The organism is Allobosea sp. (genome assembly GCF_035944895.1).
Taxonomy (GTDB): Bacteria; Pseudomonadota; Alphaproteobacteria; order Rhizobiales; family Beijerinckiaceae; genus Allobosea.
On sequence record NZ_DASZAT010000010.1, the window covers coordinates 948,264 to 1,004,931 of the forward strand.

50 protein-coding genes (2 of these 50 only partly in view) are annotated in these 56,668 nt (G+C 67.2%); 12 read left to right on the top strand and 38 right to left on the bottom strand.

The window, feature by feature from the left end:
- The 3 genes in view from VGV58_RS20210 to VGV58_RS20220 are tightly spaced (at most 43 nt apart) and all read left to right on the top strand, a layout consistent with a single transcriptional unit that may run on beyond the window.
- Positions 1-856 carry the 3' portion of an ABC transporter substrate-binding protein gene (locus VGV58_RS20210; protein ID WP_414644028.1) on the top strand. The gene continues 182 nt to the left of window position 1, outside the view, so only the last 856 of its 1,038 coding nucleotides appear in the window; its start codon lies beyond the left edge, outside the window; it ends in the stop codon at positions 854-856.
- Positions 857-899: 43 nt separating this feature from the next.
- Positions 900-3,086: an ABC transporter permease gene (locus VGV58_RS20215; protein ID WP_326875813.1), complete on the top strand. Its 2,187-nt coding sequence runs from the start codon at positions 900-902 to the stop codon at positions 3,084-3,086.
- A gap of 15 nt (positions 3,087-3,101) precedes the next feature.
- Positions 3,102-4,163, top strand: a complete 1,062-nt coding sequence (locus VGV58_RS20220) for an ABC transporter ATP-binding protein (RefSeq protein WP_326875814.1) — start codon at positions 3,102-3,104, stop codon at positions 4,161-4,163.
- A gap of 142 nt (positions 4,164-4,305) precedes the next feature.
- On the opposite strand, the gene VGV58_RS20225 is transcribed toward VGV58_RS20220, so the two are convergent.
- The 11 genes from VGV58_RS20225 to VGV58_RS20275 are packed head-to-tail and all read right to left on the bottom strand — an operon-like array spanning position 4,306 to position 14,620.
- Positions 4,306-5,187, bottom strand: a complete 882-nt coding sequence (locus tag VGV58_RS20225; RefSeq protein ID WP_326875815.1) for a MipA/OmpV family protein — start codon at positions 5,185-5,187, stop codon at positions 4,306-4,308.
- Positions 5,188-5,210: 23 nt separating this feature from the next.
- The gene (locus VGV58_RS20230; protein ID WP_326875816.1) at positions 5,211-6,587 is read right to left on the bottom strand and encodes a sigma-54-dependent transcriptional regulator; all 1,377 of its coding nucleotides are present in this window, start codon (positions 6,585-6,587) and stop codon (positions 5,211-5,213) included.
- Positions 6,584-8,311, bottom strand: a complete 1,728-nt coding sequence (locus VGV58_RS20235; RefSeq protein ID WP_326875817.1) for a sensor histidine kinase — start codon at positions 8,309-8,311, stop codon at positions 6,584-6,586. Before VGV58_RS20235 ends, VGV58_RS20230 begins: the two co-directional genes overlap by 4 nt.
- A gap of 40 nt (positions 8,312-8,351) precedes the next feature.
- Positions 8,352-8,786: a DUF2147 domain-containing protein gene (locus VGV58_RS20240; RefSeq protein WP_326875818.1), complete on the bottom strand. Its 435-nt coding sequence runs from the start codon at positions 8,784-8,786 to the stop codon at positions 8,352-8,354.
- Positions 8,783-9,175, bottom strand: coding sequence for a DMT family transporter (locus VGV58_RS20245; protein ID WP_326875819.1), 393 nt, complete (start codon positions 9,173-9,175; stop codon positions 8,783-8,785). Before VGV58_RS20245 ends, VGV58_RS20240 begins: the two co-directional genes overlap by 4 nt.
- A complete protein-coding gene (locus VGV58_RS20250) occupies positions 9,172-10,332 on the bottom strand; it encodes a GNAT family N-acetyltransferase (protein ID WP_326875820.1) in 1,161 nt (386 codons plus the stop codon). The genes VGV58_RS20245 and VGV58_RS20250 overlap by 4 nt, the downstream gene beginning before the upstream one ends.
- A complete protein-coding gene (locus VGV58_RS20255) occupies positions 10,329-11,174 on the bottom strand; it encodes an alpha/beta hydrolase (RefSeq protein ID WP_326875821.1) in 846 nt (281 codons plus the stop codon). Before VGV58_RS20255 ends, VGV58_RS20250 begins: the two co-directional genes overlap by 4 nt.
- A 13-nt stretch (positions 11,175-11,187) precedes the next feature.
- On the bottom strand, positions 11,188-11,550 hold the full coding sequence (locus VGV58_RS20260) for an EamA family transporter (RefSeq protein WP_159650120.1): 363 nt from the start codon (positions 11,548-11,550) through the stop codon (positions 11,188-11,190).
- Positions 11,547-12,470, bottom strand: coding sequence for an arginase family protein (locus VGV58_RS20265; RefSeq protein ID WP_326875822.1), 924 nt, complete (start codon positions 12,468-12,470; stop codon positions 11,547-11,549). Before VGV58_RS20265 ends, VGV58_RS20260 begins: the two co-directional genes overlap by 4 nt.
- Before the next feature lie 16 nt (positions 12,471-12,486).
- Positions 12,487-13,935 carry an aspartate aminotransferase family protein gene (locus tag VGV58_RS20270; protein ID WP_326875823.1) on the bottom strand — a complete coding sequence of 483 codons (1,449 nt, stop codon included), beginning with the start codon at positions 13,933-13,935 and terminating at the stop codon, positions 12,487-12,489.
- Positions 13,928-14,620: an MtnX-like HAD-IB family phosphatase gene (locus tag VGV58_RS20275; RefSeq protein ID WP_326875824.1), complete on the bottom strand. Its 693-nt coding sequence runs from the start codon at positions 14,618-14,620 to the stop codon at positions 13,928-13,930. The genes VGV58_RS20270 and VGV58_RS20275 overlap by 8 nt, the downstream gene beginning before the upstream one ends.
- Positions 14,621-15,023: 403 nt before the next feature.
- Between VGV58_RS20275 and VGV58_RS20280 the strand changes: the two genes are divergently transcribed.
- The 4 genes from VGV58_RS20280 to VGV58_RS20295 are packed head-to-tail and all read left to right on the top strand — an operon-like array spanning position 15,024 to position 22,104.
- Complete coding sequence (locus tag VGV58_RS20280; RefSeq protein ID WP_326875825.1) at positions 15,024-15,809, top strand: IclR family transcriptional regulator; 786 nt, start codon at positions 15,024-15,026, stop codon at positions 15,807-15,809.
- Complete coding sequence (locus VGV58_RS20285; RefSeq protein WP_326875826.1) at positions 15,806-19,654, top strand: hydantoinase B/oxoprolinase family protein; 3,849 nt, start codon at positions 15,806-15,808, stop codon at positions 19,652-19,654. The genes VGV58_RS20280 and VGV58_RS20285 overlap by 4 nt, the downstream gene beginning before the upstream one ends.
- A 46-nt stretch (positions 19,655-19,700) precedes the next feature.
- Complete coding sequence (locus VGV58_RS20290; protein ID WP_326875827.1) at positions 19,701-21,374, top strand: OPT/YSL family transporter; 1,674 nt, start codon at positions 19,701-19,703, stop codon at positions 21,372-21,374.
- Between the two features lie 58 nt (positions 21,375-21,432).
- Positions 21,433-22,104: an AroM family protein gene (locus VGV58_RS20295; protein ID WP_326875828.1), complete on the top strand. Its 672-nt coding sequence runs from the start codon at positions 21,433-21,435 to the stop codon at positions 22,102-22,104.
- Positions 22,105-22,135: 31 nt separating this feature from the next.
- Here the strand turns inward: VGV58_RS20295 and VGV58_RS20300 are convergent, their stop codons facing one another.
- The 25 genes from VGV58_RS20300 to VGV58_RS20420 form a co-directional block, all read right to left on the bottom strand.
- The gene (locus tag VGV58_RS20300) at positions 22,136-23,092 is read right to left on the bottom strand and encodes a catechol 2,3-dioxygenase (RefSeq protein ID WP_326875829.1); all 957 of its coding nucleotides are present in this window, start codon (positions 23,090-23,092) and stop codon (positions 22,136-22,138) included.
- A complete protein-coding gene (locus VGV58_RS20305; RefSeq protein WP_326875830.1) occupies positions 23,089-24,198 on the bottom strand; it encodes a 5-methyltetrahydropteroyltriglutamate--homocysteine S-methyltransferase in 1,110 nt (369 codons plus the stop codon). Before VGV58_RS20305 ends, VGV58_RS20300 begins: the two co-directional genes overlap by 4 nt.
- A gap of 31 nt (positions 24,199-24,229) precedes the next feature.
- Positions 24,230-24,937 (bottom strand): ABC transporter ATP-binding protein, encoded by a 708-nt coding sequence (locus VGV58_RS20310; RefSeq protein WP_326875831.1) that lies wholly within the window; start codon positions 24,935-24,937, stop codon positions 24,230-24,232.
- Positions 24,930-25,682, bottom strand: a complete 753-nt coding sequence (locus tag VGV58_RS20315; protein ID WP_326875832.1) for an ABC transporter ATP-binding protein — start codon at positions 25,680-25,682, stop codon at positions 24,930-24,932. Before VGV58_RS20315 ends, VGV58_RS20310 begins: the two co-directional genes overlap by 8 nt.
- Positions 25,679-26,686, bottom strand: coding sequence for a branched-chain amino acid ABC transporter permease (locus tag VGV58_RS20320; protein ID WP_326875833.1), 1,008 nt, complete (start codon positions 26,684-26,686; stop codon positions 25,679-25,681). The genes VGV58_RS20315 and VGV58_RS20320 overlap by 4 nt, the downstream gene beginning before the upstream one ends.
- Positions 26,683-27,540: a branched-chain amino acid ABC transporter permease gene (locus VGV58_RS20325; RefSeq protein WP_326875834.1), complete on the bottom strand. Its 858-nt coding sequence runs from the start codon at positions 27,538-27,540 to the stop codon at positions 26,683-26,685. The genes VGV58_RS20320 and VGV58_RS20325 overlap by 4 nt, the downstream gene beginning before the upstream one ends.
- Before the next feature lie 21 nt (positions 27,541-27,561).
- On the bottom strand, positions 27,562-28,734 hold the full coding sequence (locus VGV58_RS20330; RefSeq protein WP_326875835.1) for an ABC transporter substrate-binding protein: 1,173 nt from the start codon (positions 28,732-28,734) through the stop codon (positions 27,562-27,564).
- A gap of 51 nt (positions 28,735-28,785) precedes the next feature.
- Positions 28,786-29,475, bottom strand: a complete 690-nt coding sequence (locus VGV58_RS20335; RefSeq protein WP_326875836.1) for a 4-carboxy-4-hydroxy-2-oxoadipate aldolase/oxaloacetate decarboxylase — start codon at positions 29,473-29,475, stop codon at positions 28,786-28,788.
- Positions 29,472-30,194, bottom strand: coding sequence for a PIG-L deacetylase family protein (locus VGV58_RS20340; protein WP_326875837.1), 723 nt, complete (start codon positions 30,192-30,194; stop codon positions 29,472-29,474). Before VGV58_RS20340 ends, VGV58_RS20335 begins: the two co-directional genes overlap by 4 nt.
- A gap of 16 nt (positions 30,195-30,210) precedes the next feature.
- On the bottom strand, positions 30,211-31,293 hold the full coding sequence (locus VGV58_RS20345; protein ID WP_326875838.1) for a 4-oxalomesaconate tautomerase: 1,083 nt from the start codon (positions 31,291-31,293) through the stop codon (positions 30,211-30,213).
- Between the two features lie 4 nt (positions 31,294-31,297).
- The gene (locus VGV58_RS20350; protein WP_326875839.1) at positions 31,298-32,281 is read right to left on the bottom strand and encodes a Bug family tripartite tricarboxylate transporter substrate binding protein; all 984 of its coding nucleotides are present in this window, start codon (positions 32,279-32,281) and stop codon (positions 31,298-31,300) included.
- Positions 32,281-33,114, bottom strand: a complete 834-nt coding sequence (locus tag VGV58_RS20355; protein ID WP_326875840.1) for an NAD(P)-dependent oxidoreductase — start codon at positions 33,112-33,114, stop codon at positions 32,281-32,283. Before VGV58_RS20355 ends, VGV58_RS20350 begins: the two co-directional genes overlap by 1 nt.
- 86 nt (positions 33,115-33,200) lie before the next feature.
- Positions 33,201-34,121: a LysR family transcriptional regulator gene (locus VGV58_RS20360; protein ID WP_326875841.1), complete on the bottom strand. Its 921-nt coding sequence runs from the start codon at positions 34,119-34,121 to the stop codon at positions 33,201-33,203.
- A complete protein-coding gene (locus VGV58_RS20365) occupies positions 34,121-34,747 on the bottom strand; it encodes a response regulator transcription factor (protein ID WP_326875842.1) in 627 nt (208 codons plus the stop codon). Before VGV58_RS20365 ends, VGV58_RS20360 begins: the two co-directional genes overlap by 1 nt.
- Positions 34,740-35,795 carry a sensor histidine kinase gene (locus VGV58_RS20370; protein ID WP_326875843.1) on the bottom strand — a complete coding sequence of 352 codons (1,056 nt, stop codon included), beginning with the start codon at positions 35,793-35,795 and terminating at the stop codon, positions 34,740-34,742. Before VGV58_RS20370 ends, VGV58_RS20365 begins: the two co-directional genes overlap by 8 nt.
- A 100-nt stretch (positions 35,796-35,895) precedes the next feature.
- Entirely contained in the window at positions 35,896-37,227 is a 1,332-nt protein-coding gene (locus tag VGV58_RS20375) for an ABC transporter ATP-binding protein (RefSeq protein WP_326875844.1), read from the bottom strand.
- 24 nt (positions 37,228-37,251) lie between these two features.
- Positions 37,252-39,003, bottom strand: a complete 1,752-nt coding sequence (locus VGV58_RS20380) for an ABC transporter permease (protein ID WP_326875845.1) — start codon at positions 39,001-39,003, stop codon at positions 37,252-37,254.
- Positions 39,004-39,570: 567 nt separating this feature from the next.
- The gene (locus VGV58_RS20385) at positions 39,571-40,728 is read right to left on the bottom strand and encodes a DSD1 family PLP-dependent enzyme (RefSeq protein WP_326875846.1); all 1,158 of its coding nucleotides are present in this window, start codon (positions 40,726-40,728) and stop codon (positions 39,571-39,573) included.
- Entirely contained in the window at positions 40,725-42,467 is a 1,743-nt protein-coding gene (locus tag VGV58_RS20390) for a hydantoinase B/oxoprolinase family protein (protein ID WP_326875847.1), read from the bottom strand. The genes VGV58_RS20385 and VGV58_RS20390 overlap by 4 nt, the downstream gene beginning before the upstream one ends.
- Positions 42,464-44,539: a hydantoinase/oxoprolinase family protein gene (locus tag VGV58_RS20395; protein WP_326875848.1), complete on the bottom strand. Its 2,076-nt coding sequence runs from the start codon at positions 44,537-44,539 to the stop codon at positions 42,464-42,466. Before VGV58_RS20395 ends, VGV58_RS20390 begins: the two co-directional genes overlap by 4 nt.
- The gene (locus VGV58_RS20400) at positions 44,526-45,398 is read right to left on the bottom strand and encodes an ATP-binding cassette domain-containing protein (RefSeq protein WP_326875849.1); all 873 of its coding nucleotides are present in this window, start codon (positions 45,396-45,398) and stop codon (positions 44,526-44,528) included. Before VGV58_RS20400 ends, VGV58_RS20395 begins: the two co-directional genes overlap by 14 nt.
- Complete coding sequence (locus VGV58_RS20405; protein WP_326875850.1) at positions 45,395-46,360, bottom strand: ABC transporter ATP-binding protein; 966 nt, start codon at positions 46,358-46,360, stop codon at positions 45,395-45,397. The genes VGV58_RS20400 and VGV58_RS20405 overlap by 4 nt, the downstream gene beginning before the upstream one ends.
- Positions 46,357-47,241 (bottom strand): ABC transporter permease, encoded by an 885-nt coding sequence (locus tag VGV58_RS20410; protein ID WP_326875851.1) that lies wholly within the window; start codon positions 47,239-47,241, stop codon positions 46,357-46,359. Before VGV58_RS20410 ends, VGV58_RS20405 begins: the two co-directional genes overlap by 4 nt.
- A complete protein-coding gene (locus VGV58_RS20415) occupies positions 47,238-48,182 on the bottom strand; it encodes an ABC transporter permease (RefSeq protein ID WP_326875852.1) in 945 nt (314 codons plus the stop codon). Before VGV58_RS20415 ends, VGV58_RS20410 begins: the two co-directional genes overlap by 4 nt.
- Positions 48,183-48,196: 14 nt before the next feature.
- Positions 48,197-49,756 carry an ABC transporter substrate-binding protein gene (locus VGV58_RS20420; RefSeq protein WP_326875853.1) on the bottom strand — a complete coding sequence of 520 codons (1,560 nt, stop codon included), beginning with the start codon at positions 49,754-49,756 and terminating at the stop codon, positions 48,197-48,199.
- Positions 49,757-49,900: 144 nt separating this feature from the next.
- Between VGV58_RS20420 and VGV58_RS20425 the strand changes: the two genes are divergently transcribed.
- The 5 genes from VGV58_RS20425 to VGV58_RS20445 all read left to right on the top strand — a co-directional run bounded on the left by VGV58_RS20425 (position 49,901) and on the right by VGV58_RS20445 (position 55,633).
- The gene (locus VGV58_RS20425; protein ID WP_326875854.1) at positions 49,901-50,785 is read left to right on the top strand and encodes a LysR family transcriptional regulator; all 885 of its coding nucleotides are present in this window, start codon (positions 49,901-49,903) and stop codon (positions 50,783-50,785) included.
- 133 nt (positions 50,786-50,918) lie between these two features.
- On the top strand, positions 50,919-52,706 hold the full coding sequence (locus tag VGV58_RS20430) for a peptide ABC transporter substrate-binding protein (protein WP_326875855.1): 1,788 nt from the start codon (positions 50,919-50,921) through the stop codon (positions 52,704-52,706).
- A 146-nt stretch (positions 52,707-52,852) separates the two neighbouring features.
- Positions 52,853-53,812: an ABC transporter permease gene (locus VGV58_RS20435; protein ID WP_326875856.1), complete on the top strand. Its 960-nt coding sequence runs from the start codon at positions 52,853-52,855 to the stop codon at positions 53,810-53,812.
- Entirely contained in the window at positions 53,778-54,719 is a 942-nt protein-coding gene (locus VGV58_RS20440) for an ABC transporter permease (protein ID WP_326875857.1), read from the top strand. Before VGV58_RS20435 ends, VGV58_RS20440 begins: the two co-directional genes overlap by 35 nt.
- Positions 54,720-54,916: 197 nt before the next feature.
- Complete coding sequence (locus tag VGV58_RS20445) at positions 54,917-55,633, top strand: response regulator (RefSeq protein ID WP_326875858.1); 717 nt, start codon at positions 54,917-54,919, stop codon at positions 55,631-55,633.
- A 22-nt stretch (positions 55,634-55,655) separates the two neighbouring features.
- On the opposite strand, the gene rpiB is transcribed toward VGV58_RS20445, so the two are convergent.
- Positions 55,656-56,105: a ribose 5-phosphate isomerase B gene (gene rpiB / locus VGV58_RS20450; protein WP_326875859.1), complete on the bottom strand. Its 450-nt coding sequence runs from the start codon at positions 56,103-56,105 to the stop codon at positions 55,656-55,658.
- Between the two features lie 146 nt (positions 56,106-56,251).
- A protein-coding gene (locus VGV58_RS20455; protein WP_326875860.1) for an ATP-binding protein crosses the window boundary here: on the bottom strand, positions 56,252-56,668 show its final stretch. Its footprint extends 2,265 nt past the window's final position; only the last 417 of its 2,682 coding nucleotides appear in the window; the start codon falls outside the window, past its right edge — the gene reads right to left on this strand; it ends in the stop codon at positions 56,252-56,254.

Genomic DNA, 56,668 nt, shown 5'->3' on the forward strand with positions numbered 1-56,668 from the left:
CAAATCGGCAGGCGAGATCTACGCCCAGCTCAAGGCGGAATCGTCCAATCCGCGCGGCGACATCTGGTGGGGCGGCACCGGCGACCCGCATCTGCAGGCGGCCGAGGAAGGCCTGACGCAGGAATATGAGTCGCCCGCCAACAAGGACCTGCACGAATGGGCGCTGGCGCAGTGGGAAGCCGCCAAGAAGCGCTCGGTCGGCATCTATGCCGGCGCGCTCGGCTTCGGCTACAACACCCAGCAGATCAAGGCTAAGGGCCTGAATGAGCCCAAATGCTGGGCCGACCTGCTCGATCCCAAGCTGAAGGACGACGTGCAGGTCGCCGACCCCAACTCGTCCGGCACCGCCTACAACCTGCTCGCCACGGTGGTGCAGCTGATGGGCGAGGACAAGGGCTTCGACTATCTCAGGGCCCTGCACAAGAACATCAGCCAGTACACCAAGTCGGGCGCGGCGCCGGCCAAGGCGGCGAGCCTCGGCGAGACCGCCGTCGGCATCGTCTTCATCCATGACGCCGTCGTCTTCGCCGTGCAGGGCGACCCGATCAAGGCCGTCGCCCCCTGCGAGGGCACCGGTTACGAGATCGGCTCGATGTCGATCGTCAAGGGTGCGCGCAATCTCGACAACGCCAAGAAGTTCTACGACTGGGCGCTGACCCCGGCGGCGCAGGCGCTCGCCGCGCCGGCCAAGTCCTACCAGGTGCCGTCGAACAAGAACGCGCCGGTTCCGGCCCAGGCTCCGAAGATGTCGGACATGAAGCTGATCAAGTACGACTTCGTCAAATACGGCTCTTCGGCCGAGCGTGTCCGGCTGCTGACCAAATGGGACAAGGAGATCAAGGCGCTTCCCAAGTGAGCGCATGCTGATCGCTGACATCTGAGACGAGAGGCGAGAGACGATGCGTCCCGCGACGAGGCTTGCGCTGCTGGCCGGTTGGCTCGGCTATGCGCTCATCCCCTGGTACCTGCCCGAAGGGATGAGCCTTACCGGCTATCCGTTCGGCAAGGCCGGAACGGCGCTGGCGCTCGTGCTCTCGGGGGCAGCGCCCTGGCTTGCGCCGGTCGGCATCGCCCTCCTGCTCGCCAGCCTGTTCGCCTTCCGGCAGGAGAATGCCGGCACCGGCAAGCTCCTGGCCTGGATCGGCTTTGCCGGCCTCGCCTTCTTCTTCGCCCAGGGCTTCTCCGTCACGCTCAAGGACCAGGGCATGCCGGCGCTGGCTGCCCTGCTCGGCGGGGTGGGCGCTGCCCAGCCCGGCATGGGCTTCGGCGCGCTGATCACCCTGGTCTCGCTGCTGCTGCTGCTCTGCCACGGCCTCGCCTATCGCGGCCTGTGCCGTGGCGACCTGTTCACGACCTCCTCGATCGGCATCGTCATCATGCTGATCGCGCTGTTCATCTTCCTGCCGGTCGCGGTGATCCTGCGCAGCGCGCTGGTCGATTCCAGCGGCGCGCTCGTCTTCGGCGAGTTCGTCGAGCGCCTGTTCAGCCCGACGATCTGGGGGCTGGGTTGTCTCAGCGCCAACACCAATTGCGGCGTCGCCTGGAACACCCTGATCCTGGCGGTGCTGACCGGGCTGATTACCACCCTGCTCGGCCTCGCTTGCGCATTGCTGATCCTGCGCACCGGCATGCCCGGCAAGCGCGCCATGCGCCTGCTCACCGTGCTGCCGATCATCACGCCGCCCTTCGTCATCGGCCTGGCGCTGATCCTGCTCTTCGGCCGCTCCGGCCTGTTCTCGACGCTGATGTTCGACTGGTTCGGCATTCCGCGCTCGCGCTGGATCTATGGCCTGCCCGGCGTGCTGCTCGCCCAGGTGCTCGCCTTCGCCCCGATCGCCTTCCTCGTGCTGATCGGCGTGGTGCAGGGCATCGCGCCAAGCCTGGAGGAAGCCTCGCAGACGCTCGGCGCCAAGCGCTGGACCACCTTCCGCACGGTGACCTGGCCCTTGCTGCGGCCGGGCCTCGCCAACGCCTTCCTGCTCGGCTTCGTCGAGAGCATGGCCGACTTCGGCAATCCGCTGGTGCTCGGCGGCAATTTCGAGGTGCTCTCGACCAAGATCTTCTTCGCCGTGGTCGGCGCAGCGCACAACCAGGGCCAGGCGGCGGTGCTCGCCGTCGTCCTGCTCGGCTTCACGCTCGCCGCTTTCTGGGCTCAGCAGCGGTGGCTCGGCGGCAAGTCCTACACCACCGTCACCGGCAAGGGCGATTCCGGCCTGCCGACGCCATTGCCGCGCCGCATCACCTGGATTTCGGCACTGGTGATCGGCCCCTGGGTGGCGCTGACCGCGGTCATCTACGTCGTCATCCTGATGGGCGGCTTCGTCAAGACGATGGGGCGCGACTACACCCCGACGCTGCAGCACTACATCACCGGCTTCTCGATCGATTTCAGCCGCGGGCTCTATTTCGACGGCTCGGCCTGGCCGTCCTTCTTCACCACGCTGAAGCTCGCGGCGATCTCGGCGCCGCTGACCGCGATCATCGGCCTGCTCACCGCCTATCTCCTGACCCGTCAGCGTTTCGCCGGCCGCGGTGCGCTGGAATTTGCGACCATGCTGAGCTTCGCCATTCCCGGCACCGTGCTCGGCGTCGCCTATATCCTCGCCTTCAACGTGCCGCCGGTCGAGATCACCGGCACCGGACTGATCCTCGTCATCGCCTTCGTCTTCCGCAACATGCCGGTCGGCGTGCGCTCCGGCATCGCCGGGCTGTCGCAGATCGACAAGAGCCTGGACGAGGCTTCGGCGACGCTGTCGGCCCGCAGCTTCACCACGCTCTGGCGGGTGGTGCTGCCGCTGCTGCGCCCGGCCCTCGTCGCCGCGCTGGTCTACAGCTTCGTGCGCAGCATGACGACGGTGAGCGCCGTGATCTTCCTGGTCTCGGCCGAATACAACCTCGCCACCGCCTATATCGTCGGCCGCGTCGAGGCCGGCGAGTTCGGCCTCGCCATCGCCTATTCCTCGGTGCTGATCGTGGTGATGGCGATCGGCATCAGCCTGATCCAGCTCGGCGTCGGCGAGCGCAAGCTCGGCCGGCGCGGCACCACGCCCGCACTCGCCTCCTCCGCCGCCGAGCCGATCAAGTAAGGATACGTTGCAGCCATGCCCAAGGCCGGCCCTGCCTCCGTCGAGTTCCGCAATGTCAGCATGCGCTATGGCGCAGTGACGGCGGTCGACAATGTCAGCTTCTCGATCGAGGCCGGCAAGCTCGTCACGCTGCTCGGCCCCTCCGGCTGCGGCAAGACCACGACTTTGCGCATGATCGCCGGGCTGGAGATCGCCAGCGAAGGGCAGATCATGATCGGCGACAAGGACGTGACCCGGCTCTCCGCCGCCGATCGCGACGTCAGCATGGTCTTCCAGTCCTATGCGCTCTTCCCGCATATGAGTGTGCTCGAGAATGCCGCCTACGGCCCGACCGTGAAGGGCCTGTCCAAGGCCAAGGCGCAGGAGATGGCGCTGGAGAAGCTGGCGCTGGTTGGCCTCAAGGGCTTCGAGAAGCGTTTCCCCTCGGAGCTCTCAGGCGGCCAGCAGCAGCGCGTCGCCGTCGCCCGCGCCCTCGTGCTGGAGCCGCAGGTGTTGCTCTTCGACGAGCCGCTCTCCAATCTCGACGCCAAGCTACGCCGGCGCGTGCGCGAGGAGATCCGCGAGCTGCAGCAGGCGCTCAACCTCACCGTCGCCTATGTCACGCACGATCAGGAGGAGGCGCTCGCCGTCTCCGACCGGATCATCGTGATGTCGAACGCCCGCATCGCCCAGCAGGGCACACCGCGCCAGCTCTATGAGGAGCCTGCCGACGCCTTCGTTGCCGACTTCATCGGCGATGCCAACATGGTCGAGGTCACCGTGACATCAGTTGCCGACGGGCGTGCGCAGGTGGCGATCGGGCCGGCCAGCGTCTCGTTGCCTTCGCGCGGCCTGCAGCCGGGACCTGCAAAGGCGGCAATCAGACCGCAGAGCCTCCTGGTCTCGCGCCATGAGAGCCAGGGCACGCTGCCGGGTAATGTCCGCAAATGCGCTTATCTCGGCAACCATCTCGACCTGATGATCGAGACCGCCGTGGGCGAGCTCTTCGTCATCAGCCACGATGTCGACGACATGTCGCTGCCAGGCACGCCTGTCTGGCTCTCCTTTGCCAGCTCGGGCGTGATCCTGGTGCCCTAGAGCCGGATGATTTCAGATGGAATCGCCTGGCGATGCCATCTGAAATCTGAATCCGTCTCTCATCAAAGAGTTAGAGCAGGATCACAGCGAAAAACCGGTTCCCACTTTTTCGCATCCTGCTCCAAGCCTCCGCCGATCGGCCTCAGCCGCCGACGTGGAAGGAATAGCTCGCGCCGATGCCGACCGAGAACTGGTTGCGCTGGCCGAGCTGCTCGACGAGCGGCGAGTTGCCGGCATCCCCGACCAGGCGGTCATAGCGGGCGAACAGCGTGGTCGAGAAGCTCGGCGACCACGCATATTCCAGCGACGAGGCGAGACCGACCGATTTGGCGCCGGCGCCGGGCTTGTAGGCCTGGATCGTGCCGTTGAGCGCGGCTTCGCCCGGGAGAACGCCGAAGTTCCTGCGCATATAGGAAGCGCTGCCGAGCGAGGCGCGCGGACCGACCGCGAAGGTGAAGGCGCCGAAGCGCTCGACCCAGTCGGCCGAGAAGTCGGCGACCACGCCATGGTGGCCGTTGAAGCCCTGGCGGACCTCGACGCGGGTGCGCAGCCGCTCGGGAATGACCCAGTACTCGGCGAAGACGCCAGCCTCGATCGCCCAGGGCACGTCGCGCATGCCCAGAAGCCGGATGCTCGAGCCCGAATAACGGCCGGAGCGATAATTGCCGACGACGCCGACATCGAAGCGGTCGGTATCGTAGATCGCATAGTCGAAGCTGTCGTCCGGAGCGCTGAAGCCGGCCGGCTCGCCGGCACGACGCCAGGACAACGAGGGCATGAAGGACGGCCCGGCCGAGTTTGCCCCGTCATATTTTGGGCCGACCTGGAAGGAGCCACCCAGCGTGACGATCCAGCCCTTGGCCGGCGTCGGATCGGTCAGGACCTTCTTGGTATCGTCATCGTCGTCGTCATCGTCGTTCGCCCGCACCGCTCCGTTCGAAAGGACGAGCAGCGCGGCGATCCCGGCCAGGACGGCGACATGCCGGCGTCGAGACCGGCTTTCGCGACGTACGAGAGAAAGCATGGAAGGGGTCATCCCGTGAGTCGTCAGTCCGCGATGGCGCGGCCCAGCCTAATACCGAGTTTCTTAATGCGGTGCCAAAGGCTTCTTTCCGCTATGCCTAGCAATTTCGCAGCCCTGACCTGCACGCCGTCGCTGCGCCGGAGCGCCTCGATGATGAAATCGCGCTCGATCCGTTCAAGCTCGGCGTCGAGATCGCGGGGCAAGGTGTCGCGGTCGCTGCGGCGTGTGGTGCTGAACAGGTCCTGCGGCAGGTCGGTGGCATCAATTGTTGACGTCTTGGCGACGATCACCGCCCTTTCGATGCAGTTGTGCAGCTCCCGAATGTTGCCCGGCCAGTCATAGGCGGCCATCGCAGTCAGGGCGGCCGGCGAGAACCCGCTCGCCCGCTTGCCCATCGCTTCGGCGAGCTCGGCGAGGAAATGCGACGACAGCAGCGGGATGTCGTCGGCGCGGTCACGCAGCGGCGGCAGCAGGATCGGGAAGACGTTGAGGCGATAGAACAGATCCTCGCGGAAGCTGCCTTTGTCGACGGCCTGCCGCATGTCCTTGTGCGTCGCCGCGACCAGCCTGACGTCGACCGTCTGGGTCCGGGTCGCGCCGACCGGCTCGAAGCTGCGCTCCTGGATCACCCGCAGCAGCTTGGCCTGGATCGGCAGCGGCATGTCGCCGATCTCGTCGAGGAAGAGCGTGCCGCCATCGGCCGCGGCGAAACGCCCGGTGCGGTTGGCGAGCGCCCCGGTGAAGGCGCCCTTCACATGGCCAAACAGTTCGCTTTCCAGCAGGGTCTCGGGAATTGCCGCGCAATTGACCGCGATGAAGGGCTTGTTGCGCCGCGGGCTGTTGAAGTGGATCGCCTTGGCGACCAGCTCCTTGCCGGTGCCGCTCTCGCCGTTGAGCAGCACGGTCGCCTTTGTCTCACAGACCTCGGTGACCTGCTCGATCACACGACGGAACGAGGCGCTGTTGCCGATCAGCGTGTCGAAGCTGTAGCGGCCTTCGAGTTCGCTACGCAGCCTTTCATTGTCCCGCACCACATCGGCGAGGCGCAGCGCCCGCCTGATCGTGGCCGAGACGTCATCGATCTCGAAGGGCTTGGCGATGTAGTCGAACGCGCCCTCCTTGACGAGGTCGACCGCGTCGCGCACCGCGGCGAAGGCGGTGATGATGATGACCGGCACCTCCGGCCAGCGACTGCGGACCTCGCGCAGCAGCGCCCGCCCGTCCATCACCGGCAGCCGCAGGTCGGTCAGCACCAGGTCGAAGCGCGCCTGCTCGAGCTCGCCAAGCGCGGCGCGCGCGCTGTGGACGGCCGTCGCGCGGAAGCCGAGGTCCTCCAGTGCCGCCGCCAGCACGTCGGCAAGCCGCACCTCGTCGTCGACGACCAGGATGGAATGGCTCATGCCGGCGCCCCCGGTTTCGCTCGCGGCAATGCGATGGTGAAGGCCGCTCCCCTCCCCGGCTCGCAGACGCAGGTGGCGCTGCCGCCATGGGCTTCCGCCACGGTCTGTACCTTGGCAAGCCCGAGCCCGGTTCCCTTGGCCTTGGTGGTGAAGAACGGGTTGAAGATCTCCGGGCGGATCGCGTCCGGCACGCCTGCGCCTTCGTCGCTGATCGTCAGCGAGACGCTCTCCCCGGTAGCACGCACGCTGGCATGGATCGTGCCCCCCTCCGGCATCGCGTCGATCGCGTTGAGGACGAGGTTGAGGCAGGCCTGGTAGAGCTGGTCGGGGTCGCCGAGGACGGTGGCGCCGCCACTGGAATCATCGACCGAGAGTTCGATCTTCTGGCGGGAGAACTCGGGCGCCGCGATGGCCCCTACGCGATCGATCACCGCGCGCAAGGGGAGCTCGACCTTTGCCGGCGGCTTGGGCTGGGCGAAATCGAGAAAGTCCCGCACCAGCGTCTCGATGCGACGGACCTCGTCGATGACATAGCCCAGCATCTTCTCCTCGGCCCCGCCGAGCTTGGCGCGGTTGCGCACCACCTCCGTCGAGGTCTTGATGATCCCCAGTGGATTGCGCACCTCATGGGCGATCACCATCGCCGCCTGGCCGAGCGCCGAAAGCCGGTCCTTTCGCCTGAGCTCTGCCTCGAGCTCCTGCAGCTTGCCGAGCTGTTCGGCCATGCCGTTGAAACCGGAGGCGAGCTCGACGATCTCGCGCCCACCACCCGCCGAGACGCGCTGGCCAAAATCCCCCGCCGCGATCGCGCGCACGCCATGGGTCAGCGCGCGCAGGGGGCGCACCAGCAGATCCGAGGTCAGGATGCCGACGACGATCGAGATCGCGCTGCCGAGCAGGAAGATGCCGAGGAACAGGCTCTCCCGGCCGAGCTGCTCGAAGAAGCCCGCCTCGCTGCGCATGCCGATGAAGCTGATCGCGGCAAGCTGGCCGTCAATGCCGCGCAGGCCCGCATAGACGGCACGGTAGGCGCCGCCATCGGCATCGGAGTCGAAGATGCCGTCCTCTCCGGCCTCCAGCCTGGCTCTTATGGCCTCCGGCACGACGGCTGCGCGGTCGGAATGCGTCTGCATCACCAGTTCGGGCTTGCCGTCGAACAGGGCGAAGAAGCGGATCTCAAGCGCCGTCACCACCTTGATGCCGCCGAAAGAGCTTTCATCGAGCCAGGTCCCGACCAGGAGATTGGCTGGCTGGCCGCCGATCTGCACGGCCTGGACGGCGCCCGCCATGATCCAGCGCTTGCCGTCGGTCTCGATCCGGAACAGGCCGAGGCTGGTCTCGGTCGGCAATGGGGCGAGGCTGCTGAAATCGCGTGTTTTGAACAGCACCTCGCCGCCCGGACGATAAATCGCGATCAGGTCGTAGCCGACCGAGTTCAGCACCGCGAACTCGCGCTCGACAGTGCGCTGCATCTTGTGGTCATCGCTCGACTGCTCGAGCCGGTGGCCGATCACGCCGGCAACGCGCTGCGCCTCCTGCGTCGCCTCGGCGATCTCCAGCGCGAAGAAGCGTGAGGTATCGCCGAGCCATTGCTCGACATTGTCCTCGAAGGCGTCCGAGATCAGCTTGGCAGCGATGAAGGCGGAGGCCAGCATCGCCGGCACGCTGACCAGCATGAAACCGATCACCAGCCTGAATCGGAGCGAGGCCATCCGCGTCGACATGCTGGATCTCGTTTCCTTCAGCTTCGGCCGCCGGCCGTCGTCATGGCCGCCGCGACCAGGTGTCGTCGTCGCAGATCAGGCCGCCGAGCACGCAGCCGCGCACCACGAGACTGCCGGAACGGTCGAGTTCTAGCGTCGTGCGATAGGTCTTGCCGTCGGCCGGGTTGTAGCCTTCGCCCTCCAGACCGCCCTTCGCGGCCGGCTTGAAGCCGGAGAGCACCTGGAGTCCCATCAGCGAGCGCTTCCGCAGCCCCTCATTGGGGTTGTAGATGTCGAACCGCTCCTCTTTGAGCCAGACGATCTTGCCGCACAGCGCCGGGCCGCAGCGGCTGATCGCGATCTCCGATTCTCCGTCCGAATCGCGCCAGCGCCCGACGATGCCGCCCATCGTGTCGGCCAGGGCTGGCAGCGCCGCCATCAGGGCGGCGGCGATCAGCGAGGCCAGGCCAAGTCCAGGGCCAAATCCACGTCTCATTCGTCACCCCCGAGCAGGAACACGCCTGCGATGATCAGCGCGATGCCGCCTGCACGAACCAGGTCGATGTGCTCGTCGAAGGTGAACCAGGCGAACAGCGGAACTGTGACATAGACCAGTCCCGTCATCGGGAAGGCACGGCTGAGCGGCATGTCGCGCAGGATCGCCATCCAGACGACGAAGACGCCGATATAACCGAGCGTCGCCAGCCAGACGCCCGGCAGCGAGATAGCCTTCGCCATCATGGCGAGGCCGAAATCCATGTCGCCGATCCCGTCGGCGCCCCATTTGAAGGCGAGCTGCGTGCCGGTGTCGAGCACGATGAAGGCGAGCCAGATCGCGAGCTGGCGACCCCATGCATTGCTAGCCGGTGGCGAGATGCTGCTCATGCGGCCTTCTTTCGGGCGATTGCGGCAAGATCGGGGTCGAAGCGCTCGAAGCCGAGCCAGGGACTCAGGGACCGCAGCGCCCATTGCAGAGGCGCGAGCCGGTGCCGGACCAGCAGGGTCGAGGGCACCAGCCGGCTGCCGAAGCGCAGCTTGGAGGCATAGGCCGTCTGGCCGCTCTGGAGCTTGTGGATGCCGCGCTCCAGGCAGAAGCGGACATTCGCCATCCAGCTCACGGCATAGAGGTTGTGCTCGCGCGCCAGCGGGTAGCGCATGCCCAGGAACTTGTCGATCACCCGGTCAGGCTCGACCAGCAGCAGGTTGAAGGCGGCAAGCTCCTCGCCGATCCAGTAGAGCACGAACACCGCCCGCTCGCCGAGGGCGCGCGAGACCGCGCCGAAATAGCCGGGCGGCAGCACTTCGAGCTCGCCATAGTCGAGCCCGCTCTGGGCTCGCGTCGCCTCGTAGAGCGCGTCGATCTTCGGCTCCAGCCCGGTGATGTCGGTGTGAAAGGCGATGCGGACCTCGCCGGCCTTGGCGAGCTTGCGCTTGATGTCCTTGCGCGTCGCCGCCGAAAGCGAGGCGAGATAGGCCGCCTCGTCCTTGAAGGGCATGTCGAGCAGCGCGATCGGCAGGCTGCCGAGCCGGGCGAAGCCGGCCTGCTTCAGCACATCGCCGACACTGTCTTCTTCGGCCGGCGCGAGGTCCTTCCAGACCACCAGATGCGCCCTCTCCTCGGCGGCCTGCCGCTCCAGCGCGGCGGCGAGCGCCTGGAAGGCGGCGGCGCGCCCGGCGGCATCGAGCTTCGGCGAGAAGCCGAGATGGCAGCGCTCGGCATAGGGCGAGCCCACGCAGAGCACCTTCAGGGTGACGAGCCCCGGCACGCGGCGGTACAGCGCGTCGCCGAGGCTCCTGAGCTTGCCCTGCAGCGGCGTGTCGAGCCGGTAGTTCAGCCGGAAAAACGGCGCCACGGCGATGACCTCGCCGTCAGATTCCGCACAAGCCGCCGCCATGCGCAGACCGATGCCGCTCTGCTCGGCAATCGCATCGCAGGCGCTGTAATAGGCATGGCATTCGGCTTCGCCGGGCAGGCAGTCGTCCCAGGCGGCAGCGTCGATCTCCGCGATGCCGGCCAGGATACGGCCTTCGGGCGTGCTCATTCGGCTGCCACGACACGCAGCGGCGTCACCGGGCGATGAGCCTTGGCGAGCCGCGAAGCCAGCGCCAGCGAGCGCTCGATCACGATGTCATGCTGCTGGTCGATGGTGACGAGGTGATAGCTGTCGTCGAGGATCACCGCATCGACGAGCCCGCCGAGCTTGCGCTGGATCTCGAAGGCGTTGCTGAGGTCGGCGATATCGTCTTCGCGCGGATGGACCAGCAGGGCCGGGCATTTGACTTGTGGCAGCTCGCGGCGCGTGACCGCGATCAGATCCCACATCTCTTTCAGCGAGCCCGAAGGCGTGCCGAGCAGGCCGGCCTCAGAGCTGTCGCCGCTCGCCAGCGACGAGACCACCAGAGCGCGGGTGCGCGTGTCCTTCAGCCCATAGGGCTCGCGCTCGACGAAGCGGTAGCGCCGCCCGAACGGCGTGTTGATGAACCAGCGCAGCAGGAAGGCGTAGCGCGGGATCGACCAGCCATCATACCAGAAGGTCGGGGCGTAGAGCGCGAGCCCATCGACCTGGGTTGGGCGCTGCGCGGCCACATGCATCGCCAGCACCGCACCCATGGAGAGCCCGCCGACGATCACCGTATCGCAGATTTCGCGCATGCGCTCGAGTTCGTCGAAAACGCTCTGCGTCCAGTCGCGCCAGCCGGTGGCGAGGATCTCCGCCTCCCCGGCACAATGCCCGGCGAGCTGCGGGCAGTGCACGGTATGGCCGGCGCGGTGCAGCGCCCGGGCGACGAAGCGCAGCTCGACCGGCGTGCCGCCGAGGCCGTGGATGAGCAGGAAGCCGGTGCGGTCACCGGCGAGGCGGACGCTGAAATCGCGCTGGGTCATCGGAACATGTCCGTCAGGCTGTTCTGGCGACGATGATGACGCCGCAAGTGATGAGGAAGGAGCCGAGCCATTGCCGCCGGCCGACGCGCTCGCCGAGGAAGACGGCGCTGGCCAGGGAGATGGCGAGGAAATTGGCGCTGGCGATCGGGAACGCGATCGAGAGCGGCACTTCCGCCAGGATGCGCAGCCAGATGAAGAATTCGGCGACATAGGTCGCGAGCCCCGCGGTGATCCAGCCGCAGCGTGCCACCGCCGCCGCAGTGGCCCGGAAATCGGCCCCCTGCGGCAGCCGGTCGGCGCCGATCTTGAAGAAGATCTGGCCGGCGACGTCGCAGATGATCGATGCCACGAACCAGAGGATGATCGTCGTGTTCATGACAGAACCCGCTGGAAGCAGTCGATCAGGCTCGCATTGACGCGGGCATTGACGGAGAGTTGCTCGGGCGTCGGCCTGAAGCGCGGCGGATGGTCGAAATAGGCGAGTGTCGCGCGGAACGGGTCGCTGAAGCGCGGCTCCGACCAGTCGCCGCAGACATCGGCGCCGACGATCCGGCGCTCGCTCGCCAGCCGCTCGAGCGCCACCAGCAAATGGCTCAGCGGCAGGTCGCCCTGGTCCCAGTTGGTGCAGGCGTCGCCCGGCCCGAGCACGTCCTTGTCGATCGTCAGCCAGACCGACGTGGTCGGAATAGCTGCGATCAATTCGTCGAGGAAATCCGACCAGTCCTCGTCGGCGAGGTTACGCCAGTGCAGATGGCCGCCTTCCTGCCGGAAGCTCGCGGTCTCGCCATAACGCCCCCAGACCCGCGACGGCGCGTGCCGCCAGGGATAGAGCGCGATCCGCCCGTCGGCCACCGCCCGCAAGTTTGCGAACTGCCATTCCGGGCGCACGAGATCGTCACTGCACGGGCCGATCGTCACGACCTTATGGACATCAGGCAACTCCAGCGCCCGGTTGACCCAGGCACCGCAATTCACCGTGGCGGGGAAGCTGACCCAGTCGGGATGGTTGTCGAAATGCACCACCGTGACCGGCTCCTCGACGCGGCTCAGCAGCGCCGAGGTGACGTGATGGAAATCGCCGGAACCGTAGAAGAAGACGGGCACGCCCTGCCCTTCGCCGTCGCGTTGGCCAAGGCGCTGCAGCAGCTCGGCCTTGGCCCGGCGGCCCGCGACGATGCGCAGGGCGCCAGCAAGATCCGCCGCCTCGATGCGGGCGGCGAGGCCCGCATCGATTTGCCGGCGCAGCGGCTCCTGAGCCGCCACGCTACCGTCGAGATCGATCACGCGCAGGCGCAAGGCCCGTCTCCACTGCTCAGGCGCTGGCGACGCGGGCGAAGAGCTGGTCGAGCAGCTCGATCGCGAGGTCGATCTCGGCATAGCTCATGGTCAATGCCGGCGCGAGGGTGATGACGTTCTTGTAGTAGCCACCGATGTCGAGCACGAGGCCATAGCGCTTGCCGCCGGCCTCGAGGTCGGCCTTCATGCCCTCGTCGCACATCAGGTCGACCAGCCGCTTCGACGGGGTGAAGCTGTCATGCGGCTCGCAGATCTCGATCCGCAACGCCATGCCGAGCCCGTCGACCTCGCCGACGATCTTGTGGCGACGCTTCAGCCCCTGCAGGCCCTCGAGGAAATACTTGCCCTTGGCCATGACCATGGTCTCGTAGTCCTCTTCCTCCATCATCTTCATCGCCTCGAGCGCGACGGCGGTGCCGAGCGGGTTGGCGTTGAAGGTGGAGTGGGTCGAGCCCGGCGGGAACACGGTCGGGTTGATCAGCTCTTCCTTGGCCCAGATGCCGGAGAGCGGGTTCAGCCCGTTGGTGACCGCCTTGCCGAAGACGATCACGTCCGGCTGCACGCCGAAGTGCTCGATCGACCAGAGCTTGCCGGTCCGGTAGAAGCCCATCTGGATCTCGTCGACCACCAGCAGGATGCCGTGCTGATCGAGCACCTTCTTGAGCTCGATGAAGAAATTCGGCGGCGGGATGACGTAGCCGCCCGTGCCCTGCAGCGGCTCGACATAGAAGGCCGCATATTCGGCCTCGCCGACCTTGGGGTCCCAGACGCCATTGTATTCGCTCTCGAACAGCCGGGCGAACTGCTGCACGCAGTGATGCCCGTACTCCTCCTTGCTCATCCCCTTCGGGCCGCGGAAATGGTAGGGGAACGGGATGAAATGCGCGCGCTCGCCGAAATGGCCGAAGCGGCGGCGATAGCGATAGGACGAGGTGATCGCCGAAGCGCCGAGCGTGCGGCCGTGATAACCGCCCTCGAAGGCGAACATCAGGCTCTTGCCCTTCTTGGCGTTGCGCACGAGCTTGAGCGAGTCCTCGACCGCCTGGGCGCCGCCGACATTGAAGTGGACGCGGCCCTTGGTGCCGAACTTGCGCTGCGCATCCTGGGCGATCATCGCCGCGAGCTCGATCTTCTCGCGATGCAGATACTGGCTCGCCACCTGCGGCAGCGTGTCGATCTGGCGCTTCAGCGCATTGTTCAGGCGCGGATTGGCGTAGCCGAAATTGACGGCCGAGTACCACATCTGCAGGTCGAGGAAGCGGTTGCCCGCCGCGTCGAGCATGAACGAGCCTTCGCAGCCCGAGAAGATCTTCGGGAACTGCGTGTAGTGGACGGTGTCGCCATGCGAGCAGTATTCGGCCTCGAGCGCGAGCAGGCGGGCCTCTTCCTCGGCCAGCGTCGCCGCCGGCGCCGAGGAAACATCGACCGGCTCGGCGCGGTCGAGCAGGGTGAAGCCGTCATCCATTGATCATGTCCTTGCGTGCAGGGGCTGCCGTTTCCGTCGAGGTTTCCGACAGCAGGGTTTCGAGGAGGCCGACGGCCTCCGAGAAGGTGTTGAACGGGCGATGGCTGATGCCGCTCTCGCGGCAATGCGCGATCAGGCTCTTCTTGGCGAAGACGAGGTCGGCCTGGCCCGCGACGCAGAAATCCGAGCGACCATCGCCGACCAGCAGGGTCAGCGGCCGGGAAAGGCTGCTGGCGACGCGGCACTTGCAAGTGCCGCTCGCGCAGCCCCCGGACGGGTCGGCATGCGGCGAGGTCAGCCGCCAGCGATCGCCGGGCAGCGGCTCGATATGATTGGCGACGACGGTGAGGCCGCTGAGGCCGGCGCGGCCCAGCAGCGCGTGGATGGTGCGGTCCAGCCCGTCGGAGACGACCGTGACCGGGATCCCGGCACGCTGGCAGAGCCGCACGAAGGCAGCAAAGCCCCAGTCGATCGCCAGCGAGGAGACGAAGGTGTCGAACACGTCGGGCGAGGCGTGCAGCAGCGCGACCTGACGCGCCATGCACTCGCGCGAGCCGATCTTGCCGGCAACCCAATCCGCCTCGATCTCTTCCCAGCCCGGCTCCGCGAAGCGCTGCAGCACGCAGTCCGTCGTATCCTCACGTGAGATGGTCCCGTCGAAATCGACGATTGCCTGCCAATTCATGCCCGCAGCACTCCAGCCAGTCCGCGCGCCGTTCAGCAACCATCATGCCATACACCAAGTCGTTGAAATATCGAGACGAAGAGGCTGAGATCCCAGGCTGAAGATCCCGTCTTTTTGGAGATGGCTCCATTTTTTGGAGCCTCACACTCAGTCTACGAGCGGAGAGCTTGCCCGAGGATTGCGCAGCATCGGCGGCAGAGCAGGTCGCAAGACCACAATGTCTCGTGAAGGCCGCCCAGCATCCAGCGCGCCACAGAACCGATCTTGCCCCCGCACGAACGATTCGAACCACCAGAGCCACACCGGCGACACAAACCGTCTTGACTCATCGTCGAGCCGGCGTATTGTTCCTTTAATTGCAACTTAAGTTCCATTTTTTGGAACTTTTTTGGAAGCGACCCGGATGTCCATCCTGACGGCAGCCGCAGATGTGCTTCGTTGCTTCTCCAGCACGCGTCACGACGTGACCGTGACCGACCTCGTGACTCTCCTCGGCATGCCCAAGAGCAATGCCTCGCGCCTGCTCAGGGCAATGCGCGACGAGGGGCTCCTGGAGACGGTCGGCGACAGCAAGCGCTATCGCCCGGCGTTGCTGCTCGCGCAGGTCGGCCAGCTCTATCGTTTCGCGGCATCGCTGATCGATCGCGCTGACGCCGTCGTCGGGCGCGTCTCCGACCAGATCGGCCATACCGGCTATATCAGCGTGCGCCGCGGCACCGAGATCATCGGCGTCACCGCTCACCCCGGCCGGCATGCGCTGCGGGTCGTCACGTCGATCGGCGACCGCATTCCGGCCTTCGCCTCCAGCACCGGCCGCGCTTTGCTCGCAAGGCTTTCCGACGCCGAGGTCCGTGCGCTCTACCCTGAGGGCTTCATCGCGCCATCCGAAACCGCGCCCCGCGACATGGACGAGCTTTTGGCGCGGCTGGCCGAGACCCGCCGCAACGGTTTCGCCGAGTCCCATGACGAAGCCGTGCGCGGCGTGCGCGCCATCTCGGTCGGCCTCGGCGATCCCACCACCGGCGACGAGGTCGCGCTCTGCATCTCCTTCCCGGCCGCGACGGTCGCGCCGGGCGAGCGTCTTTCCATCATCCGTTCCCTGGCCGAAGGCGCTGCCGAGATCGCGGCCCTGACCCAGGACAAGCGCTTCTTCCCCTTGAACCTCTCACCTTCGGAGACTGCTCCATGAGCAATCGTTGGCGTATCGGCTTCGACATCGGCGGCACCTTCACCGACTTCATCCTCTATGATGGGCAAGAGCGCTCGGTCCGGCTGCACAAGCGCCTGACCACCCCGCACGACCCGTCGGAAGCGGCGTTGATCGGCCTCGGTGAGCTCGTCGAAATGGCCGGCATCACGCTCGCCGATGTCGGCGACATCGTCCATGGCACGACGCTCGTCACCAACGCCGTGATCGAGCGCAAGGGCTCCAAGCTCGGCCTGATCACCACCAGGGGCTTCCGCGACATCCTCGAAATGGGGACCGAGCAGCGCTACGACATCTACGATCTCTTCCTGACCTTCCCCGACCCGCTGGTCTCGCGCGAGCATCGCCTCGAAGTGCCCGAGCGCATGGACCGCGACGGCAAGGTCGTGACCGCGCTCGACGCCGAGGCGGTGCGCAAGGCCGCCCGCGAGCTCGCCGCCGCCGGCTGCGAGGCGATCGCGGTCTGCTTCCTCAACAGCTACCGCAATCCCGCCAATGAGCAGGAAGCCGGCCGCATCGTGCGCGAGACCTGCCCGGAGCTCACCGTCTCGCTGTCGAGCGAGGTCGTCGCCGAGATCTGGGAATACCAGCGCTTCGTCACAACCGCCGCCAACGCCTATGTCCAGCCGCTGATGCGGCGCTATCTGGAGCGCCTGGAGCGCGAGCTCGCCGCCCGCTCCTTCACCGGCGCGCTCCGGCTGATGCACTCGGCCGGCGGCCTGGTCTCGCCCGAAACCGCCCGCACCTTCCCGATCCGCCTGCTCGAAAGCGGCCCGGCCGGCGGCGGCCTCGCAACGGCCCTGTTCGGCGAGCTCGCCGGCCACAAGGACGTGATCTCCTTCGATATGGGCGGCACCACCGCCAAGGCCTGCATGATCGAGGATGGCCGCGCCGAAATCGCGCCGATGCTGGAAGCCGGTCGTGTCAACCGCTTCGCCAAGGGCTCCGGTCTGCCGATCAAGGCGCCGGTGATCGACATGATCGAGATCGGCGCCGGCGGCGGCTCGATCGCGGCGATCGACGAGGTCGGCCTGCTCAAGGTCGGCCCGCATTCGGCCGGCTCCGACCCCGGCCCGGCCTGCTACGGCATGGGCGGCGTGAAGCCGACCGTCACCGACGCCAATCTCGTGCTCGGCTATTACGATCCCGGCTTCTTCCTCGGCGGGCGCATGGCGCTCGATCTGGAGGCCGCCCGCAAGGCCGTCTCGACCGTCGCCGAGCCGCTCGGGCTCTCGATCGAGGAAGCCGCCTGGGGCATCCACAAGGTCGTGGTCGAGAGCATGGGCGCCGCCGCCCGCGTCCATCTCGTCGAGAAGGGCAAGGACCCCCGCCATTACGCCATGGTCGGCTTCGGCGGCGCCGGCCCGGCCCATGCGGTCGACGTCGCCCGCGTGCTCGGCGTCAAGCAGGTCATCATCCCGCCGGCCTCCGGCGCGGCCTCGGCACTCGGCTTCCTCGCCGCGCCGCTCTCCTTCGATCAGGTGCGCTCGCTGCCGGTCGAGTTCTCGGAAGGCTTCGACGCCGCCGCGGTGAACCGTGTGCTGACCGAGCTGGAAGAAGAGGGCCGCAAGCACCTGATCGAGGCCGGCGTGAAGCCCGCCGATGTCACGGTCGAGCGCTCGGCCGACATGCGCCTCGTCGGCCAGATGCACGACATTTCCGTGCCGCTGCCGTCAGGCACCATCGATACCTCAAGCCTGGAGGCGATCCGCGCCGCCTTCAGCAAGACTTACTCCGCCCGCTACACCTCGGTCTATGAGGGCGCACGGCTGGAGGCGATCAACTTCCGCGTCCGCTGCGCCGGTCCGGTGCCGACGCTCTCGCTCTCCGGCGCGGCTGGTGGCGGCGATGCCACCAACAAGGTCAAGGGCAGCCGCCGCGCCTGGTTCGAGGGCGGGTGGAGCGAGGCCGAGGTCTATGACCGCTACGCCCTGCGTGCCGGCGACACCATCAAGGGGCCGGCCATCATCGAGGAGCGCGAGGCGACCACGATCGTCCCGCCCGGCGACAGTGTCAGCATCGACGATGTCCTGAACCTGATCGTCCATGTCGGCCAGGCCAGTGCCGCCGAGACCACGATCACCGCCGACATGCCGCTGGCGGAAGCCGCGCGCCGCATCGAGGCCGATCCGATCTCGCTGGAGATCATGTGGAGCCGGATGATCAACGTCGTCGAGGAGATGTGGCTGACCGTCTGCCGCACCGCCTTCTCGCTGGTGATCTCGGAGGCGCAGGACTTCGCCTGCGAGCTGCTCGACCCCGAAGGCGAGACGCTGGCGCATTCGCCCCGCGCCATGCCGGTCTTCAACCTGACGCTGCCGCGCGCGGTGAAAGCCCTGCTGGAGCGCTACCCGGCTGATACGCTGAAGCCCGGCGACGTGCTGATCACCAACGACCCCTGGCTCTGCGCCGGCCATCTCTTCGACATCGCCATCGTGACCCCGGTCTTCCTGGGGAACCGCGTCGTCGGCCTGATGGGCACGGTCGGCCATGTCTCCGACATCGGCGGCACCAAGGACTCGTTGCGGGCCCGCGAGATCTACGAGGAAGGCTTCCAGATCCCGCCGATGAAGCTCTACGAGGCCGGCAGGATCAACGAGACGCTGGTCCGCCTGCTGGCTGAGAACGTGCGCAATTCCGAGCAGGTGCTCGGCGACCTCCATTCCTTCGTCGCCGCCAATGCGATCGGCGCCGAGCGACTGCAATCCTTCCTCACCGATTACGGCATGCAGGACCTCAGGGCACTCGCCCATGTCGTGCAGAGCCGCTCCGAGAAGGCGATGCGCGAGGCGATCCGCGCGCTGCCGGACGGCACCTATCACGGCACCGTCTCGAACAACCCGCTCGGCACGCCGATGACCTATCCGCTGGCGCTGACGGTCAAGGACGACACCATCCATCTCGACTTCGCCGGCGCGCCGCCGCAGCTGCCGCAGGGCGGGCTGAACTGCACGCTCAACTACACGATGGCGCACGCCACCTACCCGCTGAAATGCATGCTGACGCCGTCGGTGCGCGGCAATGCCGGCTGCTACCGCGCCTTCTCGATCGATGCGCCCAAGGGCTCGATCCTGAACTGCGACAAGCCGCTGGCGGTCAACCTGCGCACCCGCACCGGCTGGTACCTCGCGCCGAACATCTTCCGCGCCTTGTCACAGGCGGCACCTCGCCAAGTCCAGGCCTTTACCGGCCTGCCGGTGGCGGCGAGCGTCTATGGCCGCGACCAGGCCGGCGACACCTATTCCGACATGCTCTTCGTCGGCGGCGGCCAGGGCGGCTCGGCCCATGGCGACGGCAAGTCGGGCCTGCTCTACCCGACCTCGGCGGCCAACACCTCGATCGAGACCTTCGAATCGCGCGTGCCGGTGCTGGTGGTCGAGAAGACCTACCTCACCGACTCCGGCGGCGCCGGCCGCCAGCGCGGCGGCCTCGGGCAGCGGGTGCGCCTGCGCAAGCTCTCCGATGACGGCCTGCCGACGCTGGTCTCGCTCTATCCGGAGGGGGTCAACAACCCGATCCCGGGCCTGTTCGACGGCAAGGCCGGCGGTGGTGCCTCCGGCCGGGTCATCGACGAGCAGGGCCATGTGCTGAAGGACGTCGGTACCGGCGAGCTCGTCCAGGTCAAGCAGCCGCACGAGATCGTCGAGCTCGTGCTCGCCGGCGGCGCCGGCTACGGCCCGGCCGCCGAGCGCTCCCGCGAGGCGATCGCCCGCGACATCGCGCTCGGCCTCGTCTCGCCGGAAGCGGCGAAGCGCGACTACGGCATGCATGCCGCCCATGCCTCCCAGGATGTCGGCGAAGCCAAGACCGGCATCCTTGTTGCCTGACAGATCGAACAGACAAGCCCGTAGGGGCAAATGAGGGGATTGAGGCATGACGACGCAAAATGACGGGGTGCCTCAGCGGCACCCCAGCCTGTTCGAGCCAGCGACGCTGGTGCTGATCGCGATCCTTTGCGTCTTTGGCGCAATTATCGGGATGCAGCTCTTGGTGTCGCTGGGGATCACCGCCAACACCTCGCTGATCGGCGCGCTCGCCGCCATGGCGCTGGCGCGCGTGCCGCTCGCGATGTTCGCGCGCTACCGCTCGATCCACGTCCAGAACCTGGCCCAGAGCGCGATCTCCTCGGCCACGTTCGGCGCGGCGAACAGCCTGCTGCTGCCGGTCGGCATCCCCTGGCTGCTCGGGCGGCCGGACCTGGTGCTTCCCATGCTGGCAGGCGCCTTCTTCGCCATGCTGCTTGACGGCTACCTGCTCTACCGGATGTTCGATTCCCGCGTCTTCCCGGCGACCGGCGCCTGGCCGCCGGGCGTCGCCGCCGCCGAGGCGATCAAGGCCGGCGACGAGGGCGGCCGCAAGGCGGTGCTGATGGGCGTCGGCTTCGTCACCGCGATCCTCATTGGCTTCGTCAAGGTACCGCTGGCCTGGATCGGTTTCGCTGGCTCGGCCGCAATGTCGAGCATCCCGATGTCCGCCTTCGGCGTCGCCTTCATCGGCAATATCTGGGCGCTGGCCATGTTCGGCATCGGCCTCTTGCTGCGCGGCTATTCCAGCCAGATCTTCGGCGGCCCGCTCTTCGAGACCATCATCCCCAAGGGCGACCTGATGGCCGCCTATATCCCGCATGGCTTCATGATCGGCGCCGGCCTCGTCGCACTGCTCCAGGTCGGCCTCCTGCTCTTCCGTCGCGACGAAGCCCAGAAGCAGGCAGAGGCCACCTCGGGCACCACCGACGCGGAGGTCAAGCGCGCGCTCGGCCTCGGCACGATCGGCTACCTCATCATCGCCGTCTTCCTCGCTCTGGTCGGCGGCCTGATGACCGACATGTCGATCGGCATGTTGATCCTGTTCGTGCTCTACGCGGCCTTCGCGGCCTATGTGCATGAACTGATCGTCGGCCTCGCCGCGATGCATTCCGGCTGGTTCCCGGCCTTCGCGGTGGCGCTGATCACCCTGATCATCGGCATGCTCATCGGCTTCCCGATGCCGGCACTGGCGCTGCTCGTTGGCTTCTCGGCCGCGACCGGCCCCGCCTTCGCCGACATGGGCTACGACCTCAAGGCCGGCTACCTCCTGCGCGGTAACGGCGCCGACCCCGCTTTCGAGCGCGAAGGCCGCCGCCAGCAGCTCTTTGCCGCGATGTTCGCCTTCGTCGTCGCCGGCGCGGTCGTGCTGGTCTCCTACCAGTCCTTCTTCGACCGGAACCTCGTCGCCCCCGTCGACAAGGTCTATGCCGCGACGATCAAGGCCGGCGTCGCGCCCGGCGTCGCCTGGCAGCTCTTCCTCTGGGCGATCCCCGGCGCGATCCTGCAATTCATCGGCGGGCCGAAGCGCCAGATCGGCGTGCTCTTCGCCACCGGCCTCCTGATCAACTTCCCGATGGCGGGCTGGGCGGTGCTGGCCGGCATCCTCTGCCGGCTGGTCTGGGAGAAGCTGCGCGGCACTGATGGCGAGGGCGACATGGAGGTCTTCGCGGCCGGCGTCATCGCCGGCGACGCGATCTTCTCTTTCTTCGACTCCGTCCTGAAGAACTTCAACAAGCCCTGAGGGTACAAGGCCCGGGCCGGCATCGGCCCGGGCCATTCACATCCGGGAGGAAGCAGCCATGGCCAAGCTCGGCACTCTCACCATCGGCCAGGCGCCGCGCGCCGACATCACGCCGATCCTCGATGCGGTACTGGGCGCCGAGTTGCCCCGGCTGCATGCTGGCGTGCTCGACGGCTTGTCGCGTGAGGAGATCGACCGCGACTTCGCGCCTCAGCCCGATGGCGCGCTCCTGATCACCAAGCTGCTCGACGGAACCTCGGCCGTCATCGACCGCCAGCGCACCGAGCGGGCCGCGCAAGCCAAGCTCGCCGCGCTCGAGGCGGCCGGCTGCAGCACGATCCTGATGCTCTGCACCGGGCATTTCGCAAGCCTGCGGACAGCGCGCGCCCGGCTGATCGAGCCCGACCGCATCCTGCCGCCGACGGTCGCGGCGCTGGTCCAGGATGCGCAGCTCGGCATCATCGTGCCGCTCGCCGAGCAGATCGCCTCCGAGGCCGGGAAATGGGCGCCGCTCGCCCGTCCGCCGATCTACGCCGCCGCCTCGCCCTATGGCGGCGACGGCCTGACAGTCGCTGAGGCGGCCGAAGCCCTTGCCGAACGCGGCGCCAACATCCTGCTGATGGACTGCATGGGCTTCGTCGAGCGCCATCGCCAGGACGCGGCCGCTGCCGGCCTCCCGGTCATCCTGTCGAACGCGCTGATCGCCAAGATCGTCTCGGAAGTGGTTTGAGGGCCGCAGCCTCAGCGCTCTCTAGACCGCGCTATTTGCTCCCCGGCGGCGTGCCGTGGGTGTGAAAGCTCTCGATCGTCTTCAGCCCCCAGGCTTGTCCCTTCTTCCGCTCCTCCTCCGTCCAGGTTACCGTCTGCCAGTCGGGATCGAGGATCAGGCGCGCGCCGGCGTTGGCGATCTCGACGCGATTTCCGGCGGGCTCGTAGACATAGAGGAAGAAGGTCTGCTGCACCGCGTGCTTGTGCGGCCCGGTCTCGATGAAGACGCCGTTCTCGAGGAAGAGATCGGCCGCCTCCAATATGTGCTCGCGCTGGTCGACGGCATAGGTGACATGGTGGAAGCGCCCGCGCGCCGGGGTGTGGTCGCGGGTATAGGCGATGTCGTAGCTCTTGTTGTTGACGGTGAACCAGCAGCCGCCGACCTCGCCTGAATCGAGCACGATCTGCTCGGTCACCCGGCTGCCCAGCGCCTTGGGCATGAAGTCGCGGATCGCTGCGACATCCTGCGCCAGCAGGTTGAGATGGTCGAGCCGGCGCACGGCGCAGCCGCGGCCATGGTTGCGCTGGGCCTGGTTCTTCAGGGCCGGCCGCTCCTTCTCGGGAGCGGCATATTTGTTGGTCTCGAAATAGATCTCGAAGACATGCTCGTCCGGATCGCGGAAGCGATAGGCCCGGCCGTGGCCGAGGTCGCCCTCGCTCCAGCCGATGCCGCAGCCCATCGCCTCGATCGCCGCGACGCGGCGCAATAGCGCCGCCTCGCTCGAGGCGCGATAACCGATATGGCCGACGCCCGTCGTCTTCGCCGCGGTGAGCTTCAGCGTGTGGAATTCGTAGTCATCCCAGGCACGCAGGTAGACGCTGTCGCCCTCGCGCCCGCTCTCCGTCAACCCGAAGATGTCGACGAAGAAGTCGAGGCTCTCCTGCGGCTTGTTGGTGAAGAGCTCGACATGGCCGAGATGGGCGATGTCGAAGCAGGGCTCGCTACTCATCCCCAGACTTCCTTGGCAACTTCGAGGATGCGCGAGAGCTTGGCCCACTGCTCATCCTCGGCCAGCACATTGCCTTCCTCGGTCGAGGCGAAGCCGCATTGCGGCGAGAGACAAAGCTGCTCCAGCGGCGCGTATTTCGAGGCTGCCTCGATCCGGCGCTTGAGGTTGTCCTTGCTCTCGATCTCGCCGAACTTCGAGGTCACCAGCCCGAGCACGACCTGCTTGTCGCCCTTGGGCAGGAAGCGCAGCGGCTCGAAGCCGCCGGAGCGGTCATCGTCCCACTCCATGAAGTAGCCGTCGACATTGATCTCGTTGAAGACCATCTCGGCGACCGGCTCGTAGCCGCCAGACGCGATGAAGGTCGATTTGAAGTTGCCGCGGCAGGTATGGGTGGTGATCTGCATGTCGGCGGGCTTGGCCTTCAGCGCCGCGTTGAGCACGTCGCGATAGATGAAGACCAGTTGCTCCGGATCGTCGCCGCGCTCGGCCAGCATCTTGCGCTGCTCGGGATCGCAGAAATAGGACAGGCTGGTGTCGTCGAGCTGAAGATAGCGACAGCCGGCATCGTAAAACGCCTTGATCGCCTTGGCGTAGACCTTGCCGAGATCCTCGTAATAGTCCTCGATCCTGAGATAGGCGCTCGGATCGATCGCCTTCCGGCCGCCGCGATAATGCAGCATGGACGGGCTCGGGATCGTCATCTTCGGCACACGGCTGGTCGTCGAGGCCAGGAACTTGAAATGGGCGAGATGCGGGTGATCGTCCGGGAAGTCGAGCTTGCCGGTGACGCGGACCGCATGGCCCTTGGTGGTGACGCCCTTGAACTGAATGCCTGAATCGGTCTCGAAGCTGGTGACGCCGGAGAGGCCGTCAAGGAAGTCGAAATGCCAGAAGGCGCGGCGGAACTCGCCATCGGTCACCGCCTGCAGGCCGACCTCCTCCTGCTTGCGCACGAGCTTCCTGATCTCCTCGTCTTCGATCGCGGTCAGCTCGGCCTGACCGATCTCACCGGCAGCAAGCTTGGCGCGGGCGTCCTTCACCGGCGCGCTGCGCAGCAGGCTGCCGACCATGTCGCCCCGGAACGGCGGCTTCTGTCTCTGGCTCATGGCGTTTCCTTTCCCTGGTTCTGTCGTTGGCTCAGGCGGCTGCGAGGCCGAGATGGCGCTCCAGCCGTGACGGGTCGGCGAGGAGTTCGGCACTCCCCGCGGCGAGGACGATGCGGCCGCGCTCGAGCACGACCGCCTCGTCGGTGAGCTCCAGGATCTTGCGGGCATGCTGCTCGATCACGATCGCCGAGAGGCCCTCCTCGCGGACGAGGCGCTTCAGGGCGCGCAGCAACTCCTCGACGATGATCGGCGCCAGCCCCTCGGTCGGCTCGTCGAGCAACAGGAGCTTGGGATTGAGCATCAGCGCCCGGCCGATCGCCAGCATCTGCTGCTCGCCGCCGGAAAGCTGGTTACCCAGATTGCCCTTGCGCTCGGCGAGGCGCGGAAACATCGAAAAGACGCGCTCGGTCGTCCACGCGCCCGGCGTCGCCACGGCGGTCAGGTTCTCCAGCACGGTCAGTGATTTGAAGATATTGCGCTCCTGCGGCACCCAGCCGATGCCGGCATGCGCGCGCTGCTCGGGCGAGGCCGTGGTGAGGTCGCGCCCGGCGAGGACGATGCGGCCGCCGCGCCGGCGGGTGACGCCGATGATGCTGTTGACCAGCGTCGTCTTGCCGACCCCGTTGCGGCCGAGCAGCGCCAGCGAGCGCCCCTCGGCGAGCGAGAGATCGATGTCGAACAGCACCTGGGCTTCGCCATAGCCGGCGCTGAGGCGTTCGAGTTTCAGGAGCTCAGCCATGGCCATGCTCCCCGAGATAGGCGGCGCGGACAGCCGGATCATTGGCGATCTCGGCCGGCGTGCCGTCCGCGAGCAGGCGGCCATTGACCAGCACCGTGATCCGCGTCGCGAAGCGGAAGACGAGGTCCATGTCGTGCTCGATCAGCAGGACCGAGACATCCTCCGGCAGGCCGGCGACCGTCGCCATCAGCTCGCGCCGCTCGGCCTCTGGTACGCCCGCCGCCGGCTCGTCGAGCAGCAGCACGCTCGGCTTGGCGGCAAAAGCGGCGGCGATCTCGATCTGGCGCTGCTTGCCATAGGGCAAGGTCGCGATGCGCTCGTCCATGATGTCGTCGAGCTTGAAGCGGGCGAGGATTTCGGCCGTCTCGGCGACGAGCTCCTTATCCCTGTCGAGCGTACGCAAGAGCTGCCGGCCACGATCGAGCCGCTCTGAGATCACCAGCGCGATCATCTCGACCGGCGTCATCGTGGCGAAGAGCTGGTTGATCTGGAAGGTGCGCGCCAGTCCGCGCCCGACCCGCGCTTCGCGCGGCAGCGTGGTGATGTCCTCCCCCATAAGTTCGACCCGGCCTGAGCTTGGGCGCAGCACCCCAGTGAGCTGGTTGACGAAGGTGGTCTTGCCGGCGCCGTTCGGGCCGATCAGCGCGTGGCGCGCGCCCTTCGCCAGGGTGAAGTCGACATGGTCCGTCGCGGTGATGCCGCCGAAACTCTTGCAGAGATCGAAGGTCTGGAGCGCCACACTCATGTCGGCGACCTCCGGCCGAGGCCCCCGATCCGGCCGACCACAGCCTTGATCCCACCGTGGATCAGCTCGCGTCCGCCGAGCACGAACAGGACGAGGAACAGCCCGATCCAGAACATCCAGTATTGCGGCGTGAAGCTCGCGATCACGTCCTGCAGCAGCTTGAAGGCGACCGCGCCGATCAGCCCGCCATAGAGATAGCCGGCGCCGCCGATGATCAGCACCAGCATCAGGTCGGCCGAGCGATGGAAGGCGAGCACGTCGAGCGAGACAAACTGCGTGGTCTGGGCGAGCAAGGCACCCGCCGCCCCGGCATAGGCCGCCGCGAGCGTATAGACCGCAACCAGCCGCCAGTGCAGCGGCACGCCTGAGGCCGAGGCGCGCAGGGGATTGTCGCGGATCGCCCGCAACGACAGGCCGAAGGGCGAGCTCACGATGCGCCGCGCCAGCACGAACAACACGAACAGCACGGCGAGCGAATAGAGATAGGCGACGCTGCCGAAGATATCGAACTCGAACAGCCCCAGCACCGGCCCCATCATGATGCCCTGCAAGCCATCGGCACCGCCGGTGAGCCAGCCGAGCGAATTCGCCAGCTCCCCCAGGATCAGCGCGACGCCGAGCGTCACCATCAGCCGCGTCAGGTCGCTGCCGCGCAGGATCAGCGGGCTGGTGAGAAGCCCGAGTAGGCCAGCCGCACCCATGCCGACGGCAAGACCCGCGACCGGATCGGCGCTGGCGTGTTTGGCGAAGAGCCCGGCGGCATAGGCGCCGAAGCCGAAGAAGGCGGCATGCCCCAGCGAGACGATGCCGGCATAGCCGAGGATCAGGTCGAGCGAGAGCGCGAACAGCCCAAGGATCGCGATCTCGTTGAGAATCAGCAGCTGGCGCGGCAGCAGGAAGAAGGCCGCCAGCGCCAGGACCCAGAACACGATCTCGGCCGGATGCCAGCGCCGTGCGCCATAAAGCGAGCGCCGGACACGCGCCTCGATGCTCTCCCCGCTCATGCCCGTCCCCTGGCGAACAGGCCGTGCGGCCGCGTGATCAGCAGGACCACCATCAGCGCATAGATGATGAAGGCACCGAGCTGCGGCACCAGATACTTGCCAGCGACATCGGCGACCCCGAGCAGCATCGCCGCGAAGAACGGTCCGGAGATGGTCGAGGTGCCGCCGACCGTCACGACGATCAGGAAGTAGATCATGAACTTCAGCGGGAAGGTCGGGTCGAGCCCCATCAGCTCGATGCCAAGCGCGCCGCCGAGGCCGGCAAGCCCGGAACCAAACGCAAAGGTCAGCGCGAACAGCCGGTTGACGGGGATGCCCAGCCCACGCGCCACCCTGGCATCGTCGACCGCGGCCCGAAGCCGGCTGCCGAAGCGCGTATGGGTGAAGGCCCATTGCATCGCGAAGACGAGCGCGCCGCAGAGCAGGATGATGAAGAGCCGATAGCGCCCGACGCCGATCCCGGCGACGTCGAAGCGCCCGCTCAGCCATTCCGGCAGGTGCACGAATTGCTGGCTCGAGCCCATCAGATAGTCGGCGCCGGCGACCGCCATGAACACCAACCCGATCGAGAACATCACCTGGTCGAGATGGCTCTTGGCGTACATCGGCCGGTAGACCAGCCGCTCCAGCATCAGCCCCGCAAGCGCGGCGGCGAGGAAAGCCGCCGGCAAGGCCATCAGGAACGGCAGGCCGAGCCGCTGCATCGCCAGCACGGTGACATAGCCGCCGAACATGGCGAAGGCGCCGTGGGCGAGGTTGATGAAGTTCATCAACCCCATGGTCACGGACAGCCCGCAGGCCAGCACGAACAGGATCATGCCGTAGGCAACGCCGTCAAACAGGATGGTGAGCACGTCGGGTCCGCCCTGCCCGGCTTACTTCTTGGCCTTGGTCGGGTCCTTGACGTTCGGGATCGTCTCGAACTCCTGATTCCAGAGCTCACCGTTCACGCGCTCGACCTTGCGGATATAGACGTTCTGGATGATGTCGCGCGTCTCGGGATCGATCGAGATCGGCCCGCGCGGGCTCGTCCAGCTCATCCCCTTCATCGCGGTGACCAGAGCCTCGCCGCCTTCGCCCTTGGTCTTCTTCAGGCCTTCATAGAGCGCGTGCATGCCGTCATAGCCGCCGACCGCCATGAAGTTGGGGCGCAGGCCCGGATTGGCCTTCTTGAAGCCCTCGACGAAGGCCTTGTTCTCCGGGCTGTCATGCGAGGCCGAATAGTGCTGGGCGGTGATGACGCCGAGCGCGATGTCGCCCATGCCGTTGAGGATGTCGTCATCGGTCAGGTCGCCGGTGCCGATCAGCTTGATGCCGCTCTTGTCGAGGCCGCGCTCGACGAACTGCTTCATGAACTGGGCGCCGACGCCGGACGGCACGAACACCAGCAGCGCCTCCGGCTTGGCGTCGGCGACGCGTTGCAGGAAGGGCGAGAAGTCCGGGTTCTGCAGGGGCACGCGGATATTCTCGACCTGGCCACCGCCGGCCTTGAACGCCTCCGAGAACGAGCTCTCGACGTCATGGCCTGGGCCATAATCTGAGACGATGGTGATGACGCGCTTGGTACCCTGCTTGGCGATCCAGGTGCCGAAGGGCGAACCGATCTGCGGCACGACCTGGCTGGTGCGCACGATGAAGGGCGAGCGCTCGGTGATGATGCCGGTCGCCGCCGCCATCACCACCATCGGCGTCTTGGCCTGCGTCGCCAGCGGGGCGGTGGCCAGCGCCAGCGGCGTCAGGCCGAAGCCGGCAATCGCGGTGACCTTGTCGTTGACGATCAGCTCCTGCGCGATGCGGCGGGTGACGTCGGCAGTGCCGGTGTCGTCCTTGACGATCAGCTCGACCTTCTTGCCGGCGACGGTCGCACCCTTCTCCTGAATGTAGAGATTGGCGGCCGCGGCGATCTGCCGTCCGGTCGAGGCGAAGGGGCCGGTCATCGGCAGGATCAGGCCGATCTTGACCGCATCCTGCGCCAGAGCCGCGCCGCTGACCGAAGCGGCCAGCGCAAGGCCGAGCATTCCTTTGAGAACAGTCCTGCGAATGGTCATGTCGTTCCTCCCGAGTGTTTAGCCGAGCCCCTTGCCGGGGCCTTCCTTGGATTATTCGCCTTCGTCGTCGCGATAGACGAGGCCCGCTTTGGCCAGGCCGTCGCGCATAGCGTACATGTCCAGCCCCAGTTCGCCAGCAGCCAGGCGTCTACGCTTTTCGTCTTCATTGGCCTCGCGCTTGCGGCCGGCGGCTGCCACCGCCTCCGCATCGCCTCGCGGTACCACCACCACCCCGTCATCGTCGGCGACGATCACGTCGCCGGGATGGATGAGCGCCCCGGCGCAGACCACCGGGACGTTGACCGAGCCGAGGGTCGCCTTGACCGTGCCCTTGGCCGAGATCGCCCGCGACCAGACCGGAAACCCCATTTCGGTCAGCGTGCGCACGTCACGCACCCCGGCGTCGATGACGAGGCCGATGCCGCCGCGCGCCTTCAGCGAGGTCGCCAGCAGGTCGCCGAACATGCCATCGGTGTTGTCGGCGGTGCAGGCGACGACGAGCACGTCGCCCGGCTGCACCTGCTCGATCGCGACGTGGATCATCCAGTTGTCGCCGGGCTGGGCCAGCACTGTCACGGCCCCGCCGGCGATCTGCGCGCCGGCATAGATCGGCCGCATATAGGGTTTCAGCAGGCCGCTCCGGCCCATCGCCTCATGCGTGGTGGAGACGCCGAGCGCGGCGAGATCGGCTATTGCCGCGGCCGGGGCACGCTTCTTCGTGCGGATGACGACAGGGTTCATGCCAGCGCCTCCAGCGCTTCCGGGAAGAGGCGCTGATAGGCCTCGCCATAGGTCATCGCCTTGCCGGAATTGCGTCCGCCCTGCATGCCGCGGTTCAGCGCGACGCGGGTGTAGTATTCCCAGAGATGCTTCTGCGCCGCGAGGATCTCGAACGCCTTGCGCTTCTGCTCCCAGACCTCGTCGATGTTGAGGATGACGTTCGGCTTGAAATTGCACTGCTCGGGCTGGTGCGGCTCGAACAGGAAGACCGGCGGCGCGGCATAGGCGCGATTGGGATCGGGCTTGTGGCCGGCCGCCTGCGCGATGATGCGGGCCTCCTGGGCGAAGCGCGTCGCCTCGGGATGGTCGACATTATAGGGGTCTTCGAGCGCATGGGTCAGCACGAAGCTCGGATTCAGCTCGTGGAAGATGTCGATGGCGCGCTCCAGCATCGGCTCGGTGGTGCGCAGCGGATAGTCGCCAGCATCCATGAACTCGATCTCGGCGCCGAGCGCCGTAGCAGCGGCTTCCGCCTCGTCGCGGCGCTGCGCCTTGACCTCAGTCATCTGCACGCCAGCCTTCTTCCAGGCGAATTGGCTCTCGCCGCGCTCGCCATAGGACAGGCAGAGGATCTTGACGCGCATGCCGCGCTTGGCGTGCAGCGCAATCGCTCCGCCGGCGCGCCAGACGAAATCGCCGGGATGGGCGGTGATGACCAGGCCTGTCTTCTGGGCGCTCATCGGATGCGCTCCTCTCTCACAATCTGCCGGCCGGCACGAAGGCCTGCCCCGCCATCAGGATACGGGCGGTGCGCAACAGCCCGGCCCGCTCGACCACCGGCTGCTCGGCCGTTCCACCGACCGTCAGCGTCACCGTGAACTCACCGGTCGGGTGCTCGACCGACAGCGTCCGCTCGCGTCCCTGCGGCATCACGACGACCGAAGCCGCAGGCGATCCCGGCAGCACGGCGGCGGTCGCGACCGTCACCGCCGCGAAGACGCCGATCGAGGCATGGCATTCATGCGGGATGAAGCTGCGGGTCGAGATCGCCCCGCCGGCCTGCGGCGGCGCGACCAGCGCGATCTTCGGCACGACCTTCCTGGCGACGTCGCCGAGATTCATCAGTGGTCCGGCGGCGAGACGGATGGCCTCGATCCGGGCCTTGAGCTCGGCATCCTCGTTGAGCTGATCGCGCGGCTCGTAACCCGTCCGCCCGACATCCGTAGCCCGCATTACGATCACCGGCATGCCATTGTCGATCAGCGTGCACGGCACGCCCTCGATCACGTCGACGACATTGCCGGTCGGCAACAACGATCCGCAGACCGAGCCTTCGGCATCGAGGAAGCCGATATCGATCGGCGCCGACGTCCCCGGCACGCCGTCGATGCGCGCGGAACCCTCCGCGCTCGCCTGCCCGTCCGGCGTGTCCATGGTGAGGTCGGCGATCGTTCCGGTGTTGATCGTCCTGACCCGCACGGTGGTGCGCGCACCGCTCGCCTTCACCAGACCGCGCGAAAGCGCGAACGGCCCGATCCCGGCGAGGATGTTGCCGCAATTCGGCGTAGTGTCGACAGAAGCTGTCTCGACGCCGACCTGCGCGAACAGGAAGTCGATATCACAGCCGGGCTCGCTCGAAGGCGAAACGATCGCGACCTTGCTGGTCAGAGGGTGAGCGCCGCCGAGCCCGTCGACCTGGCGCTTGTCTGGCGAGCCCATCACCGCCAGCAGTAAGGCGTCACGCGCGGCGATGTCTGCCGGCAGATCGTCGCGCAGGAAATAGGCGCCCTTGGAGGTGCCGCCGCGGATCAGCATGCAGGGGATGGCGAGCTGGCCCATCGCTTCACTCCGCCGCCTTGATGCCGGCGCGGGTGATCACGTCGCGCCAGAGCACGAGTTCCGAGCCGATCAGCTTGCCGAAACCCTCCGGCGTCTCCGGCCGGGCGATGGCGCCGTCCTTGGCCAGGGCCGCAGCGAAATCGGGCTGGCCGAGCAGTGCGTTGATTTCGCGGTTGAGCCGCTCGACGATAGGGCGCGGCGTGCGCGCCGGCGCCACCATCCCGTACCATTGCACCGCCTCGAAATCCGGCAGGCCGCCTTCTGACAGCGTCGGCAGGTCCGGCGCGAAGCCGACACGCTCGCGCGCGGCAACGCCGAGCACCCTGAGCTGGCCGCCTTCCGCCAGAGGCAGCACCGCCGGCCCGCCGGTCAGCGTGAACTGGATGTTGCCGGCGACGAGATCGTTCACCGAGGGCGCGGTGCCGCGATAGGGCACATGCGTCGCCTCGATGCCGGCGCGATGGCAGAAATAGGCGGTGGCGATATGGGCGGCGCTGCCCTGCCCGCCCGACGAATAGTTCAGCTTGCCGGGGTTCGCCTTGGCATAGGCGATGAACTCGCTGAGCGTCTTGGCCGGCAGCTTCGGATTGATTGCCAGGATGTTCGGCAGCATGGCGACGAGCGCGACCGGCTGGAAATCCTTGATCGGGTCATAGGGCACGTTCGGATAGAGCGAGGGCGCGAAGGCGAGCGTGCCGATATGGCCCATCATCAGCGTGTGCCCGTCGGGCTCGGACTTGGCGACCTGCCCCGAGGCCGTCATGCCGCCAGCGCCCGGCCGGTTCTCGATCACGAAGCCCTTGCCGGCAATGCTGCGCTCGAGCTTGTGGGCGATCAATCGCGCCAGCACGTCGGTGCTGCCGCCGGGCGTGAACGGCACGACGACCCGGATCAGCTGGCTCGGCCATTCCGGTTCGGCACGCGCCGGCGCCAGTCCAGTAAGGCCAGCAAGCCCGAGACCGGCGAGGACGGAGCGACGATCCAGCATCACCGGGCGCCCTCCTTGCGACGAACCCCGCGCAGCTGGGCGTCGGCGATCGCCTGGGCGAGGCCCGGATGGAGCCCCGCGACACCGAGCATCTCGGCCGCCTCGCGCATCTCGGCCGAGCGGCGCACGCCATGGGTGGCGACGCGCTCGCGCATGTCGGCGGCGAGTGCATGGAAGTCGATCGAGGGGAAGGTCGCGTGCAGGCTGGCGAAGACCGGGTCCTTGACGTCCCAGGCTTCGCAGGCGGCGGCGCAATCGACCATCAGCGCCTCCAGCCCCTTGATCACGATCGAGCGGCAGAGCTTCATCGCCGAGGCCCGGCCGTAGATATCAGAGACCGGCGTCAGGTTCATGCCGAGCCCGTTGAGCGCCTCGGATACGGCCTGCGCCTTGGGCCCGCCGGACAGGATCGCGACCTTGAGCCCGGGCTTCAGCACCGGCGCCATCACCGCGGCTTCGAGATAGTCGGCGCCGCTCGCGGTCACCGCCTGCGCGGCTCGCTGCTTGGTCGAAGGCGCGGCCGAGTTGACGTCGACGAATATCTGGCCGGGCTTCAGCCAGGCGGCCGCCTCACTCGCCACGGCTTCGGCGCGATCGGCGGTGACGGCCGAGAAGACAAAGGCTGCGCCCTGGCAGGCTTCCTGCGCCGAGGAAACACGGGTAACGCCAAGTTCCGCCGCGGCCGTCTCCAGGCGGCTGCCAGCCTCGCTGCCGAAAAGCAGGTCATAGGCGCGGATGGCGACGCCTTCATTGGCCAGCAGGCCGCGCGAAAAGGTCTGGCCGACCTCGCCGAAGCCGATGAAGGCGATCGCTGCCGTGTTGGCGCCTGCCATTGCTGGCCTCTCCTCGCGCGTTTCGTCCCGCCGCGAAGTTCGGCCAAAGCCATTCTGCCATCAAATGATAAGAATGCAGCGATTGATTACTTTTCTTCATCTCGTCGCGGCACAATGCTGCGCTTCAGCGCCTGGCTCAGCAGCCCGATCAGGTCGCGCGTCACCGGCCGCACCGGCACCGATTTGCGGGTGATGATGCCGAGCGTGCGGGTCACCGCCGGCGAGCGCAGGGGAACCGCGACGAGTTCGCCGGCATCGACGACGTCGAGCGCAAGCTGCGGCACCACCGCGTAGCCGATGCGCGAGCGCACCAGACTGACCGCCGTGACGACGCGCTGGACCTCGTAGCGCCAGGTCAGGCTCTCGCGCCGGGCGCCGAGCGCATCGTCGATCAGGATCCGGTTGCCGGTCTCGGCGCTGATCCGCACCAGCGGCTCGTCCTGCAACTGCGCCCAGGTCAGCGAAGCCGCCTGCGCCAGCGGCATCGAACGATGACTGACCAGCACGAAGGGCTCCTTGACGACCGGCTTCAGCTCCAGATCAAAGCGATTGGCGGCGACGATGGTGACGCCGAACTCGGCCTCGCCCGACTGGACCTTGTCGGCGATCTCGGAGGCGGAGTTGTCATGGATGCGGACGCCGACGCCGGGATGGCGCGCGGCGAAGGCAGCGATCACCGCCGGCATGCAATGGGCCGCCACCGTCGGCAGGCAGCCGAGCGAGACCTGCTCGTCACCCTCGCGCAGATCGACCTTGACCTCGTTGATGGCGAAGCCGAGGTCCTCGAAGATGCGACGCGCCCGTGGCAGCAATGTCGTGCCGGCGGCGGTCAACGAGACCTGACGCGTGGTGCGCAGGAAGAGCGGCGTTCCCAGCGATTCCTCAAGCTTGCGGATGCGGTGGCTGAGCGCCGTCTGCGACAGGTTGAGATGCGAGGCGGCCGCGCGGAAGCTACCGCGCTCCGCGATGCTGACGAAGGCCTGGAGTCCGAGAACGTCGACCCTCATCAGAGTCCCTGCCCCTTTGCCGCGATGAGATCGGCGAGGCGGACCAATTCCGCCAGCGTCGCGGCGCCCATCTTCCGCATCACCTGGCCGCGATGCACCTTCACGGTCACCTCGCTCAGGCCGAGATCGGCCGCGATCTGCTTGTTGAGCCGCCCTTGGGCGACGAAGGCGAGAACCTCCTTCTCCCGCACCGTCAGCGTCGCGAAGCGCTCCTTCAGCTCCGCGAGCGCCGCCTCGTCCCGCCACCTCGCCTCGTCCTTCTCGATCGCCATGCGCACGGCGTCGAGCAGGTCCTGCTCGCGGAACGGTTTCAGCAGGAACTCGACCGCGCCGGCCTTGATCGCCCGCACCGCCATCGGCACGTCGCCATGGCCGGTCAGGAAGACGATCGGGATCGGATCGTTCAGCGTGGCCAGCTCAGCCTGGAAATCCATACCGCTTGGGCCGGGCATCCTGACGTCGAGGACGAGGCAGGAGGGCGTATCGGGCCGCCGGGCCAGCGCGAACTCCCGCACCGAGGCAAAGCACGAAACGGCATAGCCGACCGAACGGAACAGGCTGTCGAGCCCCTCGCGGACGGAGACATCGTCGTCGACGACGAAGACGGTCGCTGGCTGCCTATCCATGCTGACGATCCGATGCCGCACTGCCCACCGGCAGGGTGAAGCCGAAGACCATGCCGCGCGGATGATTGACGGCGGCATAGATCGTCCCGCCATGCGCCTCGACGATCGAGCGGCTGATCGCCAGGCCCATGCCCATCCCGCCCGGCTTGGTCGAGTGGAAGGCCTCGAAGACCTGCTCGATCGCAGCCGGCGACAGGCTGACGCCGGTGTCGCGCACACTCACCGTGATCGCGCGGCCATCGCTGGCGGCGCCGACCAGCAGGTCGCGCGGCCCTGTCTCCAGCCCGCCCATCGCCTCGGCGGCATTGATCACCAAATTGAGCACCACCTGCTGGAGCTGGACCTTGTCGCCGAGCGGTTGCGGCAGATCGTCGGCCAGATCGGTCTGGAGCACCACGCGATTCCTGCGAAGCTCACCGCGGGTCAAGACGAGGACTTCCTCGATCAGGGCGACCAGATCGAGGAGATCGCGCGAGGGCGGAGCCTTGGCCACGAGGTTGCGCACGCGGCCGATCACCTCGCCGGCGCGGTCGGCATCCGCCACGACGCGCTGCAGCGCCTGCCGAGCCTCACCAGAATCGGGCGGCGTTGCCGCGAGCCAGTGCAGGGCGGCGTTGCCGTTGGCGGCGATCCCGGCGAGCGGCTGGCTGACCTCATGGGCTATCGAGGCGGTCAATTCGCCCATGGTAGTGACACGCGCCATATGGGCCAGCTCGGCCTGGGTCTGGCGAACTCGCGCCTCGGCCTCCTCGATCCGCAAGGCGAGGTAGGCGGTCGCGCCGATGGCGATCAGGCTCAGCGCTCCGTTCGCCAAGCCGGTTTCCTGGATCCCGCGCGGCGTCAGCAGATAGCTCAGCACCGTCAGCACGGCGCTGCCGGCGCCGAACGAGACGACCACGGCCGGCCGGTCGAACCTGACCGAGATCAGGATCACCGCGACATAGAGGACGGCGACCGCGATCTCCAGATTGGTGAAGGTGTCGCCGACGAAGATCGCGGCCATCGCCATGATCAGGCCGAGCCAGAGCCATGGTCTTTCGATGCGCATTCGCTCGCGATCGCGCATCATGCCTCGCCCTTCGCCGCCGGCCCGTCTGACCAATCTACCGGACAAGACAGGCCGATGGCCGCTCTGTCCAGTCCGGGCATCAACTCGGATTGTCCAGCGTGAACAGGTCGGCGTCCTCGTCATAGGCGAAGTATTCGCCATAGCGGGCCCAGTTCGTCACCGCCTTCAGCGTCGTCGCGGCATAGTCCTCCGACATATGGTCCTCGAGCTCGTCGCGGAAGCGCGGGGCCGGCGCCTTGTGGCTGGAGCGCTCGTCGAGCACGCGCCGGATATGGGCGGCGAGCGGCACATAGGCCGCGAGCTGCTGGGCGAAGAGGCGCTTGCGTCCGTCGACATCGGCGTCGGCGAAGCGTAAGCCGGCGGCAGTCAACCTGATGTCGCCGCCTTCGAGATCGGCGAAGCGCAGCAGCTGCAGCGTCTCGGCCACCGGGAAGAGATCGTCGATCTCCAGATGCAATTCGGCCGCGAGCGGCGGCAGATCGGCCTCGCCCCGATAGGGCGCGCCGGCGATCGTCTCGATCAGCCCCGCCATCAGATTGGTCGAGACCCGCGGCAGCGCCATGGCGATCCCGGTGCCGGGGAAGAAGCCGTCGCGCGCCGGCGTGCCCGCCTTCGCGGTCATGCGTGCATAGATGTCCTCGACCAAGGTGCGGAAGGCGGGATCGAGGCGGCCACGCGGCTGCGGCAGCTCGACCTTCAGCTCGGCGATGACGCGGCCGGGATTGGAGCCGAAGATCAGGATGCGATCGCACATCAGCACCGCTTCCTCGATATTATGCGTCACCATCAGGATCGCCTCGATCGGCATCCGGCTCTCGCACCAGAGGTCGAGCAGGTCGGTGCGCAGCGTCTCGGCGGTGAGGACATCGAGCGCCGAGAACGGCTCGTCCATCAGCAGCACCTTGGGATGCACCACCAGCGCACGCGCCAGGCCGACGCGCTGGCGCATGCCGCCGGAGAGTTCCTTCGGATAAGCGCTCTCGAAGCCGTCGAGGCCGATCAGGTCGATGGCGGCGAGCGCGCGCTTGCGCCGTTCGGCCGGCGCGACGCCCTGAGCCTCCAGCCCGAGCTCGACATTCTCCAGCACGCTCAGCCAGGGGAATAGCGCAAAGCTCTGGAACACCACGGCGACGCCCGAGCTCGGCCCGGTCACGGCCCGCCCCTCGAAGGTGACGGTGCCGCCGCTCGGCTGGATCAGCCCGGCTATCGCCCGCAGCAGCGTCGACTTGCCCGAGCCCGAGCGGCCGAGCAAGCCGACGATCTCGCCGGGCCTGAGCTCGACATCGACCTTGTCGAGGACGACCAGCGAGCCGGCCGTACCCTTGTCATAGCTCTGGCAGACCTCTTTGGCACTGACGAGCGGAGTGGCCTTCCCGGCCTTGAAATCGCGGGTCGCGATGATCTCGTTCATGGCGGCATCCTCCTGCGAAAAGGGTCAGTCGAGGCGCATCCGGCGCTCCGCCATCACATAGAACGGGCGCCAGAGCAGGCGGTTGAAGAGCGTGACGAAGAGCGACATGACGGCGATGCCGAGGACGACGCGCGGGAAGTCGCCGGCCTCGGTCGCATTGGCGATGTAGGCGCCAAGACCATAAGCCTCGAGCCTGGTGTCGCCCCAGCTCGCGACTTCGGCGACGATGCTGGCATTCCAGGAACCGCCGGACGCGGTCAGCGCACCGGTGACGTAATAGGGGAAGATCCCCGGCAGCATGACGCGCCGCCACCACGTCCACGAGCGCAACTGGTAGACGCTCGCCGCCTCGCGCAGATCGGTCGGGAAGGCGCTCGCCCCGGCGATGACGTTGAACAGGATGTACCATTGCGTGCCCAGCACCATCAGCGGCGAGAGCCAGATGTCGGGGCTGGCGCCAGTCGCGACGATGGTGATGACCGCGAAGGGGAACAGCACGTTCGCCGGGAAGGCTGCGAGGAACTGCGCCACCGGCTGGACGCGCTCCGCGACGGCCGGGCGCAGGCCGATCCAGACGCCGAGCGGGATCCAGATCACACTGGCGACGACGATCAGCAGGGTGACCCGCAGCAAGGTGACGAGGCCGCGCAGCAGCGGGTCCCAGGCATCAGACCAGGACAGGCTCTGCCCGAGATAGGCGATGGCGGTCCACATCGCCCAGGCGCCGATGGCGAAGATCAAGGCGAGCCAGGCCCGGTCGAGCATCGTGCTGGTACCCGCACTGACCTCACGGCGCGCCGGCTGCACACTACGGACGCGCACCAGCAGCAGCCGGCTACCCAGCCAGACAAGCGGAGCCGTCAGGCGCTTGAGCAGGCGGGTGCGCCGGGCGAGCGCATGCACCCAGGAACGCGGCTTCTGCTGGCCGGCGGTCTGCTCGAAGCGGAACTTGTCGGCCCAGGCGACGATCGGCCGGAACAACAGCTGGTCGTAGAGACCGATCACGATCGCCATCGCCAGCACCGCCCAGGCCACGGCGGTGAAATCCTGCTCCTTGATGGCGAGTGCCAGCCAGGAGCCGAGGCCCGGCAACTGCACGGTGGTATCGCCGACGGTGATCGCCTCGGACGCGACGACGAAGAACCAGCCGCCGGACATCGACATCATCGTGTTCCAGACCAGGCCGGGCATGGCGAAGGGTGCCTCCAGCCGCCAGAAGCGCTGCCAGGACGACAGCCCGAAGCTGCGGCTGACCTCGTCGAGATCGCGCGGGACCGTGCGCAGCGACTGGTAGAAGGAGAAGGCCATGTTCCAGGCCTGGCTGGTGAAGATCGCGAAGATCGAGGCGCATTCGGCGCCGAGCTGGCTGCCCGGGAACAACCCCATGAAGAAGGTGACGGTGAAGGTCAGGAAGCCCAGCACCGGCACCGACTGCAGGATGTCGAGCGCCGGAATGATCACCATCTCGGCGCGCCGGCTCTTGGCCGCCAGCGTCGCGATGGTGAAGGTGAAGACGAGCGAGGCGATGATCGCCGCGAACATCCTGACGGTCGTGCGCAGCGCATAGTCCGGCAGCAGCGCCGGATCGAGGACGACGGGCTCGGTGGCCAGGCCCGAGAGCGGCGCGCGCATCGCCGCCGCGCTGTGCAGCGCGAGGACGGCGAGCGCGGCCAGCAGCGCGAGTGCGGCGAGGTCATAGAGATTGGGCAGGACGCGGTTGCGCGCCAGGGTAGCGAGCGCGCTGCGCCCGGCCTCACGATTCGACAGAAACGCCATGGGAGCCTCGGCGGTAAGGAGGCGGCCGCGACCGGCGGCCAGACTTGCGGACGATGCGCTCTGCTCAGGCAGCGCGCCTGCGAGGTGAGCGACGACTGCCGTCCTCGTCACGGCACTCGCCACCCTCGCTGCGCCAGCGGCACTCGAGACGCCCATCCGTGGCACTGACCCGCCATTCCGCAACCAGAGCCCGCCGCCTCGGCATGGCCGCGTGCGGAAGCGTGCGGCTGCTCCGGCGAAGGCCGGGCCATCCCGGCGCCTGCATAGAGGCGGTTACAGAATGCCGAAATGCGACGACGTTGTTCATGGCCCACCTCTCCGATCCCGGTGGAGCCGTCCGAAGAATGAGCGGGGCACATGACGACGCGCGCCGCAGCGAGTGCTGCGCGCGATCGGTCGGCATGGCCACGTCCCTGCGACGGAAAGCCGGCTGTTTCGAAAGCGCTTCGCGGTCAGCGCCGCGAAGACGTCCGCTCTCTGCGCCCTGGAGCAGCCGCGATCAATCGGACGATGGGATCGCGGCCGATACCTTGGTATAGCGCTGCCGCCACGACCGGCGGCTCTGGATCAATCGGCGCGGCCGCGCGCCTCGACCGGCCATTGCGCCACGAGATCACCCCCGCGCACGACGTGCAGAACGTCGTGCAGATTGATCGTCGGATCGCAATGCGGGATCGTGCATTCGACGACCGTGCCGATCGGCAAGGTGCCCTGCCCTTCCGCGGGCAAGATGCGGCCGAACTCGTCGCCGCACCATTCGATCCGCCCGACCAGCTCGCCGGCCAGGAAAACGCGCGGCGGCGGGCCGTCGAGCGCAAAGCTCTTGCTGCCGCCATCGGTAATGGCGAAGCCGAGCGAGCTGTGCCCGATCACGGTAACGGCGATGCGCAGCGCCGGCTTGAATTCCGGGCCGCCGCGGCCATGCATGTCGACGCTGTCATAGGCTTCGTCCATGAAGACATAGGAGCCAGCCTGGATCTCGGTCAGCAGCTTGTCCTCGCCGTCGAGGAGATGGCTGCCGGTGCCGCCGCCCGAGACGATCTCCGGCGCGAAGCCTGCCTCGCGCAAAGCGTGGAGCATTGAGGCAAGCAACCGGCCCATCTCCTGGTTGGCGGCGCGGCGCGCGGCGAAGTCGTCGATATGCTGGACGCGGCCCTGATAGGCCTGGACGCCGCGATAGCGCAGTCCGTCCAGCCCGGAAACGAGCCTTGCCAGCTCGACCGCCTCGGCCGGCGTCGCAACGCCGCTTCGCTTCAACCCGACATCGAGATCAACCAGCACGTCGAAAGCCGTGCCATGTCGCTGCGCCGCCTCAGCATAAGCCGTCGCAAGATCGGCCCGATCGATCACGACGCCGATGCGCCCGCCAGCCGCCGCAGCGCGCGCCAGCGCGTCGATCTTGATCGGGCTGGCGATCGGGGCGCTGAGCAGGAGGTCGCGGACACCGCCCTCGAACAGCGCCAGCAATTCGCCCGGCTTGGCGCAGCAATTGCCGAGCGCTCCCGCCGCCATCTGCCGGCGGGTGATCTCGGCGCATTTATGCGATTTCGCATGCGGCCGGAGGTTGAGCCCGGCCTTGCGGCAGGTCTGCGCCATTAGCGCGATATTATGCTCGAACAGGTCGAGGTCGAGCACCGCCGCCGGTGTCTCCAAGCGCGCTCGGCTGCCTTGTTCGCCAACGAGTTTTTGGTTGAGCGCAGCCGCTCCGAACAGGGCCTTGCTCATGTCCTTGCCTCCGCAAGTGCGACGCGTCGGTGGGTCGTGGCGTCGCGATCGATGCTCACGCCATCGGCGGCAAAGACCACGCCATAGTCACACGCGGCCCCCTCCACCGTGACCTTCCCTTCCCGCAGGTCGTCTTCGACGCGGATTGGATCGCGCTGCAGCGCATCGCCATAGCCGCCGCCCCCTGCCCCGATCAGGCGGAAGACGTCGCCGGCGCGTGCGGTGAAACTCTCCATCGGCATGGTCGGCAGGCCCTGCTCCGTGCCGTCGGCGCGGATCAAGATGTGAGCGGAAGGCGCTCCAGGGCTGCCGCCCTCGAAGCCGAAGGGCGGGTGATCGCGGCGATCACCGCGCAGCACGAAGCGGATCGGCGCCAGAAAGCGGAACTCGCGGATGAAAGAGAGCCCGCCGCGGAACTCGCCCGGCCCGCCGGTATCGGGCACCAACCCATAGCGCAGCACCTCGACCGGCATGTCGGCCTCGATCATCTCGACCGGCTGGTTGGAGAGGTTGGCGGCAGGGTTGGAGATGCCCTCGATGCCGTCCTTGCCGGCGCGCGCACCCCAGGTGCCGACCACCATTTCGTTGAGCACGAAGGGGCATCCCTCATGCGTGCCACCGCCCGCCAGCAGATAGGGCCCGCCCTCGGAACCGCCCATGGCCCGTTCCGGCACGATCTGCGCCAGCGCCTGCATGATCGCATCGAAGACGCGATAGCCGACGACGCCGCGCGCGCCGCAGGCGGCGGGATAGCGCGGATTGACCAGGCAGCCCTCGGGCGCGCGGACCGTGATCGGCCGCAGATACCCCTCGCAATTCGGGATGTCCTGCTGCGACAGGCAGCGGATCGCACAGAAGGAGGCCGATTCCGGCAGCGAGATCGGGCAGTTGATCGAGGCCGCGACCTGCTCGGCCGTGCCGGTGAAGTCGATGTCGATCGTGTCGTCGGCGACGGTGACGGTCGCGACGATCGGCAGCGGCTGCGGGTTCTCGCCGACGCCGTCGATATAGTCGGTGGCGCGATAGACGCCGTTCGGCAAGGCCCGGATGACGTCGCGCATCATCGCCTCGGCATGGTCGTGCAGCGCGTCGATATAGGCGTCCAGCTCCTGCGCGCCGTAGCGGCCGATCAGCGTCTTCAGCCCCTCTTCCGCGACGTTGCACGCGGCGATCTGGGCGCGGATATCGCCGAGCACCTCGACCGGCGAGCGCGTGTTCGCCTCGAGGATGCGGAAGACCGCGTCGACCGGCTCACCGGCCTCGTAGAGCTTCAGCAGCGGCAGGCGCAGGCCTTCCTGCTGGATTTCGGTCGCATAGATCGCGACGCTGCCGGGCACGATGCCGCCGAGATCAGTGTGATGCGCCACCGTGGCGGCAAAACCCGAGAGTCGCCCGGCGACGAAGATCGGCTTCAGGATGTAGATGTCAGGCAGATGCTGGCCGCCCGAGCCATAGGGGTCGTTGGCGATCAGCACATCGCCCGGTTTCAGCCCGTCGCCATAGCGCTCTCTAACGAAGCCCATGATGCGCGGGAAGGAGCAGAGCTGGATCGGCAGGGTCAGGCCCTGCGCGATCACCCGGCCCTTGGCGTCGCAGAGCGCGGTCGAATAATCCATGATGTCGCGGACCACAGGCGAATAGGCCGAGCGCATCACGATCAGCGCCATCTCGTCCGCCGTCGAGGCCAGCGCGTTGCGGATCACTTCGAGGGTGATCGGGTCGATCTCGCACATGCTCATGCGGCCTCCAGGGCGATGTCGATATTGCCGGCCTCGTCGAGCCGCGCGCTCTGGCCGGGGCCGACCACGCAGGTGCAGTCGTATTCCTCGATGACGAAGGGCCCGCGCCGCGCCGTAGCATCGAGGTCGGCCCGGCCGATCACGGCGATCGAGGCAGCCGGCCCACTGGCGTTGAAGGAGACGGTCCGGTCCGCCCGCCGCATCGGCGCTTCGGCCGCGAACTGATGGCGCGGGGCGATCAGCGGCAGGCGCGCCGTCAGGCGGGCGTTGACGAGATGGACCGCATCCTTCTGCGAGCGATGGCCATAGGTGCGCTCGTGCTCGCGGTGGAACAGCTCGCTGAGCTCGGCGAGGTCGAAGCGTTTCGCCGGTACGGTCAGTTCATAGGCCTGGCCGACATAGCGCAGGTCGGCGGCATAGCGGAATTCCGCCTGCGCGAGATCGTAGCCTTCGAGCGCGAGGATACGGCTGGCATCGGCGCCGAGTTCGGCGAAGAGCTGTTCCAGCCCGGCATCGTCGAGTTCCCCTGCCCGCCGCCGCGACGGCCGCACGAACTCCTGCTCGACATCGGAACGCAGCAGGCCGAGCGCACTGAAGACGCCGGCGGCGCGCGGGACGATGACGCGCCGGATGCCGAGCGCCATCGCGACCTCGGCTGCAACCACCGGCCCGTTGCCGCCGAAGGCGACCAGGGTCGCCTGGCGCGGATCGCGGCCGCGATAGGTCGAGACCGCCTTGACCGCCCGCGTCATGGTGGTGACCGCGAGCGTCAGCACGCCGCGCGCCGTCTGCTGGAGGTCGAGACCGAGCGGGCGGGCGACCTGGTCGTTCAGCGCGGCGCGACCGGCATCGGCTTGCAGAGGGAAGCTGCCGCCGGCGAGCGCGATGTCGTTGATGTAGCCCAGCGTCAGGAAGGCGTCTGTCAGCGTCGCCTGCTTGCCGCCGAGCCCGTAGCAGACCGGCCCCGGCCAGGCGCCGGCGCTCTGCGGGCCGACCGAGACCTGGTTCATCCGGTCGATCGCGACGATGCTGCCACCGCCGGCCCCGATCTCGGAGACGTCGATGAAGGGCATCTTGATCGGATAGCCGCCGCCCTTGACCAGCTTGCTCGACAGGTTGATGCCGGCGCCGACCTCGTATTCGGTGGTGCGGGCCGGTTCGCCGTGCTCGATCAGAGCCGCCTTGGCGGTGGTGCCGCCCATGTCGAAGGAGATGATGCTCGGCTCGTCACCGCCTGAGACCAATCGCGCACAGGCGATGACGCCCGCGGCCGGACCGGATTCGACCAGCGAAGCCGCCCGCTTCACCGCCGAGCCCAGCCGCATGATACCGCCGCCGGAATGCATCATCTCGACCTGGCAGCCGACGCCGATCGAGGCGAGCCGTGCCGTCAGCGCACTGGCATAGTTGCGCACGACCGGGCCGATATAGGCGTTCACCACCACGGTCGAGGTCCGCTCGTATTCGCGGATCTCCGGCAGGATCTCCGAGCCGCGGCAGATATAGACGGCCTCGCCGAGCTCAGCCCGCAGGATCTCCTCGGCCTCGATCTCGTGCTGCGGATTGGCGTAGGCGTGCAGGAAGCTGATCGCGACAGCCTCAACGCCCTCCTCGCGGAAGCGCTGCGCCGCCGCGACGACATCCTCGCGAGAGAGCGGCACACGCACGGAACCATCGGGGCCGAGCCGCTCATTGACCTCGAGGCGCAGGCGCCGCGCCGCCAGCGGCTTCGGCTTGTCGTATTGCAGGTCGTAGAGCACAGGGATGCGCAGGCGGCGCATCTCGAGCACGTCGCGGAAGCCTGCGGTCGTCAGGAGACCCGTGCGGGCACCCTTGTATTCGAGGATGGCGTTGGTCGCGACCGTCGTCGCATGGACGATGCCGGTGATGCGGTCGGGCGTGGTCTGGTAATCCTCGACCAGCGCCTTCAGCGCCTGGGCGATGCCGCGGCTGTAATCGTCCGGGGTCGAGGGCACCTTGCGGGTCTCGATCAGCCCGTCATCGCGCGCGACCACGACATCGGTGAAGGTGCCGCCAATGTCGATGCCGATCCGGTAGCTATGCTGCGCCATGGATGTCTTCCCGGGGTTCTGGAGCCGCCGCGCCGGCACGGACCGGCAACGGCGTGCGCCGGCCGGCGAGGCCTTTCGGCACGGCGGCGATGAGGGCTTGGGTGTAGGGGTGCTGCGGCCGGTCGAGCACATCGAGGCAGGGCCCCTGCTCGACGATCGTCCCTTTCCGCATCACGACGATGCGGCTGCACAGCGTGCGCACCAGAGCAAGGTCATGGCTGATGAAGAGCAGCGTCAGGCCGAGCTCGCTGGTCAGGCGCGAGAGCAGGTTGATCACCTGCGCCTGCAGGGAGACGTCGAGCGCCGAGACCGGCTCGTCGGCGATCAGCACCTCCGGCTTCATCGCCAGCGCCCGCGCCAGGCCGATGCGCTGGCGCTGACCGCCAGAGAGTTCATGCGGCAGACGCGGCCCGATCTCGGGACCGAGCCCGACCAGCGTCAGCAGGTCTGTGATCTCGCTGTCGCGCTGCGTCTTGGGCACGCCGCACAGCGCCAGCGTCTCGCCGAGGCAACGCGCCACGCTCTTGCGCGGGTTCAGCGCACTGCTCGAATCCTGGAAGACCATCTGCACCCGCCGGCGCCACGGCCCGGCATGGTCGCGCATCAGTTCCGACATCGGCGCGCCGTCGAGCAGCACCTCTCCGGACGTCGGCTTCGCCAATCCGACCGCAAGACCGGCCAGGGTCGACTTGCCGGAGCCGCTCTCGCCGACGATACCGACGACATCGCCACGCATGACGTCGAGGCTGACATCGTCGAGCGCGACGAGCCGGCTGTCGCGCCCGAGCAGGCGGTCGAACAGCCCGCCTTGCGGGAAGGATTTCGAGACGCCGCGCAGCGACAGGATCGGGCCGGTCATCGCGGCCTCCAGCAGGCGGTGCGGTGCCCGGCTTCGGCGATGAGCGCCGGCATCTCACTGGCGCAGGACTCTATGGCGTCGGGGCAGCGTGGCGAGAAGGGGCAGCCTGCCGGCAGGCGTCCGAGCCGCGGCGGCGCGCCCTCGATCGCGGTGAGCGGGCCGACCGGGCCGGAGAGGCTGGGCACGCAGGCCTTGAGCAAACCGGTATAGGGATGGCGCGGCGCGCGCTCGATCGCCTCCACCGGCCCGTCCTCGACGACCTTGCCGCCATACATGACGACGACGCGGTCGACGATCTCGGCGACGAGCTGGAGGTTGTGCGAGATGAAGACGACGGCGAGGCCGAGCTCCCGGCGCAGCTCTGCGATCAGGTCGACGATCTGGGCCTGCACGGTGACGTCGAGCGCGGTGGTCGGCTCGTCGGCTATCAGCAGGCGCGGCCGGCAGGCGATCGCCATGGCGATCAAAGCGCGCTGGCGCATGCCGCCGGAGAATTCATGCGGATAGGAGGCGAGGCGCCGGCCGGCCTCGCGGATGCCGACGCGCTCGAGCGCCTCCGCCGCGATGCGCCTGGCTTCGGCCGACGAGACGCCACGATGGGCACGAACCACATCGGTGATCTGGCGGCCGATGGTCAGCGCCGGGTTGAGCGAGCTCTGCGGGTCCTGGAAGACCATGGCAATGTCGCGCCCGCGCAGCGCCCGCATCCGCTTCTCATCGGCGGCGAGCAAATCCTCGCCGTCGAAGAGCACCCGCCCGCCGGTGGCCCGCGCCGGCGCGCCGAGCAGGCGCATCACCGCCAGCATGCTGAGGCTCTTGCCCGAGCCGGATTCGCCGACGATGCCGACGGCCTCACCCGGCGCGACGGAAAAATCGACGCCCCGCACCGCCTCGATCATGCCGCCATCGGCCGAGCGGAAGCCGACGCGCAGGCCCTCGACGCTGAGCAAAGCCGGGCTCATGCGACCAGCGTCCTGGCTTCGCTGCGCGGGTCGAACAGCTCGCGCACCGCGTCGCCGAGCAGGTTGAAGCCGATCACCGTCAGCGAGATGGCAAGGCCCGGAAAGACCGGCAGCCACCATTCGCCGGAATAGATCGCGCTGCGGGCATCGGAGAGCATGGTGCCCCAGCTCGGCTGTGGCGGCTGCACGCCGAGGCCAACGAAGCTGATCGAGGCCTCGATGACGATGCCGATCGCGACCAGAAGCGTGCCCTGCACGATGATCGGCGACAGGCAGTTCGGCAGCACGTCGCCGACGACGATCTGCCAGTGCGAGGCGCCCTGCAGGAAGCGGGCGCGGACATAGTCGGCCCCGGCGATGCGCCTGGCCACCGCATAGGTGACGCGGGCGAAGACCGGCGAGAACAGGCCGCCGACGAGGACGACGATCTTGACCTCGTTCGGCAAGAGCAGCGGCCCGACTGGCAATGGGCCGACACCAAGGATGCCGACGATCGCGATCGCCCAGACCAGCAGCGGGATCGAGGCGACGCCGTCGACGATACGCATCACGACCTGCTCGCCGAGCCCGCCCTTGTAGGCGGCGAAGATCCCGGCGGAGACGCCGATCAGGGCACCGATCAACACCGCGCCGATCCCCACCGAAAGCGAGGCGCGCGCGCCGAACAGGATGCGGCTGAGGACATCGCGGCCGCCCTGGTCGGTGCCGAGCCAATGGCTGGCATCGGGCGCGACCAGCCTGTCCTCGATGTTGAGCGCGAGCGGGTCATAGGGCGCGATCAGCGGCGCGAAGATCGCGGCGAGCACGATCAGCCCGACGATGCCGGCGCCTAACCAACCGCTCCAGTCGAGGCCATCGAGGGCTTTGCGCAGGCCGCTCATGCCGCCGCCCTCTGGCGCGGATCGAGCACGCGGTTGATCAGGTCGGCGCCGAGATTGGCGAAGACGAAGATCGCGGTGAACAGGAAGACGATGCCCTGCAGCAAGAGGAAGTCGCGCTGCGAGATCGCGTTCAGCAGGGCGCGCGACAGGCCGGGGATGTTGAAGACCTGCTCGATGATCAGAGCCCAGCCGAACATGTAGCCGAAGGAGAGCGCCGCGAGATTGACCACCGGCGGCAGCGCGTTGACCAGCGCGTAGAACACCACCTGGCGCGAGGAGAGGCCCATGGCACGGGCAGTGCGGACATAGTCCCCGCGCAAGGTCTCCTGCAGGCTGGCCTGCGTCATCCGCGCCAGCACGGCGATGTAGTAGACCGCGAGCGAGAGCGAGGGCATCAGGATGCTCTGCAGGTGCAGCGTGAGGCCGGCCGAGAGCGGGACATAGCCGCCGGGCGGCAACAGGCGCAGATCGACCGCGAGGAAGCGGATCAGCACGATGCCGAGCCAGAAGGCCGGGATCGACAGGCCGAGCACCGAGGCGAAGCGGCTGACCCGGTCGAAGGCGCCGCCGGGCTTGAGCGCGGAAAGCACGCCGATGCCGATGCCGAGGACGAGCGCGATCAGGAAGGCGAAGAGCACGATCGCCAGCGTCACCGGCAACGCATTGGCGATCTCGGCCGCGACGTCGCGGCCGGTGACGAAGGACTTGCCGAAATCCCCGCGCGTGACGTCGCCGAGCCAGGCGGCGTATTGCGAGAGGAAGGACCGGTCGAGGCCGTGCGCCTGCTCGAACTGCGCGATCTGCTCGACCGTCGCATCGGCCCCGAGCACGATCCGGGCCGGGGAGCCCGGACCGGAGCGCGTCAGCGCGAAGAGCGCGAGACCGACGAAGAGCAACGTGCCAATCGAGGAGACGATACGGCCTGCCACCAGGCGGAGCATGAGCGATCAGCCCCTCAGAGCTTTACGTTGCCGACGCTCATCGTCAGCGCCTGGTTCACCTTGAAGTCCTGCACGCCCTGGCGCCAGAGATTGGAGGCGTGGACGAAGCCGAGCACGCCGATCGGCGCGTCGCGGGCCAGGATCATCTGCATCTTGCCGTAGATGTCCTTGAGCTTGGCCTGATCGCTTTCGGCGAAGGCGGCCGACATCAATGCATTGAGCTCGGCATTGTCGTAGCCCGTGCTCTTCGACAGGAACTGCCCGGGCATCACGGTATTGGCGATCGTATAGGTCGGCTCGCCCGGCGACATGTAGACCTGCATCGCCATCTGATGCTCGCCCCGGGCGATCTGCTGGATCAGCACCGAGAACTCGTAGACCTTGAGGTTGAGCTTGATGCCGATCTTGGCGAGCTGTGCCTGGAGGAAGATCGCCGCGTCCTTGGTGTCGAGCAGATAGGGCTCGGCCTGGATGCTGATGTCGATCTCGGCGCCGTTAGGGTATTTCGACTTGGCCAGGAACTGCTTCGCCCTCTCCAGGTCGAAGGCGATTTCCTTGTCGGCCTCGGGATTGTACCACCAGCCCCGCGGCGGCGCGAGCCCGCCGGTCGGGTCGAGCAGGCCGTAATAGACCTTGTCGGCTATGGTCTTGCGATCCGTGGCGCAAGCCAGCGCCTTGCGGAAGTTCACATCGTCGAACGGCGCCTTGAGGTTGTTGGTGAACATCAGCAGCGAGCCGCCCAGCGTCGGCCGCGAGGCGCCAGTCACGTTCGGCATGGTCTTCAGGCGATTGAACTCGCGCGGCGGCGGGGCGCTGATGATGTCGACCTGCCCGGTCAGCAGATAGGCGACGCGCGTCGCATCCTCGGGGATCATCTTGACCACGAGCCGGTCCCAGGCCGGGAGGCCCTTGCGCCAGTAGTTCGGGTTCTTCCTGAAGCTGATGTAGTCGTTCGGCTTCCACTCCTCGAAGACGCCGAAGCCGGTCCCGACGCCCGCGGGCCTTTGCTTGAAATACTCGTCGCCATGCTCCTTGCGCGAGCCGGCCGGGAAGATGCCCATGTACTTGGTGAGGAAATAGACCCACTGCCCATAGGGCTCGGCGAGCTCGACCTGGACCTTGAGCGGATCGAGCACAACGACCTTCGCGATCTTTGCGAAGATCGGCCGACGGAGCGCCTTGTTGGCGGGGTCGAGGAGATAGTCGAAGGAGTATTTCACGTCCTCCGCCGTCATCTTCGTGCCGTTGTGGAAGGTGACGTCGTCACGCAGCTCGAAGGTGTATGTCTTCTGGTCGGCCGATACGGTCGGCAGGGCCTTGGCGAGCTGCGGTTTCAGCACGCCGTCGAGATCGTATTCGACCAGGTTCTCGAACACGGTCTGGCCGAGCACCATGGCGTCGTGATTGAGCTGGTTTATCGGATCGATGGTGATCGGATTGCTCGGCAGGACGATGGTCAGCGTCTTGCCGTTGTTCGGTTGGGCGTGGAGCAGGCTCGCGGGCAAAAGGCCACCGAGAGCGCCGCCTGCTGCAGCTGCGAGAAACGCACGGCGATTTGTCGGCACGGTCAGCATCGGAGTCCCCCTGTTTTATTGGCAATGCCTTGGCGGCGCCGGAGACCGGCGCCGCGCCGAACTTGGGAAAGCTAGAATGCTGAAGCGGCGAATAAAAATAAGAAGTGCTTGCCGCTTGATTGCCTCCGGCTATCATCTCTGGCGATGCGCTATACCTTCGGTCAGGCGGAAGCGTTCTACTGGGTGGCCCGGCTCGGCGGCTTCCGCGCCGCGGCCCTGCACCTCAACCTGTCGCAACCGACCGTCAGCCTGCGGATCAAGGAGCTCGAGCGCATCCTCGGCGGCGAGCTCTTCGACCGCTCGCTCTACCGCCCGGTGCCGACGACGCTGGGCAATGCGATCTATGCCGATGTCGAGCGCATGCTGGCTCATGCCGAGCAGGTGCAGCGCCACAGCAAGGACGGCCTGCGCGGCAAGAGCCTGCTGCGCATCGGCGCCGCCGATTCCTTCGCCGCCGCCATCCTGCCGGAGCTGCTCGCCCAGCTGGCGCGCCGCCATGCCGAATTGCAGGTCGACGTCACCGTCGACTTCAGCACCAGGCTCGAGCAGCTCCTGCTCGACCGCTCGATCGACATCGCCTTCCTCTCGCAGCCGCGCGCCCATGAAGGGGTCACGATCATCCCGCTCTGGCTGATCGACCTCGTCTGGGTGGTGGGCGAAGGCCTGCCCTTCGCCGGCAATGTCGCGACGCCGGAGAACCTGGTCGACCTGCCGATCTTCACCAACAGTTCGCCGTCCGGCCTGTTCACCACCATCCAGATGTGGTTCGGCGCGCATGGGCTGAAGCCGCGCCGCCTCAACACCTGCAACCCGCTGACCGTGATCGCCCGCCTCGCCAGCGCCGGCACCGGAGCGGCGATGATCCCGCGCGAGATGATCCACCTCTCCGGCGAGAAGCTTGCGCTGCGGGTGCTCGAAGCCGATCCGCCGATCCCCTCGCACAATCTTTGCGCGATGTGGTGGAACAACGAATCCGCCGACGAGTGCGGCTATCTCGCCAATCTCGCGCGCGAAATCGCGACGGGCTGACGCAGCGCCATGCCCTCTATCCAGGCGAACTGCCGGAATTACGGCCGAAACAGGGCATAGCCGCCGGGCCGAGCATGCATTACGCTCCCCTTCGGGCCATCTCATAATAGGCCAGCTAAGACAGGGGAATATGATGGACGAGCGTACGCTGAGCGGCTTGATCGAGAACGTGAAGGATGGCGCGATCTCCCGCCGCTCCTTCATTCGCAGACTGGCTGCTGTCGGCATCACCGCGCCGATCGCTTCGCAGATCCTGGCCTGGAACGACGTCGCGATGGCGCAGGCCTCGCTGCAATACAAGCCGACCAAGGCCGGCGGCGGCGGGCCGCTCAAGATCCTGCTCTGGCAGGCGCCGACCCTGCTCAACCCGCATTTCGCCAGCGGCACCAAGGACCAGATCGCCGGACGCATCTTCTTCGAGCCGCTCGCCGGCTGGGACAAGGACGGCAACCTCACCCCGCAGCTTGCGGCCGAGGTGCCGACGCGGGCCAATGGCGGTCTTTCCGAAGACGGCAAGGTGGTGACCTGGAAGCTGAAGCAGGGCGTCAAATGGCATGACGGCAAGCCCTTCACCGCCGACGACGTCGTCTTCACCTGGGAATATGCCGCCGATCCTGCGACCGCCGCCTACACCACCGGCTCCTACACCAACATCAAGGTCGAGAAGGTCGACGACCACACCGTCAAGGTCATCTTCAAGGAAGCGACGCCGTTCTGGGCCGATCCCTTTGTCGGCGTCGTCGGCCAGATCATTCCGAAGCACCATTTCGGCGAGTACAAGGGCGCCAAGTCGCGTGAAGCCCCGGCCAATCTGAAGCCGGTCGGCACCGGCCCCTACAAGTTCGTCGAGTTCAAGCCGGGTGACATTCTCACCGGCACGCGCAACGAGGATTATCACGTCAAGAACCAGCCGCATTTCGACACGATCGAGGTCAAGGGCGGCGGCGATGCGGTCTCGGCGGCCCGCGCCGTGCTGCAGACCGGCGAATTCGACTACGCCTGGAACCTGCAGGTCGAGGACGAGGTCCTCAAGAAAATGGAGACGGGTGGCCGCGGCAAGGTCAGCGCCGTGCCGTCGGGCGACATCGAGTTCATCATCCTCAACACGACCGATCCGTGGACCGAGGTCGATGGCGAGCGCTCCAGCATCAAGACCAAGCACCCGACCCTGTCGGACCCCAAGGTGCGCCAGGCGTTCAACCTGCTGATCGACCGCGACTCGATCCAGAAGTTCATCTATGGCCGCGGCGGCCGGGCAACGGCGAGCTTCGTCAACGAGCCCAAGCAGTTCCGGTCGCAGAAGCTGAAATACGAGTTCAACATCGACAAGGCCAACAAGATCCTCGACGAGGCCGGCTGGAAGCGCGGTTCCGACGGCATCCGCGAGAAGGACGGCAAGAAGCTCAAATACGTATACCAGACCTCGATCAACGCCCCGCGCCAGAAGACGCAGGCGATCATCAAGCAGGCCTGCCAGAAGGCCGGCATCGACCTCGAGCTGAAGTCGGTGACGGCGTCGGTGTTCTTCTCCTCCGACGTGGCGAACCCCGACACCTACACCAAGCTCTACGTCGACATCGAAATGTACACGACGACGCAGCCGCAACCCGATCCGGAACGCTTCCTCAACCAGTTCACCTCCTGGGAGATCGCCAACAAGGAGAACAAGTGGCTAGGCCGGAACGTCTCGCGCTATTCGGATCCTGCGGCCGACGAAGCCTACAAGGCTGCCCAGAAGGAGCTCGACCCGGCCAAGCGCGCCGCGTTGCTGATCAAGGTCGACGAGATCTTCTGTGAAGCGAATGTGATCCTGCCTCTGCTCTCGCGCACCCGCGTCGCCGCTTCGGTGACCAACCTGATGCACGATCACAGCGGCTGGGACGTCGACACCTGGAACGTGGCTGCCTGGTATCGCAGCTGAGGCTGGCTAAACCGCTCGCGGACAACCCTTACCGTCCGCGAGCGGCCCCTGCCGCTCCACGCGAGCTGCCTCGGCCCTGGTGGCGTCCCATCGCCATCAGCGCGTGCGGCTTGCTTTAGCGACACCCCGCTTCACGGAAATCCTTGATGGCGACTTATCTTCTGCGGCGATTGCTGATCGCCATACCGAGCCTGCTCGGCATCAGCCTGATCCTGTTCACGGTCCTGGCGCTGGCGCCGGGCGACCCGTTCTCGGAGATGGCGACGAACCCCAACGTCCCACCCGAGGTACGCGAGGCCCTGCGCGCCAGCTTCGGCCTCAACGACCCGATCATGGTGCGCTATCTGCGCTGGCTCTCGGCCATGGCGCAGGGCGACTGGGGCTTCTCCTTCGCCAGCCGGATCAATGTCGACACCCTGATCCTGCAACGCGTGCCGACCACGCTCTTCGTCGTCGGCACCTCGCAGATCCTGGCGCTCTGCATCGCGCTGCCGGTCGGCATCTTTGCCGCGACGCGGCCCTATTCGGTCTTCGACCAGATCGCCAATACGCTCGCCTTCGTCGGCTTCTCTCTGCCGACCTTCTTCACCGGCCTGCTCCTGATCCTGCTGTTCTCGATCAAGCTCGACTGGTTCCCCTTCGTCTATCGCTCCGACATCGCGGCCACCGGCTGGCGCTGGTACTGGGAGATGTTCCGCCAGGCGATCATGCCGATCACGGTGCTCGGCCTGTTCCAGGCGGCGTCGTACACGCGCTATGTCCGCTCGGCCGTGCTCGACGTGATCCGGCTGGACTACGTCACGACGGCACGCGCCAAGGGCCTGAGCGAAAAGCGGGTCACGCTCCGGCACATCACCCGCAATGCGCTGATCCCGGTCGTGACGCTCGTTGCCCTGCAGATGCCGGCGGTCTTCGGCGGTGCCATCGTCACCGAGCAGATCTTCCGGATCCCCGGCATCGGCTCGCTGCTGATCGACGCGATCCTCGCCAACGACACCCCCGTGATCATGGCCGTGACCTTCGTCTTCGCCTGCCTGGTCGTCCTCTTCAACCTCATCGCGGATCTGCTCTATGGCTGGCTCGACCCTCGCATCTCCTTCGGCTGATCCGGCCGTGGGCAACGCCGGGGCGACCATATCGGTCTCGCCCGGCCGTGAAACCTGGCGGCGCTTCCGCCGTCACAAGCTCGCCATGACGAGCGCGGTCATCCTCGCCTTGCTGATCCTCGGCGTCGTCGTCGGCCCGTGGTTCTGGCCCGTCCCGATCAACGACATCGACTTCTCGGCGCAGCTCCAGGGCCCGTCGCTGGCGCATCCCTTCGGCACCGACGATCTTGGCCAGGATATCCTGGCGCGGATGATGTATGGCGGGCGCATCTCGCTCGCCGTCGGCCTCGCCGCCATGGTGGTCGCGACCACCGTCGGCGTCCTGATCGGCGCCACGGCCGGCATGTCGCGCAAGATCGCCGACCCCGTGCTGATGTGGGTGACGGACCTGTTCCTGTCGCTGCCGCAGCTGCCGCTGCTGCTGCTCGTGATCTACCTGTTCCGCGAGCAGCTCAAGGCGGTCTTCGGCGTCGAGGGCGGCGTCTTCATCCTGATCGTCGTCGTCATCGGCGGCCTGCGCTGGATGCCGGTCGCGCGGCTGGTCCGGGCACAGTTCCTCTCGCTGCGCGAGAAGGAGTTCGTCGAGGCCGCCAAGGCCCAGGGCGCCACCAAGTTCCGCCAGATGACGCGGCACATCCTGCCCAACGCGGTCGGCCCGGTCATCGTCGCCTCGACGATCGAGGTCTCCTCGGCGATCATCGCGGAATCGACGCTCTCCTTCCTCGGCCTCGGCTTCCCGCCTGATATCCCGACCTGGGGGCGTCTGCTCTTCGATGCCAAGGACCATCTCGACACCGCTCCGCACTGGGCACTGTTCCCCGGCGCGGCGATCTTTCTGACCGTCCTGTCGATCAATTTCATCGGCGACGGCCTGCGCGACGCCCTCGACCCGCGCCGCGTGATCTGAGCACATGACGCGACGCCGCCAGGCTGCTGATCCGGCCTGGCGGCGCCGTCGCCGCGGCCGGCTTGGCCTTTGACCGCGCGGTGAACAGCCGTCAACATCCGCAGGCTCGATCGCTTGCGGCGCATCGATCCCTGTAGAATCGTCCCGCCGGCCGAATCGCGCCAGAATTCGGAGCGCCGACAGGGGAAGCAGGGCTGATGGATCCGCTATCCAGCGACCGGCTCGTCATCGTCGAGGACGACCCCGTTACCCGCGCGGTCATAGCGGGTTACTTCACCGACCAGGGCTTCCAGGTCGAGGAAGCCGAGACCATCGCTCAGGCCAAGCAGGCAGTGCGACGCTTCAGGCCGGACCTGATCTTCATCGATGTCGTCCTGCCCGACGGCGACGGCCTAGAGCTCGCCCGGGAACTCCAGTCGACCTCCGATGCCGGCATCATCTTCGTGACGCGGCGCGATGCCGATGTCGATCGCATCGTCGCGCTCGAGCTTGCCGGCGATCACTATGTCAGCAAGCCAGTCGACCTGCGCGACCTGCTCGCCCGGGCCCGCTCGCTGCTGCGCCGCCGCCGGACCGAGCGCGACACGGCGCGCCGCAATACCGTCGCGATCTTCGGACCGTTCACGATCGACCTGCTGCGCCGCGAGCTCGCGATGAACAATGGCGAGCCCATGCGCCTGACCCGCGGCGAGTTCGACCTCTTGGCCGCGCTCATCGAGAGCAATGGCCATCCCCTCAGCCGCGACTATCTGATCGAGGTCATCAGCAACCGCTTCACCGATGTCGACGCACGCAGCGTCGATGCCCTGGTCGCGCGCCTGCGCAAGAAGCTGGGCGATACCGCCAAGTCCGGGATCATCGCGACCGTCAGCGGCAAGGGCTACAAGATCGGCGTCCCTGTCGAGCGCATCTAGCGCGCCGGAGGCGATGACGGCATTAGCCCTCGAGCGCCCCGATCATCTCCACCCGTGCCGCATGCCGGCCGCCTTCGAACTCGGCCGCCAGGAACGCATCGACGATGTCGAGCGCCAGCCCCTCGCCCACCACGCGCGCACCGATCGACAGCATGTTAGCGTCGTTGTGCTGGCGGATCATGCGGGCAGAGAACGTGTCGGAGCAGACGCCGCAGCGGATGCCCATGACCTTGTTCGCCGCCATCATGATGCCCTGCCCGGTACCGCACAGGATGATGCCGAGCCGGCAGTCGCCGGAGGCGACGAGCCGAGCCGCCGCTTCGCCATGCTTGGGATAAGGCGTGCTCTCCGGCACCGTTGGCCCGATATCGACCACAACCCAGCCCCGGGCCGCGACATGAACGGCGATGGCCTGTCGGAGCGGGATGGCGGCATGGTCGCTGGAGAGGACGATGCGGTTGCTGGCTGTCATGGCGAAGTCGCCCCTTTTCCGAAGGCCGGCCGGCAACCCGGCCGGGTTGGATCAGGCGCGTCTTGTCTCGCCCGCATCTTGTCTCGTCAATGCCTCAGACTCTCGCGCGCCGGCCGGATCGGAAAGTGCCAGGGGGCCATCTGATCTCAGACTGCCTCGGCAGCCGCCGGTGTCTCCGCCTCCAGCATGGCCAAGGCGTCCAGGGCGTCGCTGCGGGCCAACCCGAGCGCCTCGACGGCAGCCATGAGCGCTTCCCGGTCGGCTTTCGCCGCGTCGCGTTCGAGCGCGCTCGCGAGGGCAAGGACCTGCCCGAGCCCGACCGCCCCGGCCGAGCTCCCCAATTGATGCGCCAGCCGCCGCAGCTCGCTTCGATCGGACACTGGCAGGGCGGCCTGCATCTGGGTCAGGATCGCCCCAGACACAGTCGCGAACAGCACCACGAGCTGCCGCGTGCGCTCATGGCCGATCAGCCCACGCTGCGTCCGGAAGAAGGCAGCATCGACGGGCTGCTCGGCCGAAAGCGCCACGACCTGGCTCCGGCCAGCGCGGCGGCTGCCGCGTCC

What these genes read in the sequence shown, in the direction of transcription:
- VGV58_RS20215 (WP_326875813.1), top strand. Translation starts at nt 900, where the DNA reads ATGCGTCCCGCGACGAGGCTTGCGCTGCTGGCCGGTTGGCTCGGCTAT.
- VGV58_RS20220 (WP_326875814.1), top strand. Translation starts at nt 3,102, where the DNA reads ATGCCCAAGGCCGGCCCTGCCTCCGTCGAGTTCCGCAATGTCAGCATG.
- VGV58_RS20225 (WP_326875815.1), bottom strand. Translation starts at nt 5,187, where the DNA reads ATGCTTTCTCTCGTACGTCGCGAAAGCCGGTCTCGACGCCGGCATGTC.
- VGV58_RS20230 (WP_326875816.1), bottom strand. Translation starts at nt 6,587, where the DNA reads ATGAGCCATTCCATCCTGGTCGTCGACGACGAGGTGCGGCTTGCCGAC.
- VGV58_RS20235 (WP_326875817.1), bottom strand. Translation starts at nt 8,311, where the DNA reads ATGTCGACGCGGATGGCCTCGCTCCGATTCAGGCTGGTGATCGGTTTC.
- VGV58_RS20240 (WP_326875818.1), bottom strand. Translation starts at nt 8,786, where the DNA reads ATGAGACGTGGATTTGGCCCTGGACTTGGCCTGGCCTCGCTGATCGCC.
- VGV58_RS20245 (WP_326875819.1), bottom strand. Translation starts at nt 9,175, where the DNA reads ATGAGCAGCATCTCGCCACCGGCTAGCAATGCATGGGGTCGCCAGCTC.
- VGV58_RS20250 (WP_326875820.1), bottom strand. Translation starts at nt 10,332, where the DNA reads ATGAGCACGCCCGAAGGCCGTATCCTGGCCGGCATCGCGGAGATCGAC.
- VGV58_RS20255 (WP_326875821.1), bottom strand. Translation starts at nt 11,174, where the DNA reads ATGACCCAGCGCGATTTCAGCGTCCGCCTCGCCGGTGACCGCACCGGC.
- VGV58_RS20260 (WP_159650120.1), bottom strand. Translation starts at nt 11,550, where the DNA reads ATGAACACGACGATCATCCTCTGGTTCGTGGCATCGATCATCTGCGAC.
- VGV58_RS20270 (WP_326875823.1), bottom strand. Translation starts at nt 13,935, where the DNA reads ATGGATGACGGCTTCACCCTGCTCGACCGCGCCGAGCCGGTCGATGTT.
- VGV58_RS20275 (WP_326875824.1), bottom strand. Translation starts at nt 14,620, where the DNA reads ATGAATTGGCAGGCAATCGTCGATTTCGACGGGACCATCTCACGTGAG.
- VGV58_RS20280 (WP_326875825.1), top strand. Translation starts at nt 15,024, where the DNA reads ATGTCCATCCTGACGGCAGCCGCAGATGTGCTTCGTTGCTTCTCCAGC.
- VGV58_RS20285 (WP_326875826.1), top strand. Translation starts at nt 15,806, where the DNA reads ATGAGCAATCGTTGGCGTATCGGCTTCGACATCGGCGGCACCTTCACC.
- VGV58_RS20290 (WP_326875827.1), top strand. Translation starts at nt 19,701, where the DNA reads ATGACGACGCAAAATGACGGGGTGCCTCAGCGGCACCCCAGCCTGTTC.
- VGV58_RS20295 (WP_326875828.1), top strand. Translation starts at nt 21,433, where the DNA reads ATGGCCAAGCTCGGCACTCTCACCATCGGCCAGGCGCCGCGCGCCGAC.
- VGV58_RS20300 (WP_326875829.1), bottom strand. Translation starts at nt 23,092, where the DNA reads ATGAGTAGCGAGCCCTGCTTCGACATCGCCCATCTCGGCCATGTCGAG.
- VGV58_RS20305 (WP_326875830.1), bottom strand. Translation starts at nt 24,198, where the DNA reads ATGAGCCAGAGACAGAAGCCGCCGTTCCGGGGCGACATGGTCGGCAGC.
- VGV58_RS20310 (WP_326875831.1), bottom strand. Translation starts at nt 24,937, where the DNA reads ATGGCTGAGCTCCTGAAACTCGAACGCCTCAGCGCCGGCTATGGCGAA.
- VGV58_RS20315 (WP_326875832.1), bottom strand. Translation starts at nt 25,682, where the DNA reads ATGAGTGTGGCGCTCCAGACCTTCGATCTCTGCAAGAGTTTCGGCGGC.
- VGV58_RS20320 (WP_326875833.1), bottom strand. Translation starts at nt 26,686, where the DNA reads ATGAGCGGGGAGAGCATCGAGGCGCGTGTCCGGCGCTCGCTTTATGGC.
- VGV58_RS20330 (WP_326875835.1), bottom strand. Translation starts at nt 28,734, where the DNA reads ATGACCATTCGCAGGACTGTTCTCAAAGGAATGCTCGGCCTTGCGCTG.
- VGV58_RS20335 (WP_326875836.1), bottom strand. Translation starts at nt 29,475, where the DNA reads ATGAACCCTGTCGTCATCCGCACGAAGAAGCGTGCCCCGGCCGCGGCA.
- VGV58_RS20340 (WP_326875837.1), bottom strand. Translation starts at nt 30,194, where the DNA reads ATGAGCGCCCAGAAGACAGGCCTGGTCATCACCGCCCATCCCGGCGAT.
- VGV58_RS20345 (WP_326875838.1), bottom strand. Translation starts at nt 31,293, where the DNA reads ATGGGCCAGCTCGCCATCCCCTGCATGCTGATCCGCGGCGGCACCTCC.
- VGV58_RS20350 (WP_326875839.1), bottom strand. Translation starts at nt 32,281, where the DNA reads ATGCTGGATCGTCGCTCCGTCCTCGCCGGTCTCGGGCTTGCTGGCCTT.
- VGV58_RS20355 (WP_326875840.1), bottom strand. Translation starts at nt 33,114, where the DNA reads ATGGCAGGCGCCAACACGGCAGCGATCGCCTTCATCGGCTTCGGCGAG.
- VGV58_RS20360 (WP_326875841.1), bottom strand. Translation starts at nt 34,121, where the DNA reads ATGAGGGTCGACGTTCTCGGACTCCAGGCCTTCGTCAGCATCGCGGAG.
- VGV58_RS20365 (WP_326875842.1), bottom strand. Translation starts at nt 34,747, where the DNA reads ATGGATAGGCAGCCAGCGACCGTCTTCGTCGTCGACGACGATGTCTCC.
- VGV58_RS20370 (WP_326875843.1), bottom strand. Translation starts at nt 35,795, where the DNA reads ATGCGCATCGAAAGACCATGGCTCTGGCTCGGCCTGATCATGGCGATG.
- VGV58_RS20375 (WP_326875844.1), bottom strand. Translation starts at nt 37,227, where the DNA reads ATGAACGAGATCATCGCGACCCGCGATTTCAAGGCCGGGAAGGCCACT.
- VGV58_RS20380 (WP_326875845.1), bottom strand. Translation starts at nt 39,003, where the DNA reads ATGGCGTTTCTGTCGAATCGTGAGGCCGGGCGCAGCGCGCTCGCTACC.
- VGV58_RS20385 (WP_326875846.1), bottom strand. Translation starts at nt 40,728, where the DNA reads ATGAGCAAGGCCCTGTTCGGAGCGGCTGCGCTCAACCAAAAACTCGTT.
- VGV58_RS20390 (WP_326875847.1), bottom strand. Translation starts at nt 42,467, where the DNA reads ATGAGCATGTGCGAGATCGACCCGATCACCCTCGAAGTGATCCGCAAC.
- VGV58_RS20395 (WP_326875848.1), bottom strand. Translation starts at nt 44,539, where the DNA reads ATGGCGCAGCATAGCTACCGGATCGGCATCGACATTGGCGGCACCTTC.
- VGV58_RS20400 (WP_326875849.1), bottom strand. Translation starts at nt 45,398, where the DNA reads ATGACCGGCCCGATCCTGTCGCTGCGCGGCGTCTCGAAATCCTTCCCG.
- VGV58_RS20405 (WP_326875850.1), bottom strand. Translation starts at nt 46,360, where the DNA reads ATGAGCCCGGCTTTGCTCAGCGTCGAGGGCCTGCGCGTCGGCTTCCGC.
- VGV58_RS20410 (WP_326875851.1), bottom strand. Translation starts at nt 47,241, where the DNA reads ATGAGCGGCCTGCGCAAAGCCCTCGATGGCCTCGACTGGAGCGGTTGG.
- VGV58_RS20415 (WP_326875852.1), bottom strand. Translation starts at nt 48,182, where the DNA reads ATGCTCCGCCTGGTGGCAGGCCGTATCGTCTCCTCGATTGGCACGTTG.
- VGV58_RS20420 (WP_326875853.1), bottom strand. Translation starts at nt 49,756, where the DNA reads ATGCTGACCGTGCCGACAAATCGCCGTGCGTTTCTCGCAGCTGCAGCA.
- VGV58_RS20425 (WP_326875854.1), top strand. Translation starts at nt 49,901, where the DNA reads ATGCGCTATACCTTCGGTCAGGCGGAAGCGTTCTACTGGGTGGCCCGG.
- VGV58_RS20430 (WP_326875855.1), top strand. Translation starts at nt 50,919, where the DNA reads ATGGACGAGCGTACGCTGAGCGGCTTGATCGAGAACGTGAAGGATGGC.
- VGV58_RS20435 (WP_326875856.1), top strand. Translation starts at nt 52,853, where the DNA reads ATGGCGACTTATCTTCTGCGGCGATTGCTGATCGCCATACCGAGCCTG.
- VGV58_RS20440 (WP_326875857.1), top strand. Translation starts at nt 53,778, where the DNA reads ATGGCTGGCTCGACCCTCGCATCTCCTTCGGCTGATCCGGCCGTGGGC.
- VGV58_RS20445 (WP_326875858.1), top strand. Translation starts at nt 54,917, where the DNA reads ATGGATCCGCTATCCAGCGACCGGCTCGTCATCGTCGAGGACGACCCC.
- rpiB (WP_326875859.1), bottom strand. Translation starts at nt 56,105, where the DNA reads ATGACAGCCAGCAACCGCATCGTCCTCTCCAGCGACCATGCCGCCATC.